The organism is Streptomyces malaysiensis subsp. samsunensis, from assembly GCF_024519315.1.
Lineage (GTDB): Bacteria > Actinomycetota > Actinomycetes > Streptomycetales > Streptomycetaceae > Streptomyces > Streptomyces malaysiensis.
The window spans coordinates 1-46,411 of the sequence record NZ_JANIIC010000072.1 but is presented as its reverse complement, the minus strand read 5'-3'; the positions used below and the strand labels follow the sequence as shown (position 1 = coordinate 46,411).

Sequence of the window (46,411 nt, the reverse complement as noted above, 5' to 3'; positions counted from 1 at the left end):
GGCCCCCCCCCCGCGGGGGGGGGGGGCGGGGGGGGGGGGGGGGGGGGCCCGGTTTGGGGGGGGGGGGGGGGGGGGGGGGGGACGGCCCGCCGCAGGCGTCCGCGATCCGGCAGACGCCTCCTAAGCCTCGGCGACCTCCGCGTAGCGCCGGGAGAGTTCGGGGGCGCCGTCGGCGGCCCACTGCTGGCCCGCCTCCACGACGTCGACCTCCCGGCCCGAGGACAGCCTGACGACCGGCCGGCCGTTGGGCCACACCTGCCAGACGGCGCCGGGGACGGTGCGGACGATGACCGTGCCGAGGTAGAGACCGGCGTCGTTGCCGAGCCAGGTCAGCTCGTCCGGGTCGTCGCGCCAGCGCGGCGCCATCTGGTCCAGCGCCTCCAGGGAGGCCGTGGAGTCATCGAGCCCGATGCCGGCGTCCGCGGCCCGCGCACGCAGCAGTTCGCATTCGGAGAGCAGTTGCGCGACGCCCTGGGGGTCCTCCTCCTGGGCGCCCATCAGGGCGGTACCCGAGGCGGGGCCACGTCGCTTGCGCCAGTTGCCCAAGAAGGAGATGTTCATACCGCTCAGCGTGGCATCCAGGCCACCGGCGCACCACAGGGCGCGCGGCGCGAGCCGTGACCCGTTGCTTGTCTTGACGACACCCACCCGCCTTTCTACGTTCTTCCCGCGCCTGTCGAATCACCGGTCAGGTTGGTTGCGAGAGGGGACACTTATGCGCGTCGCGAGACCGTGGGCAGCGGCCGGGACCATCGCGGGAGGTGTCACCCTCGCACTCCTGGCACCCTCCCCCGCCGCACCGGCCGGCGTACCGGCCCACAAGCCGCTCCCTTTGGAGCGGCTTTTCGACAACAGGGCGGTCAGCGATGACACCCGGCCGGGTGACGCGGACTTCGACGGCGCGGGCGCCTCGCTCTCCGCACAGGATCTGGGCGCCGCCGGCTGGACCCCGGGGCGTGATATCGCCCTGGACGCGGCACGGCTGACCTGGCCGAGGAGCGCGGGGGCACGGCCCGACAACGTGATCGCCGACGGGCGGGCGGTGCGGCTGCGCGGACGCGGCGAGGCGCTGACCTTCCTGGTGGCGAGCAGTTCGCCGAATGGGCCCGGCACCGGGGCGAGCGGTGTCGGGGCGGTGCGCTACCGCGACGGTTCGAGCCGTCCGTACACGCTGAGCGCACCGGACTGGCGGGCCGGCCCCGCCGCCACCAAGGCCGTCGGCCTGCCCCATCTCAACACCGCCGCCGGGCAACGGCAGGAGACAGCCCGGCTGTACGCGGTGACGGTACCGCTGGAGCGCGGCCGGGAGGTCGCGTCGGTGGTGCTGCCGAGGGATCCGGGCCCGGCGGCCGACCTCCATGTCTTCGCCGCGGCGCTGCGACGGCCCGCGGACGGCTGGACCGGGAGCTGGGCGGCGAGCACCGCCGGATACACCAAGGTCGGGCCGTGGACCGATCAGACGCTGCGGCTGGTGGTGCACACCAGCGCGGGCGGGCCGGGGGCCCGGATCCGGCTGGAGAACACCTTCGCCGCGTCGCCCGTCCGGATCGGCCGGGCGACGGTCGCGCTCCAGGCGAGCGGTGCGTCGGCGCAGGGCGCACCGGTGCCGCTGACCTTCGGCGGGCGGCCGGGGACCGCGATCCCCGCGGGCGCGCAGGCGTTCAGCGATCCGGTGGACTTCCCGGTTCCGGCGGATGCCAATCTGCTGGTGAGCATCCATCTGCCGGATCCGGTCGAGGCGGTGCCGGTGCACAGCCAGGCCACCCAGCGGTCGTATCTGAGCGCGGCGGGCAGCGGTGACCGGACCGGTGAGGCGGGCGCCGAGTCCTTCACCGGCACCCTCACCACCTGGCCGTTCCTGACCGGGATCGATGTGCGGGGCGGGCCGGGTTCGGTGGTGGCGCTCGGCGACTCGATCACCGACGGCACCAAGTCCACCAATGACGCCAACCGCCGCTGGCCCGATGTGCTCTCGCGCCGGCTGCTCGGCCAGTCCGAGGTTCCGGCGTACGGGGTGCTCAACGCGGGCATCTCCGCCAACCGCGTGGTCGCCGACCGCTATCCGGGCGAGGGCGTCTCCACGGACACCGGCGGGGTCAGCACTCGGCACCGGCTGGAGCGGGATGTGCTCGCCCAGACCGGGGCCCGTACGGTCGTCGTCTTCCAGGGCATCAACGATCTGCGGTGGGGCAGTTCGGCCGAGGAGCTGATCGCGGGTCTGCGGTCGGTCGCGGCGCGGATGCGTGAGCGCGGGCTGCGGGTGGTCGGGGCGACGATCGCGCCGTGCGAGGGCGAGTCGCTGTGCACGGCGGACGCGGATGTGCGGCGCTCGGCCGTCAACGCCTTCATCCGCGACAGCGGCGGGGCGTTCGACGCCGTGCTGGACTTCGACGCGGTGGTCCGGGACCCCGAACACCCGGCGCGCATCCTGCCCGCCTACGACAGCGGGGACCATCTGCATCCGGGGGACGCGGGGCTGCGGGCGCTGGCCGACTCGATCGACCTGCGGAAGCTGTTGGGGTAAGGGGGAGCCGCGGGGGCTCCCCCTGCGAGGCGAGGGCGCTCCGCCGAGGCGGGTCACACCTCCAGGTCGACGACGACCGGGGCGTGGTCGGAGGCGCCCTTGCCCTTGCGCTCCTCGCGGTCCACATACGCGTCGTCGACGGACTTGGCGAACGGCTCGTTGCCGTAGACCAGGTCGATCCGCATTCCGCGGTTCTTGGGGAAGCCCAGCTCCCGGTAGTCCCAGTAGGTGAAGGGGCGGTCGTACTTCAGCGGCCGCGGCATCACGTCCGAGAGCCCCGAGTCGCGCAGCGCGGCCAGGGCCTCGCGCTCCAGGTCCGTCACATGGGTCAGCCCGTCGAAGGCGGCGCGGTCCCAGACGTCCTCGTCGGTGGGCGCCACATTGAAGTCGCCGAGGACGGCGAAGGGGCGCTCACCGGCCGCGTCCTGGGCGACGGTGGTGCGCAGCGCCTCCAGCCAGCGCAGCTTGTAGTCGTAGTGGGGGTGGCCGATCTCCCGGCCGTTGGGCACATAGACCGACCAGAGGCGGACCGGGCCGCAGGTGGCGCCTATCGCCCGCGGCTCCTGGCCGCCGTCGTAGTCCGGGCCGCCGGGGAGGCCGACGGTGATGTCGGTGAGGCCCGCCTTGGAGAGCAGCGCCACTCCGTTCCACCGTCCGGTGGCGTTGACCGCGGCCTCGTAGCCGAGCTCGCGCAGCGGCTCGTACGGAAAGGCGGACTCGGCGCACTTGGTCTCCTGGACGCACAGGACGTCCGTGCCGCTGCTCTCCAGCCAGGCGAGCAGCCGGGGCAGCCGGGCGGTGATCGAATTGACGTTCCAGGTCGCGATGCGCATAGGGCACAACTTACATCCCGCCTCCGACAGCCCGCCCGGCCCTCGTAGGACGGCCCTTTGGAACGGCCCTCGTGGAACGGCCCTCGTGGAACGGCCCTCGTAGGACAGTCCTCGTAGGACGCCCGCCCCCGCCGGGGAGCCGCCCCTCAGAGGGTGAGGGATTCGCCCGGTGTCAGCCGCAGGTGCTCGGAGCCGCCCGTGCCGGGGCCGTCGGGGCCCAGCATCCGGCCGTAGACCGTGTGCGCGAGGTCGGACAGCAGGGCGTCGTGGATGTCGATGGCCCGGCGCGGGTCGACCGCGCGGACGTAGTCGAGGATCTCGGCGAACTTGTTCCAGGGGGCGTGCACCGGCAGCATCAGCGTGTCCACCCGGTGCCCGGCGGGCACGGTGAGCGCGTCGCCGGGGTGGAAGAGCGTGCCGTCCAGCAGATAGCCCACATTGGTGATCCGGGGGATGTCGGGGTGGATGATGGCGTGCAGCTGGCCGTGCACCTCGATGTCGAATCCCGCCGCGCTGAAGGTGTCGCCCTCCCCGATGGTGTGCACCCGCCCGGGAAACGCCGCTGAGATGTGGTGGGCGACGCTGTGGAGCGTCCAGATCTGGGCGCCGGGGTTGTCGTCGAGCGCCGTGCGCAGCCGCTCCTCGTTGAAGTGGTCGAAGTGCTCGTGGGTGACCAGGATCGCGTCCGCGCCGACCGCGGCGTCCTCTTCGCTGAAGGTCCCGGGGTCGATGACGAGCGTCTGCTCGTCCTTCTCGATCCGGACGCAGGAATGGCCCTTCTTGGTGAGCTTCATGGAGATCATTGTGCTACCGGGGCCCCGTGGCCGTACTGAACGGGTCGGAGGAAGTCCGCCATGGTTCGGCAGCGCCCCGAAGGGACGCGGGGCTGTATCGACATGCGGCACTTCCGGCGGGGCGCTCAGCCCTCCGGGCTTGTCTCCTCGCGGATGATCCGCTGGGCCACGGCGAAGGCGGAGTTGGCGGTCGGCACCCCGCAGTAGACCCCCGTGTGCAGCAGCACTTCCTTGATCTCGGTGGGGGTCAGCCCGTTGCGCAGCGCGGCCCGGGTGTGGAAGGCGAGTTCGTCGAGGTGGCCGCGGGCGGCGAGGGCGGTGAGGGTGACCACGCTGCGGGTCCGCCGGTCGATACCGGGCCGGGTCCACACCTCGCCCCACGCGTAGCGGGTGATGAAGTCCTGGAAGTCGCCGGTGAACTCGTCGGCCAGGGACTGCGCCCGGTCCACATGGGCGTCGCCGAGCACCTCGCGGCGCACCTTGATGCCCTGGTCGTACGCGTCGGAGCGGGTGTCGAGCAGCGGCTCGGGCACATGGTGGCCGTATTCGACGACCTCGGCGCCGGGCTGTACGGGCGAGATCACGGGCTTGGGCGGCGGCGCGGGGATCGCGGTCATCCCGGTCGGGTGGTCCGCGCTCTGCCAGGAGCTGGAGAAGTGGCGCACCAGCAGATCGGTGACGGCCATCGGCTGTTCGACGGGGGTGAGATGGGAGGCGCCGGGGACCAGCGCGAGCCGTGCGTCCGCTATTCCGGCGACCAGGACGCGGGCGTCGGCGGCCGGGGTGACCTGGTCGTCGGCACCGGCCACCACGAGGGTGGGGACGCCGATCCGGCTGAGCTCGGCGCGGACGTCGAAGGCGGCGAGGGCCTCGCACGCGGCGATGTAGCAGCCGGGGTCGGTGGTGCGGACCATCTGGACGGCCCAGTCGACGATGGCGGGCTGGGCGGCGGCGAAATCGGGGGTGAACCAGCGCTCCGGGGTGGCGCGGGCGATCGGGTCGAGGCCGTTGGTGCGGACCACGACGCCACGCTGCCGGAAGGAGTCGGCGCTGCCGAAGCGCGGGGAGGCGGAGACGAGGGCCAGTGAGCCCACTCTATGGGGATGTCGCAGGGCGAGTTCCGCGCCGATGGCCCCGCCGATCGAGCAGCCGGCGTAGCCGAAGCGCTCCACGCCGAGCTGGTCCAGGGTGGCCAGCAGCCGGGTGGCGAGCTCGGCCACGGAGGCGGCCGGATGGGCGGGCGCGCCGCCGTGGCCGGGGAGGTCGAAGCGGAGGACGCGCCAGTGGTGGGAGAGTTCGGGTATCTGGCGATCCCACATATGCCATGTAGCACCGAGGGAGGGACCCAAGATCAGGACCGGAGCGTCTTCTGGCCCGTTGACCAGGTATTTCAAGGTGGTCCTGTCTTCTTCACTCACGCTCACACGCTCCCACGTCTCACAGCCATCTCACACACCCCCGTCCTGAGCACTGTGGAGACCGCCCCATGTGGTGGCCGCTCCACGAAGATCCTCAACGTCCGGCTTCACGTACCAACACTTGGTTGTCTTGACGTTGGTGTGCCCCGCCCATCGTGCCAGGAGGTGATCCGGCACGCCATTATTGGCCAGGTAGGTGAAGCACGACGCACGGGCGTCGTAGAGGCGCACACGACGTAGCGCGGACTCCTCCATGAGCTTGTACGCACGGGTGCAGAGTTGCCTGTGGTGTGGACTTGTCCGACGGCATTCACGCACATGTAGCCGGAGTCCACGTAGCCCGTTCCCAGGGTCATTTTCTCAGCCGCCTGGAGAGCCTTGAACTTCTTCAAGGCATCCTTTACCGGGATGGGTAGAGGGAGAACGCGTTCCCCCGCCATGGACTTGGTGTCCTTCTCGATCACTGTCTTGTTGCCCATCATCGTGCGCGTATTGGCCACGGTGAGGGTGTCGTTGGTCAGGTCGATATCCGACCAACGGAGTCCGACCACTTCCGCCGGACGGAGTCCCATGAGGGAAAGAAGCAGCGGAGCGTAGAGCCTATCTCCGCTCATTCCCTGTACGAACGTATGGACTTCCGAGACGTTCCACGGAATGATTTCAGCCTTAACCTTCCGCTCAGCCTTTCGAGCCTTACGGGGAATGCCGAGTTCCGATGCAACGTTCACGTTCACGAGTCGCTTACTCTTGACTCGATTCAGAACGTCTTTGAGCCGCGCAAGGCTCATGTCCACGCTCGTTACTCCGAGACCCTGACCGGCCTCGGGCCCGCGAACACGACCACACCGGAGAGCCCAGAGCATCCACGCTTCTACGTCTTCCCCGGTCAGCTCTTGGAGCTTGATGTTTCCGAGCTTTCCCCGAACCCTGTCCAGAGTGGCTCGGTAGTTGTAGATGGTGGCCTCTTCCAGATCTTCCGCCTTCTTTTCCAACCACTGATCAATCCACTGATTGACCGTAAGCAGATGGGGTGGAACGAAGGCTCCCGTGTTCTTTTCGTTCTCGATACGGGAGATCTCCGCCTTTCGTGACCTATCTGCCGGCGGACGCCAAGGGGCTTTGCCTCGCCTTGACGCAGGTCGCTCGCAACGACCAGGACGCCCGCGTGCGACCTGCCTGCGAAAACCGACTCAGCGACATCACCGACAGCCCCCCATCCCTGTCGCATGGGGAGCGCGACTCCGTGCTCCCACCCTGAAAGGAGGTCGAGAGCCGACAAGGGTCCTTATGCCTCTCGATGCAGAGAGCATCCGAATCGACCGGGTGACCCCAGGGGCCTACGGTTGACGACGGCACACAGGGGTGCGGTACGGCACCGCACGTCTACCGGATCGGGTAACGGACAAACCGGGCGGCGTTGACGCGTCTGCGAGTTGGGAGCACGAGGGCTCCCCATTGCTCCCAGCCCGGAAACAGTTAAGGCCGCTCCCGCTACCCGCGGAAACGGCCTCCGACCTGCGAAAACGCTGGTCGGGACGACAGGATTTGAACCTGCGACCCCTTGCCCCCCAGCCGTGCGGCAACTCTCCGCGACGAGTCGTATCGCACTGTAGTCGCCAGCGCGGCCCAGCACGAAGCGGTATGCCTCCATCCGCGAGGGAATGCCGACGGGACGCGATCCGCCGTCGGCAGCAGTTCCAATAGCTGAGCGCGCGGCAGGGCCGACGCACGACCGTTATCGGCGCCCGGCACTCACGCTGCTTGCCCATTCCATTCCCGCAGAGACCGATGTCGAGTCGGCCGGTGGATTTACTCACGGCATCGGTATATGATTTTTGGTATGGGCGAGCGGTATGACATTGAAGCAGAAGTCCAGCAGTGGCTGGACTTGCTCCCGCCCGCCGACTACCTGCGCGTGATGAAGCTGGCCGACCTCCTCGCCGACCGTGACGAGACACTCGGCGAACCCCAGACCCGCCACCTGGGCGGCAAGCTACGCGAACTGCGATTCTCCCTGCACCGCCGCGAACAGCGCATCACCTACTGGCTCGCCCCCGCCCGGCGCATCGTGATGCTGACCGTCCTCCACAAGACCCGCATGCGCGAAACCGCCGAGGTCGACCGCGCCCACGTCGCCCAGCAACAGTGCGAGACCAAGCACCGTCCCGCCGAGAACCACGAGATCTACGACCAACACGTGAAGGAGGAAGAGCTATGAACCACTCCGCATGGAAGACCCGCCGCGCCAAGGAACTGGCCGATGAAGAGACCGGTCTCACCTCTCAGGCCCAGCAGATCTATGACGAAACCGGGCTGGCCATCGAAATCGGCCGCACCGTCCACCAATGCCGCACCGAGCTTGGCTGGTCCCAGACCGAACTCGCCCGTCGCGCCGGTATGACCCAGCCCGCCATCGCCCGCCTGGAAACCAGCCTCACCCTCCCCTCCACTCGCACCCTGCTACGCGTAGCCACCGCCCTGGGCCAGCCCCTCCACATCACCATCGGCCATGCAGCCTGACCACACCGGTGGCTGGTTGACGCGAACGTGTCAGTGTCTTTGTGTAAGTCCTTGGGGGCCTATGTGGTGTTGAGCCGGTCCTCGAAGAACAGCGAGAACTGGTTCAGCGCCTTTTTCCAGTGTGTCGCGACGTGGTTGATATCGCTGGCCTTGGGGGTGATCAGCTCGCGCACTGCGAGGTAGAGCACCTTCAGCGCGGCCTGCTCGGAGGGGAAATGGCCGCGGTTGCGGGTGGTCTTCGGCAGCCGGGCGTTGATCGACTCGATCAGGTTCGTCGAGTAGACGACCTTCCTTATCTCCGGTGGGAACGCCAGGTAGGGGGTGAACTCGCTCCAGGCGGCCTGCCAGGTCCGCACGACCGCCGGATAGCGCTGCCCCAGCTCCGAGGCGGTGAACTCCTGTGCCGTTGAGGTTCCCCCGAGATGCGGGGAGAGGTGACAGCAGTTACCACACCCCCGCCAGCGTCCACTTCGGCACCGCCGAACTGGTCCGCGAGCAACGGGCGGCCGGCGAGCTGGCCGTGCTGGATGACCAGCCGCGCACCGCGACGGTCATCGCCGCCGAGACGTGCCAGGTGCGCATCGTGCCCGCTGCCGAATTCCTGGACTTCGTCGGCGAGCACGGGCTGCTTGCCCCGCTGCTGCGTCACGCCATCGCTCGGGTCAGGGAGTCCGAGGCAGTCCGGCTCGAGCTCGCCACCTCCTCGGTCCCTGCCATGAACGAGCCGGCCACAACGAATGCCCCAGCCGCCCCGCCCGACGCGGACCCGGCCCCCGCCGGTCAGCCAGCGGCAGGCGTTCCGCCCAGGCCCGAGCAGCCGCCGGCCGTTCCCGCAGACACCGCCCCGGCCCAGCCCTGGCAGGGGCCACCGCTGCCGCCCTTCCCGCCGCCCGGCCCGGGTGAAGACGGACGGCGGGGCGCGCTGCGGCGGTGGCTGAAGCGCGCACGCCGAAGGGCGTGAGCACCGGTGCGCACAAGCTGTGCGGGAAGCGGCTGATCCAAGGCGCAGCGCCTGAGACAATGGTGGGCATGGCGAATGAGGCGGCGACGTACGACGAGCGGCTGCGGGACCTGGAGGCGGAGGCGTTCCGCACCGGGCGGACGCTTGCGGAGCACAGCGAGCAGCTGGCGACGATCGGTGAGCAGCAGCATACGGCGTTCGGGAACATCGATTCCCTCGCCGACGCCGTCGGAGCGCCGGGAGACCGGTCGATCACTCAGCGTCTGGACGGGATCGAGCGTGCCGTTGGCACGATGGGAGATGCCATCGGCACGATGGAGCGTCTTCTGGTCGCCCTCGCTCGTGCGCAGGGCATCGACCCTGACAGCGTCTCCTGACCTGGGAGCTTGAGAGCAGGGCCTTTACGCTGGCTGACGTTTAGAACCTGAGGCTGCGGCCCCCAGGCTCTCTGCGTCACCCCGACGAAATGACCTGAAGGAGCCGATCCTCTCGCGTAGGCCGGTCCGGGACTCGCCGAATCGGACGGAATCGAGCCCTTCGTTCGGGACGATTGTGTAACGCGTCATTCCGTCGCCTCCAGGACGTCGTCAAAGCGGCCGGATCAAGGGAGGGGAGCTGGTCCGGTTACTGCTGATCAGCGGCGACGCGGAGCAGTAGCAGGTCGAAGTCGGGGCCGTCGGTGGTGTTCCGGTAGGTGCCCGCGTGTTGGTAGCCGAGTCGGGTGTACAGGTCCTGGCCGCGTTGGTTGGAGGGGAGAGCGAGGAGGGAGGACCAGCGGGGATTGATGGCTGTGATCAGGGCGGCGTGGAGTCGGGTGCCGATGCCGCGGGCCTGCCACGGTGGGCGGACCGCCAGTTCGCACAGGCCCATCAGGCGCTCGGTGCGGGCGCCTTCGGGGACGTGGTCGACCAGGCCGGGGCCGAACCAGTAGTCGGCGCTGCACGGGAAGCCGTAGCCGAAGCCCACGGCCGTGCCTCGCTCGTAGGCGACGACCAGCACGAGGCCCTGGTGGTGCTTGAGGTGTCCGGTGATCTGGCGGTGCAGAGCGGGTACGGATAGGCCCATCGCCTCGGCGCCGGGGTTGTCGACCAGCTCGGGGTGGGCGTCGGCCCAGATGTCGGCGAGCAGGGACAGCAGCGGCGGGATCTGGCCGGGCCCGTAGGTGCGGATCACCACGTCGGCGCGGGTGCTGGGGGTGGTCACCGTCTCCTCCTCAGATGACGACGTCGGCGGTGGCGCGGTACGCCTCCAGCCAGTCGGCCACCGCAGGGACCGCGGCGTGCCGCTGGAGCGCGCTGGCCATGTTGTGCAGCTGCTGGAGCAGTCGGTCGGAGCGCACCTCGGGAAGGTAGGCCAGGGCACGCCCGGCGGCCTCGGCGGCGGCTTCCGGATCCGGCCGGTCCCTGACCGCATGGTGAATGGCGATGTCGGCGGTGTACAGGGCGCGGTTGCGGGTGAATTGGCAGCCGTGGAGGAGTACGGCCTGCTCGGCTCCTGCTGCGGCCCGTTCGTACTGGTTGAGGTCGGCGCGGGCGAGGGCCTCCAGTCCGGCGAGCCCGCCGGGGGTGAAGAACTCCAGCCATGCCGGGTCGGCGTCACGCGGCCCTTCGGCATACAGCCGGTGGGCTCGCACAATCGCCTCATCAGCCGCGCCGGCGTCGCCGACAGCGCCCAGCCGCCGGCCTCGCGCATGGCGAACAGTGACTGTTGGGTGCCATTCAAAATCGTGACGGGTTTGCCACTCCCGATGGTGATGTTCGGGGATGAAGAGAGCCCGCTGGTGGGGTTCCAGCGGGCTGTTTGATCTTCATCGGGTCACTGGGATGTTGATGGTGCCCAGGGTGGGCGCGGTCGTCATTCGGCGGTAACTTCGGCGACGGCGGCGCGTGCGCTGGTCTCGTCGACGATGGGCTTCTCCTTCGGCGTAGGCGGACAGCAGGGCCTGGACGGCGAGGTTGTTGACGGCGCGGGGATAGCCGCGGGTCGTGGATCAGCGTGATCGCGTCGTCGGTGAAGAGGGTGTCGCTGCGGCCGGCGAGCGCGAGGTGGTGAACCAGGTAGGAGGCCGTCTCCTCGCCGGTCATGGACGGCATGTTGTAGCGGACCTGGATGCGCTGTTCGAGGGCGGCCAGGACACCGAGCTTGATCTTGTGCCGCAGGGTCGGCTGGCCGATCAGCAGGCAGGCCAGGGGGCTGCTGGAATCCATCTCGTCGTTGGTCAGCATCCGGATCGCCTCCAGCTGCTCGTGGTCGAGGAGGTGGGCCTCCTCGATGATCAGGATGGGGACGCGGCCGCGTTCGTTGTTCTCGGTGGCCAGCAGGTCGGTGGCCTGCGGGATCAGCGTGGACTTGTGCGGGCGGGGGACGCCGCCGAGTGAGGTGACGATCGCGTGGTGGATTCCGGCGACGCCGACCGCGGGGTTCGCCATGTAGATGACCTTGTGGCGGGGGTGGTCCAGCTGGGACAGCGACGCGCGGACGGCGACGGTCTTGCCCGCGCCGACCTCCCCGGTGATCACCCCCAGCGCGCGTTCGCCGATGCACCAGGTGATCCGGGCGACGGCCTGGGCGTGGGAGGAGTGCCGGTGCAGCATCGAGGGCGCCAGGTCCTTGCCGAACGGCATCCGTGTGAAGCCCAGTGCGCCGTCAGTTTGTCTATCAACGTCCGTTCTCCCGCTCCAAGTAGGCGATGGTGTCGTCCAGTTCGGCCGCGGCGTGTTCGGCCCGCCGGTGGACGCGGACCGCGAGACGCAAGGCCGACCCGGTGGGCCGCTCGTGGTCGAGCCTGCGGCCGGCCAGCCGCAGCGTCCGCTCCACAGCAGGCGGGCCGACGTCTCCCGGCCGTCGAGCTCGTCGAGCCGGTCCTGGACCGGGTTGTCGCTGGTCACGAGTCCTCGCCGCGCAGGTCGACGGCCAGGGTCGGCTGATCCTGGCCGGGCAGGAACACCTCGTAGTTGATCCGCTGCCCGAGCTCCTTCGTGCGCTCGGTGTCGATCAGGCGCAGGTAGTCGATCCCGGTCGGCGCCGGCGGGGCCGCGGCCGGGGTCTCGGGCTTGGCCTTGGGGTGCGCGTGCCGGGTGATCTGGTGCGGGATCGCCCTGCCGAACGAGCGGCCGCCGAAGCGGACGTCGATGTCGGTCAGGTCGAAGGGGTCGAAGATCAGCTCGACCTGCCGCCCGACCAGCGACGCCTCGACGTTGTAGGTGTTGGACTGGAGCGAGACCGTGGCGGTCCTGGCGACCTTCCGCAGCTCTGACCAGCGGAAAGCCTCCCGCAGCGCGTCCGGTGTGGGGACCGGGAACGGGGCGCCTGCCATCCACCGCTCCAGCGGCTGCTGGCCGGTCTCGGAGTGCGCCCGCCGGTGGTATACCTGTTCGACCCAGGCCGTGAAAGGCCTGTTCAGCATGGCCAGGTCGGTGACCTTCTCCGTGTCGACCTCGACCAGGAACTGTTCCCGGACAGTGCGGAAAAAACGTTCGATTTTGCCCCTGCCCTGCGGGCGCCCCGACGTCGAGTGGATCAGCTTGATCCCCAGCCTCGCGCATGCTCCGAGCAGGGCGGAGTCCACGAACGCGGAGCCATTGTCGACATAGACGCCCTCGGGGACGCCGCGGGCGGCCAGTGCCGGCCGAAGCGCCGCCGCCAGGCGGACGCTGTCCTCGGCCCCGCCCCAGCGGTGCCCGACCACCGCCCGGCTGTGATCGTCGACGAACGCGAAGAGATAAGCCTTGTGACCTGCGATCTTCGGCCCGTGGAGGGCATCCCCGACCCAGAGTTCGTTCGGTCGCGCGGCCTCGAACCGGCCGAACGCCTCCGGCGCCTGCCCGTCGGGACGGGTCAGCAGCTCCAGCCGCTGAAGGTGCCGGTGGACGGTGCGGTAGGACGGGCCCCAGCCCAGATGCTGCTGCAGGATCCGCACCACCTGCGCAGTCGACCTGCTCGGATTCTCCCGCTTCAAGGCCGCTGCCAGGTCCAGCACCTCCTCCGGCGTGCGCGGAGTGACCTGCCTGGTCGGCGGCAGCAGCGCATCGAAGCCGCCCTCGCGCCAGAGTTTGAGCCAGCGGTCCACCGTCCCGCGCGTGATCCTGACCGGCTTCCCGAACGGATCGGTGTGCACCCGGGCGGCGATCGCGCGGACCATCGCCCCGCGCTGGCGCGGACTGAGGGCAGCGTCAGCCGCCTCACGGATCAACTGGTAACGGAACAAGGCGACCTGGTGGGCCCGTTCGGCCCGCCGTCGCTCCTCCTCATCGACCAACGCCATCTGACGGCCTCCCGAAACGGCTGTGGACATGCCAGCCGCCAGGATGAGCCGCCCCGCCGATCTTCGTCAGGGCCAGCTCGTGTTGATCGTTTCGCTGGTCAGGCCGACGGCCGGCCCGGCGCCAGCAGCCGTCCGTGGCAGGCCGCCGACACCAGCAACCAGGTAGGCACCTTCAACATCCCGAGCCTGGCCCGGGCGGCGAACGCGAACCCGGCCACTGCGCAGACCGCGTCCCGGAAAGGCGAACCCGCCGGCGCGGGCAGCACCGCGGCCGGGTCGTCCGCCAGCGCGACCAGCCACGCGGTGAACACCGCCGCCGCCCGCCCGACCCGCTTCGACCAGCACCGCAGCCAGCCCCGCACCGTCGTCACCGGCCTGCCCAGCCGCTCGGCGATCCGCCGGCAGCCCCAGCCAGCCGCGGCGAGTTCCAGCCCAGCCCCGACGACCTCCACCACGTCCGCGCGTCTGACCAGCGACAACACCGGCAGCAAGATGTGCGTCGCCTCGCAGGAGCGACACCTCGCCCGCCGCGGACGCACCTCCACCAGCCCGGCCCGCCCCCGCAGCCGCCTCGCGCGGCCCCAGCCCCAGCGGGCCAGCACCCCGCCGCAGCCCGGACACGACAACTCGCCCTCGACCAGGCGCTGTTCGACAACCGCGGTTGTCGTCTCTACCGTGACCAAAGCGCCCTCCTGTGGCGCTCGCACGGCCCTCCCGGACGCCGCCAAACGAGCGGGAGGGCCGTGATCATGTTCAGGACATGATCACGGTGCCGCCCAGCACCCAGAAGATCAATTACCTTCCTGTGAACTCTTCCCATTCGACATCATCAATGGCACAACACTGCCCGTTCGTCAGCATGTTGAGTGGCTATCTACAGAGATGTTGCTCAGGTTGAATCGGCGGTGTCCGGGCGGTCGTGACGAGTGGTGATCCCTGCGGTACGACCGCCCGGACACCGCCGATTCAACCTGAGCAGCCTATGGCGCATTCCGGAGTAGAATAGCGTTCTAGCGTGTAGGGCGCGCGCAGAAGGCGCTAGAGGTCGGCGATGGCTGGTGAGACGAAGAGGCGGCAGACCGGGAACATTCCGGATGAATGGACGACCTTCATAGGCCGTCGGCGCGAGTCCGCTGAAGTCCTTCAGCTGCTGTCGTGTTCACGACTGGTGACACTCACAGGCCCACCAGGGGTGGGGAAAACCCGTCTGGCACTGCATGTGGCCGAGCGACTAAGCAGCGCTTATGCTGATGGCGCCTGGCTCGTCGAATTGGCTGAGCTCACTGACCCTGACCTGCTGGTTTTGACCATCATACATGCAGCGGGGCTTCACAACCCAGCCGTAGGGACAATGGAGGAACTGACCGATTACTTGCGAGATCGGCAAATGCTGCTTGTTTTGGATAACTGTGAGCATTTGATCTCTCCCTGTGCCACGCTGGTGAACAAGCTTCTGCGCGAGGCCCGACGGCTGCGGGTACTGGCGACGAGCCGGGAGGCGCTGGGAATTGCTGGCGAGTACACCTTTGAGGTGCCGCCACTGTCTACCCCGGCTGCAAGAAACCCGAGCAGGATAGGCTCTCCCTCGCAGTACGAGGCTGTCATGCTGTTCGCAGATCGGGCTTCAGCAATCGCACCTGGTTTTTCCGTCACCGAGCAGAACCAGCAGACGGTCATTGAGCTTTGCCGGCGATTGGACGGACTTCCGTTGGCGGTCGAGTTGGCGGCGGGCCTGATGCGGGCGCTGACGACGGAGCAGATCCTGCGGCGCTTGGACGATCAACACCTTCTGATGACAGAGGACCACCGCGGTTCGAAGCTCAGGCATCAGACACTGCGCGCGGCCATGGACTGGAGTTATCAGCTCTGTTCGAAGCCTGAGCAGATACTGTGGGCACGTCTGGCGATATTCGCTGGTAGCTTCGATCTCTCAGCGGCCGAAAAAATCTGCGGAGACGACAAGTTGCCCCGCGACGCCCTGCTAAAGGCCTTGATAGGACTGGTCGGCAAATCCATTCTAACCAGGGAGAACGACAATTCAGGCGGCAGATACCGGATATTGGAAGCCGTGCGTCAGTACGGCCACGAAAAATTGCTCGAACGCCGAGATGATCAGATGCAGAATCGGCGGCACCGGGATTACTATCTAAATCTGGCTGAACGGTTCGACGCGCAGTTCTTTGGCCCTGATGAGGCAGCCTGGCTCCGACGGATGGAGACTGAGCACGCCAACCAAAGGAAGGCGATGGAGTTTTGCTTCCATGAACCGGGCGAAGCACGGTCAGGCCTGAAGATCGCCGGAACGCTGTGGTATTACTGGCTGACCCGGGGCGCGCTCCAGGAGGGCTGGCACTGGCTGAATCAGGGTTTGGCCATGGACAGCCACCCGAGTCGGGAGCGGGCCAGAGCGCTGTGGGTCGCCGGCAGCCTTGTTATGCATCAGGGCGAGATATCAAGGGCCCTTACGCTCCTGGAAGAGAGCCGCAGCATCGCCCGCGAAATAGGCGATCAATCCGCCGCCGCCCATGCCACGTACTTGTCTGGTGCGGCGGAGGCGTATCGCGATCATTCCCCGCGCGCGCTGGTTCTGCTCGAAGAAGGTGTTGCCCTCGAACAGGACTTGAACGAGCCGAACGCCTGCCATGCTCTTGCCGCGCAGCACACGCTGGCCTGGGCATGCCTTGTGAGCGGAGACGTCGAACGCGCCGACGCACTGCAGAATGACTGCGCGAAGAGATGTGAAGCCCTCGGCGATCGCGCGCTATGGTCATCCGCACTGATATTCTTGGGCCTCGTTGAATGGCTGCGTGGCCACACCCGGCTGGCTGAAACACAGGTACGTGACGTTGTCCGCGCCAAGCAAGATGTCCATGACTTTCTGGGATTTAGATATGCGTTCGAGGTTCTCGCGTGGATCGCGGTGACTGACGGGGATGGCCAGCGTGCTGCACGACTGTTCGGTGCAAGTGAGCAACTGTGGCGACCCATGGGGAAATTTCTCGGAGCGTTCGGCGCCTACGAGCGATGGCATGTTCAGGCGAAAGAACAGGCCCGCCGCATGCTCGGCGACGAAGCATTCCATGCCGCATTGCAGCAGGGCGCCCGGCTCAGCCTTGGCGAAGCAGCACGCTACGCCTGTGGTGAGCAGAGCCGACCGAACGCATGGCGGGACGCCACCGCGGAGGCACAAGTCCTGACCGGGCGAGAAGTTGCCGCAGCCCGCCAGCGTGCCTCGCTCCCTAGCGTCCTGCCCGCTCTGCCAGCGATAGCCGCTGCCGCCCGCTTCCGCTACAGGAGTGAACACGTTGGAGGCGACTGGTACGACGCCATCCGCCTGTCCGCAGGCCGGGTCGCGCTGGTCATCGGTCACGTCCAAAGCCGCGGCCTGGACCGCGCTGTCGTCACGGGACGCTTGCGAACCGCCGTGACCACTCTCAGCAGACTGGAACCCCCACCCGACGAGATGCTCGTACACCTAGCCGATGTCGTCTCCCACATCCTGACCGACATCGACGGCATCGACGGCTGCGAACTACGTGTCACCTGCCTGTACGCCGTCTACGACCCGACCACCGGAACGCTGCTGCTGGCCAGCGCCGGCCACCCGCCGCCGGCGATCCTCCACCCCGCCGCCAGCGACGTGCACTTCGCCGAGGTCCCCACCGGCCCGCCGCTGGGGGGAGGGCAACCCGTCCCCTACAAGAACGTCGAGTTCCGCCTACCCGACGGCAGTCTTCTGCTGCTCTACACCGGCGGACTCATCGGCCCCGAACCCGATCTCCCCCGGCTCGCCGACGCTCTCGCCCGCGCCACCGCGACCACCTCCCCCCCAGTCCGGGATCCAGACAGTTCCCCAGCCGACCACGCCCAGGAAGAAGCGACCTGGCTAGGCGGTGTATGCGAGGGCCTGTTTGAATACCTTGCTTTCAGCGGCGAGCCAGAGCAGGACGAAAAGGACAACGCCGCAGTGCTTGCCATCCGCAACCGGCGCCTCTCGGAACAAGCCGTCGCCGCATGGCACCTGCCATTCGCCCCCGAATCGGCCGGACAGGGCCGCGACCACATCCGAGCTCAGCTCGCCTCCTGGGGACACGACGAAATGATTTCAACCACGGAACTCGTCGTCTCCGAGCTGATCGGCAACTGTATCCGACACGCCCGCAGTATCGGGGCCAATGGGCAGCTAAACCTGAGACTAGTGCTCAGTGACGTTCTCACCTGCGAAGTCTCGGACGGCTCCGAAGCCGTTCCTCACATCCGCCACCCCGCCCTGCTCGACGAGTCCGGCCGCGGCCTTCAGCTCGTCGCCGCGATGACCGAACGCTGGGGCGCCCGGTACACCGCAGACGGCAAGACCATCTGGACCGAACAAGCCTTGTGATTCCCCTCGTAGCGGAGAGCCGACGTGTAAATCTAACCGCGGATCTAACGATCATGGGTGAGACGTCAAGTGACTGATACCGCCGTGGAGTTGGAGACCGTGGAGCCTGTCGAGATTGTCTCCCCGGGCAGCCTGCTCCCGTGTCCGATGAGTAGCTGGTCGCGATGCTGGTGGAGCGGGCCCGCTCGGAAGGGCTGCAGCTGACCGGACAGGGAGGACTGTTGCAGCAGCTGGCCAAGCGGGTCTTGGAGTCCGCCCTGGAGGGCGAGATCACCGATCACCTCAGCGATGAGAAGCATGATCCGGCGGGGGAGAACAACGGCAATAGCCGCAACGGCACCCGTGCCGAGACCGAGCTGACCGACGTCGTCCCGGTGGAGGTGAAGGTGCCTCGCGACACTGCCGACAGCTTCGAGCCGCAGATCGTCAAGAAGCGGCAGCAGCAGCTTGCCGAAGTCGACGAGATGGTGCTGTCGCTGTCCGCGAGAGGCCTGGCCCATGGGGAGATATCGACTCATCTCGCCGAGGCGGGGCAGACGTGTCTAACCTCGCGCATTGACGAGGCGGGCTGTCCGATAGGCGGTCAGGTAAGGGACCCAGCCCGGAGCAGTGGAACCCGGCGCCCACCCGACGCGACACTCGGGCCGCCGGCATGCCCCCCTCAACCACAAAGAGCGAAACGGTTCACCGACTCCGTCGGCGGACCGGCATGCAAGATCGAAGCTAAGCAGACCATCACCACCCTGACGGACGAGGTGATGGATGACACGGCCGAAGGGCAGTCCCGTCCGCTGGATCGCGGGTGGTTTCCAGTGATGGTTGCGATTTAACCGGATTGCAGTGCTATGCCCCAGTCTTGCATGGCCTCGGTCGGGGTGCGGTCACCGAGAACCATTCGGGGTCTGTCGTTGAGTTGGCGGGTGACGTCCCTCAGGTTGCGCACGCCGTGGCGGGAGAGGTCGGAGCCCTTGGGGAAGTATTGCCGCAGCAGGCCGTTGATGTTCTCGTTGGTCCGGCGTTGCCAGGGCGAGTGCGGGTCGCAGAAGTAGATCCGGAAGCCTGTCAGCTGTTCTATCTCCTCATGCAGCACGAGCTCGCGTCCCTGATCCCAGGTGAGGGTCCTGCGTGTCTCAAGGGGCAGGTCTGCCGGTCTGCCCGGTCAGCGCGTCGCGTATCTGGTGGGCTTTCCATCCGTCCGGCAGGTGGATCAGGCGCACGAAGCGGGTGGCCCGGTCGACCAGCGTCCCGATCGCCGATCGCTGACCGCGGCCGATGATGAGATCGCCTTCCCAATCTCCCGGCCTGGTAGGTTCGTTGACGACGAGGGGCCGGTCGTGGATCAATGTCATGTTCTTGATCTTGTTGGGTGACGGCACGCCCCGGCGCTGCTTCTTGCGTCGCGTGCGCCCGGTCCGCAGCCGGCCCTGACGCCGCCCGAGGAGCCCGGCGAACAACCCGCGGTAGATCGCGTCTCCGGACAGGCGCGCATCAACGGATCGTCGGGGTACTGCCGTGTGAGATAGCGGGAGACCTGCTGCGGTGACCACTTCTCGTCGAGCTTCTCGCGGACCGCAAAACGCAGGGGAGCGTGTTCCCGGAGCTTCTCGCTCTTGGAGCGCTGTCTGCGCAGCAGTGCCTGGTTGTGCGCCCGCCAGGGTTCGTAGCTGCCGTCGTCCTTCCTGTCCCGGGAGATCTCCCGGTAGACGGTGGACGTGCTCTTCCCGATTGCGGCGGCGATCGTGGCAGGAGGCTTTCCGGCACGCACGCCGTCGGCGATCGCGATGCGGTCGTCCTGCGTGAGGAATCGCGGTGATACCGGGGCGTCTGGGGTGATCATCCTTCCAGCTTCGATGAACCACTTCGATCCGCAGCTGGTGGATACGCCCACTTGGCGGGCGGCCGCAGCCCCTTCAGTCCCTGGCGCAGCAGCTCGAAGTACCGCTGTTTGGCTGCCGTCGGCTTGCGGTTGGCTCCTCCACGAGGCATGCGAACGATCCCCTTCCTGGGCGTTCGCAACCACCGATGGAAATCAGGGCGTCTACCCGGTCGTCTTCGTGGACGCCATCAACGTGAAGATCCAGGTTCTGTCGACGATCTTGTGATCCGGGCGGCCGAGCAGCTTGTGCCGAGTGTTCGCGACCATGCATCGAGCGCTCTCATGATGTGCTCCTGGAGCTGTTTCCGTACCTGGCCGCGTTGCTGATCGAGGAGGTCGAGTCTCGGCCGGGTGAGGTAGCCGAAAGTCTTGTGCTTACGCAGGCGGCGCCGCTTGTAGAAGGCCTTGGCCGACCGATCGTCGTCAAGGACTACTCAGGTTGAATCGGCGATGTCCGGTTCGTCGATCAGCCCGTCGAGATCCGGACCGGTGGTCGGCAGACAGCCGACGATCAAGTGCGGCCGGTACTGGATCCTCTTCAGCTTCCGCTTGATCGCTCGGGTCAGGTGCGCGAGATCAGCAGCGGACAGTTGCTCCTCATCCAGCCCGGCCGTAACGTTCCAGCCCAACGGACCTGCCCCGGTAGAGATCTGACGTCGTCGCAAACGCCAGGCTACCGAGCAGGTCCGCCTTGCTGATCAAGAAACCGAAACCCGTGAATAACCCTACCGGTTCAAGGCAGATCGTGCCGCATGGCGTCGGCCACTAGTTCGCCGATGAGGACGGCGGTCGCCGCCGGGCCACGCAGCGGGGCCATGGGGAGGATCGAGGTGTCTGCCACGCGCAGTCCGGTGAGGCCGTGGACCCTGCCGTAGTGGTCAACGGCGGAGCGGGGGTCGTCGGCGGGCCCCATCGGGACGGTGCCGCAGGTGTGCTGGGACGTGCCGAGACGACTGGCCGTCCACCGGTCCAGCGCCCGGTCGTCGTCCAGTACGCACGGTGACGGTTCCAGCAGCCTGAGGGAGACCTCTGCGAAGGCGCGGGTGGCGACCAGAGCTGCGGTCGTGCGTACCACATCCCGCAGACGGTGCCTGTCCTTCGGGGTTCGCAGATAGCCGTACTCGATGCGCGGAGGCACCGTCGGGTCGGCGGAGAGCGTGAGCAGCCGGCCGCTGGAACGAGGCGACTGGACCGACGCGAGGAAAGCCAGGGGCGCGCCGGGTACGGCCGGCGTCCCGTTGACGAGGCCTGTCATGGGGACGAGCGATTGAAGGATTTCCAGGTCTCCGGGGTATGCGCCGTCGGACGACGACAGATGCAGCGCGCCGCCGAGCCACGTGCGGGTGGGGGCCTCCAGGGGCTGCCTTGGCATCCACTCCAGAACCACCTGTGGGTGGTCGCCGAAGCGGGCGCCGACGGCTGGGAGGTCCTTGACGACGGGAAGGCCGAGGCGTTCGAGCTCGGCGCGCGGTCCGATTCCGGAGAGGTGCAGCAGATGAGGGGAGGCGAAGGCGCCAGCGCAGAGCACGACTTCGCCGGCGTCCAGGACGGTGCGCTGTCCGCCCTGTTCGACGACGACGCCGGTGGCGCGACCTCGGCTGACGACGACCCGGCGGACCGTGCAGTCGCCCTGCACCGTGAGGTTGGGGCGCTCGAGAGCGGCCAGGAGATGGCTGATGCCGGTGTTGACGCGCAGTCCGTCGATGGAGTTGGACGGCACGGGACCGAACCCGGGCGCGGACTGGGCGTTCTTGTCGGGTTCCGCGGGGAAGCCCAGTTCGCGCGCGGCCGCCTGGAACGCCGCGGCGGCGGGGTGCCTCAGCTCCGTGCGCCGGACCGCCACCGGCCCGGCGTTTCCGTGAACTTCGTCGGCGCCGTGATCGAGGTCGTTCTCCAGGCAGCGCATCATTGGAAGCAGCCGGTCGTACGACCACGCGTCGCCGCCCGCGGCCGACCACCGCTCGAAGTCGCTGCGCCGGGCCCTGACGAAATAGCCGCCGTTGACGGTGGTCGAGCCGCCGAGGAAGCGTCCCCGGGGCACATCGTATGGATGCTCGGGGGTGAGATGCACTGCGTAGGACTCGACGCCTGGGTGGCCGGGCTGCGCGCCGGGAACGAGCCGGGCGTCCAGCAGGGCGGGCGCGAAGGCGGAGATGGTCCGGGGGACCAGCCCGGCTTCGAGTAGCAGCACACTGCGGTTCGGGTCCTCGCTGAGGCGGGCCGCGAGTACGGCACCGGAGGCCCCGGCCCCCACCACCACGACGTCGGGGCGGTTCACCGGAGCGCGCCCGGCCCGGCCGAGCGCGCGGTCACGGCACAGGCCATGCGCGGCTCGGAAGGAGAACCCATGGTCACTGACCCCTTCCTTTTGACACTTGATGCCATTAGTCTCCGAGAATCATACCGGCGGCTCTTGGCCTACGACAGCGCCGTCGCTGGAAGCCATCGAGGAGGTCCCATGAACGAACTCCACCCGACCCAGACCGTCGAGGCCCCCGCCGAGGAGGCCGCCGCCGAGGAGGCCGCCGCTCCTGAGCCGTTGATCGAGGCCGACGACCTGATCGAGGAGGTCTCGATCGACGGCATGTGCGGCGTCTACTGAGCTGCCTGAGAGGACGCCTGCCATGTCGACGATGGATCTCGACCGTGCCTGGGACCTGCACCCGCAGGTCTCGGTACGACCCGAGCCGTTCGGTGCGCTGCTCTACCACTTCGGCACCCGCAAGCTGTCGTTCCTGAAGGACCGCCGTCTGCTGACGGCCGTCCAATCCCTCGCGGACGCGACTTCAGCCCGGGAGGCCTTCCTGGCCGCCGGTATCCGCGAGGCCGAACTTCCCCGCTACGGACGGGCGTTGGCCACACTTGCCCACTCATCGATGGTCGTCGGGAGGACCTCATGAAAACGACCGCGCACGGCAGCCCGCGGCTGGTCGATCTGTTCGAGTACGGCCTGGACGCCCCGATCTGCCTGACCTGGGAACTGACCTACGCCTGCAACCTGTCCTGTAGCCACTGCCTGTCCAGCTCCGGCCGCCGCGACCCGCGCGAGCTGAGCACCGCCGAGGCCAAGGCCGTCATCGCCGAGCTGGAGGCCATGCAGGTCTTCTACGTCAACATCGGTGGCGGCGAGCCCACAGTCCGCCCCGACTTCTTCGAGCTGCTGGACTACGCCACCAGCCATCACGTCGGCGTGAAGTTCTCCACCAACGGCGTCCGCATCACCCCCGAAGTCGCCGAGCGCCTGGCCCGCAACGACTACGTGGACGTCCAGATCTCCCTCGACGGTGCCACCGCCGATGTCAACGACGCGGTGCGCGGGGCGGGTTCGTACGCCACGGCGATCAGGGCCATGGAGAACCTCGCCGAGGCCGGTTTGAAGAACTTCAAGCTCTCCGTGGTGTGCACCCGTCACAACATCCCGCAGTTGGACGCCTTCAAGGCCCTCGCCGACCGCTACGGCGCCCAACTGCGCCTGACTCGCCTGCGCCCCTCCGGACGCGGCGCCGACGTGTGGGACGAGCTGCACCCGCTGCCCGGCCAGCAACGCGAGCTGTACGACTGGCTGGTGGCACACGGCGAGACCGTTTTGACCGGCGACTCCTTCTTCCACCTCTCCGCCTTCGGCGAGGCGCTCCTCGGCCTCAATCTCTGCGGAGCCGGACGCGTGGTCTGCCTCATCGACCCCGTCGGGGACGTCTACGCCTGCCCCTTCGCCATCCACGACGAGTTCCTCGCCGGCAACGTTCGCGAGCCCCTCGGCTTCGCCGGCGTATGGCGCGGCTCGGAGCTCTTCCGGCGGCTGCGTGTCCCGCAGAACGGGGGATCGTGCAGCTCCTGCGCGTTCTACGACACCTGCAAGGGCGGCTGCATGGCCGCGAAGTTCTTCACCGGGCTGCCGCTGGACGGCCCCGACCCCGAGTGCGTGCAAGGCTACGGCGAACAACTGCTCGCCCAGCGCCCGGCCCGCAGCCACCTGCCCAGGTCCGCCGTCGACCACTCCCACCGCACCACCCCGGCCACGCGTTCGAAGCCTGTGGACCTCACGCTCGTACGCCGCCGCGAGGACCTGGACGGGGCCCCGGTGAGCGACTGCGCGGAGCACCCGCTGGCCGGGCTGCGCTTCCCGTAGTCCCTCACGCCCCTCACGAGAAAAGACACATCACATGCGCAGGAATTCCTGGTTCGAGACGGTCGCCGAGGCACAGCGCCGAGCCGAGAAGCACCTTCCCAGCACGGTCTACGGCGCACTGGTCGCTGGATCGGAACGCGGCCTCACCATCGACGACAACCTCGCCGCGTTCGGTGAGCTGGGTTTCGCCCCTCGTGTCGTTGGTCATCATGCTGAGCGCGATCTGTCGACGACCGTGATGGGCGTGGAGACGGCGCTGCCCGTCCTCATCTCCCCGACCGGCGTGCAGGCGGTGCACCCGGACGGTGAGGTGGCCGTGGCGCGCGCTGCAGCCAACCGGGGCGTGATCATGGGTCTGAGTTCCTTCGCCAGCAAGCCGGTCGAGGAGGTCACCGAGACCAACCCCGACACCTTCTTCCAGTTGTACTGGAGCGGCACCCGCGACACCATGGTCCAGCGCATGGACCGGGCCCGCGCGGCCGGCGCCAAGGGGCTCATCGTCACCCTCGACTGGTCCTTCTCCCACGGGCGCGACTGGGGCAGCCCGGCCATCCCGGAGAAGATCGACCTCAAGACAATGGTCCGTCTCACCCCGAACGTCGTCACCCGGCCCCGCTGGCTGTGGAAGTTCGCCAAGTCGGGCCGGATTCCGGACCTCACCGTGCCCAACCTGAAACCCTCCGACGGCGGCCCGGCACCCACATTCTTCGGCGCCTACCACGAGTGGATGCAGACCACGCCCCCGACCTGGAACGACGTCAGATGGCTCCGCGAGGAGTGGGGTGGTCCCTTCCTCCTTAAAGGCGTCAGCCGGGTCGACGACGCCAAGCGGGCCGTCGACGCCGGTGTCACGGCTCTGTCGGTGTCCAACCACGGCGGGAACAACCTCGATACGACTCCGGCCAGCATCCGTTTCCTTCCCTCGATCGTGGAAGCGGTCGGCGCCGACGTCGAAGTCCTCCTCGACGGCGGCATCCGCCGCGGCGGCGACATGGCGAAGGCCCTGGCTCTCGGCGCCCGGGCCGTGATGATCGGACGCGCCTATCTATGGGGCCTTGCCGCGAACGGGCAGGCCGGCGTCGAAAACGTACTGGACATCCTGCGCGGCGGCCTCGACTCCGCCGTTCTTGGGCTGGGTCGCGCATCGGTTCACGAACTCTCGCCCGAAGACCTGGTCATCCCTCCCGGCTTCACCAGAACGCTGGGCGCTGGCAAGGACACCACGCCGCCGGCAGCCTTCCAAAACCGTGCGAGCCACGCCTGGCCTACCGTTCCGCCGAAGCCCCTGGTGCTGGTGCCGATCGGATCGACGGAACAGCACGGCCCGCACCTGCCTCTGGAGACGGACAGCGTGATCGCCCGGGCCGTCGCCGAGCGGGCGGCGAAGGCACTGCCCGGCCCGGCGCTGGTGGCGCCGATCCTGCCCTACAGCGCCAGCGGAGAGCACGCCCACTTTCCGGGGACCGTCTCGATCGGCCATGAGGCACTGCACTCGGTGCTCGTGGAAATGGTGCGCTCGCTGTCCCTGTGGGCGGGATCCGTGGTCTTCGTCAACGGCCACGGCGGCAACGCGGCAAGCCTGCGCACCGCCGTCTCACAGATGCGGGAAGAGGGCCACGACGTGGCCTGGACCGGCTGTGGCGTTCCAGGAAGCGACGCGCACGCCGGCCGTACGGAGACGTCGTTGATGATGCACCTGGCACCCGAGGACGTAAGCATGGACGCGGCCGTCGCCGGGGACACCCGGCCCCTCGCCACCCTCATGCCGGACCTCATTGCTCAAGGAGTCCGTGCGATCTCTCCCTCCGGCGTGCTCGGCGACCCGACCGGGGCCTCAGCCGAAGAGGGCCGCGGACTGCTGGACCTGATGGTGTCGCTCACCGTCCGCCGCATGAGCGCGGGTATCACCGACAGCCGCGGGCACCTCGTCGAGCCCGAGAAGTCACCCTCGGCCGTGGAGAGCAAGGTCGCGAACTGATGTCCATCCCACACGGATTCGTGATCGCCCTCGACCGGCACACCCGTGTCGTCGACGGCGGCCGGGCCCTCCTCGGCGGTTTCCCCACCCGCTTGCTCCGTCTGGCACCGCGGGCCAGGCCGCTGCTGTCCGACAGGACCCTGCGCGTGACGGACAGGGCGAGCGCGGTCCTGGCGGACCGGCTGCTGGAGTTCGGCATAGCCAACCCGGTCATCGAGGCGCTCCCGCCGTGCCCCGACCCCCGCTACACGGTCGTCATCCCGGTCCGCGACCGTGCTCGCCAACTCGACCGCCTCCTTGCCGCCATCGGCACGGAACACCAAGTCATCGTCGTCGACGACGCTTCGCACCGCCCTGAAGAGGTGGCCGCCGTGGCAGCGAAACACGGCGCACGTCTGGTCGCTCTGCTCACCAACCTCGGCCCCGCGGGAGCACGCAACGCGGGACTGGGACAGGTCACCACCCCCTACGTCGTCTTCGCCGACTCCGACGTCGTCCTGACCCCCGACACGATCAGGACTCTGCTCAAGCATTTCGCCGACCCCCGGGTCGCCATGGTCGTACCCCGCATCGTAGGCCTGCCGACCGACGCTCCTGCGAACTGGATCGGACGCTATGAAGAGGTCCGCTCCTCACTCGACCTCGGCCGGAACCCGGCGGCGGTACGCCCCGGTACCCCTGTCTCCTGGGCGAGTACGGCCTGTGTGGTGGCGCGCGTCGACGCCCTGAAGGACGGTTTCGACGAGACGATGAGGGTCGGAGAGGACGTCGACCTGTGCTGGCGGCTGATCGAGAACGGCTGGCGAGTCCGCTACGAGCCTGCTGTCGAGGCGGCTCACGAGCATCGGCTGCGGCTCGACGACTGGTTCCTGCGGAAAGCGGTGTACGGCACGGGGGCCGGTCCGCTTGCCCGGCGCCACCCCGATTTCATCGCCCCGGCGGTGTTCGCCCCGTGGAGCGCCGTCCTGATGGTGGCCCTGCTCGCCCAGCGACGCTGGTCGGTGCCCATCGCCGGCGCGGTCCTCGGCGTCACCGCCGTACGCATCGCCCGCAAGCTCGACGGCACCGAACACCCGTACCGGCTGGCCCTACGCCTCACGTCCAACGGAGCCGCCAGCGCCCTGAGCCAGACCTCCGCCCTGCTGACACGGCACTGGTGGCCCCTCACCGCACTCGGCTGCACGCTGTCGGGCCGTGTCCGCAGGGCCGCCGCAGTCGCCGCCCTCACCGATGTCGCTCTCGAGTACCGCACGGACAAGACGGCACTCGACCCGGTCCGTTACGGCGTCGCCCGACGCCTCGACGACCTGGCCTACGGTGGCGGCGTCTGGCTCTCCGCAGTCAAGGAGCGTTCCACGAAAGCGCTGCGCCCGTGCATCGTCCGGCCCCGCCGGAGGGTCAGTAGCGGCCGAAGCCGGCCGTGAGTTCTCGCAGGACCTCGTCCAGCAGGCGGTCGAGTTCGCTGTCCACCTCCGTCAGCCAGTGCTCGTACGCGGCGATGCAAGATGCGAGCACGGAGTGGCCGACGAGGCGAGGCAGCATGGCGGACGGTGCCAGGCAGGTCCGTGTGGCCGCGAACCTGGTGACGACCTCCCGCCACGATGCGTAGCGCAGCGTCGAGTCGGCCTGCAGGGTGGGCACCCGCAGAATGAGCTCCATGCGCTGCCGGTGCCAGGACACCTCGGCGGGGTCGAAACGGTTGAACTCGACGACGGCGTACCGCAGCGCGTCCATCATCGAAGTGGCCGGATCGGCCGAAGCCAGCAGCACCTCCAGTCTGACGAGCTGTGCTTCGAAGTCACCCCAGACGAGGTCGTTCTTCGACGCGAAGTAGCGGAAGAAGGTCCGGCGGCCTATGCCCGCAGCGGTAGCGATGTCGTCAATGGTCGTGCGGTCGAACCCCTTCCGTGCGAAGAGTTCGAACCCCAACCGCTCAAGTTCGCTTCGTGAACTGACGGGCGGACGACCCGTCCTGGCCGCCGCAGAAACACCCGTCGGCTTGTTCGGAAGCGACTGCACACGCACTCTTTCCTGTGACTACCTATACAGCTCGGCCGGCTCACAAGCGGAACGCGATAGTCGTGCCGCGCCGTCGATTCTACCGTCCATCTCGGTCCGGGCTCTCTGTGCGTAATCCCAACATCGACCTGGCCACCATCCACACCCTCGCCGGCTGCGAATGGATCAAGAAGAGCCACCCCCCTCTGCCTCATCGGCGACTCCGGCACCGGCAAGTCCCACATGCTCATCACCCTGGGCACCGAAGCCGCGATGAAGGGCTACCGCATCCGCTACACCCTCACCACGAAGCTGGTGAACGAGCTGGTCGAGGCCGCAGACGAGAACGAAGGGGCGGTCGGGGTGCTTCTGCCAGCGGGCCGAGCAGAGCCCCAGACCGGCGTGCCGGCGAAGCGCCCCGCATTCTCGGCAGACCCGCGGTGGCTGTTTGCCCTGCCGGGGCCGGGAGCAATGGCCGCACCACCCGGTCGTCTCACGGAGATAGCCCGGCTTGCCGCAGCGGGGACAGGGTTGCTGGACTGCGAGCCGGTCGCCGCGGCGGCGGCATTCCCGGCACATGCGGTTCTGGGGCGAGCGGACGGGATGGCCGCACTGTCCGCAGACGCGCGAGCAGGTGATGCACCGGCCGGTGTCCTGCTGGAGCACGCGGTCTTTGCCGCAGGACGGGCATGTCGCCTTCGCTGCCTGTTCTGTCATGCGAGCGCCGGCACCGGCAGCAGTGCTGCCGGTCGAGATAGCCGACCGGCCCGCCGCAGGTGATGCAGTCCCGTTGTTTCTTGCCCATGGAGATGTCCGCAGGTCACAAGGGCGGCATCGACCGGCCCCGGGGGGAGCCGACGGCCTTCGGGATGTCGGCGATGGGCCGAGGCGGGGTGACGGGCCGCTCGATGGGGGTGGCGTCGACCTCGATGAGGTCGTTGGGGGTGCACTCCAGTGCGGTGCACAACGCCGCCAGCGTGGTCATCTTCACCTGTGAGGGTTCCTTGGTGAACAGCGCGGACACCGACGCCGAGGACAGCTCCAGGCCGGCCCTTTCGGCCAGCAGTCGCCGCAGCTCGGTGCCGGTCCACACCTCGCGCTGGGCGGCAGCCATCCGAAGCCGCCATCGGATCTTCATGCCGAGGTGTCCTTCCCGGTCAGTTCCACCAGAGTGGTGGACACTGCCCGCTGATAGGCGTCCTCGATGAACGTCGCGGAGGGCCGTACCGCATGGTCGAGCTGACGGTCCAGTGTCCGAGCATTTGCTCGATCGCCACGAGGTCGACGCCGCGTTCGTAGTTGTGGGTCGCGCAGGCCCTCCTCAGGGCATGCGGGCTGAACCGATCCGCGGAAGGGCGCCCTTCGAGCTCCATGAGATAGCGGAGCCGGTTGCGGATGGTCCCGCGATGCAGGGCTCCGCCGGACTCGTCGGCGAACAGCACCGAAGAGTCGGGGAACTTGGGCCGGACATCCTCCAGGAACCACCGCAGCACCAGATCCAGCCCGTCGAGCATGGGCACCCAGCGCGGCCGCGGCCCGGAGGTGTGAGCCCCTTTGCCGAAACGGACGTGGAGCTTGCCGAACGGGCCGCGGCTGAAGTGCACATCCGGCCTCTCCAGCAGCGATGCCTCCTCCGAGCGGAGCCCGGCGTGATACAGGGTCCGGAACATCGCATAGTCCCGGGCGGCGGGTCCGTACTTCCTCGCGGTCGCGATCCGCTGCTTCATGAAGTCGAAGAACTCCGCCACCCGCTCCGGTGTCGGCGGCGGCACCAGGGCTGGAGAGTCGTCGCCTACATGCCGGGAAGCATTGAACTCGTCGACCGGGCAGACCAGCCGGACGCCGAACGCCGCCTCGATCTCGGCCGCCTTGCGGGCCTGCAGAAACCGGTGGAACCCCTTGAAGATCTGCACATACTCGCGCCGGGTCGAGGTCGCCCGGCCCTTCACCGCCAGGTCGCCGACCACACGGTCGATGTCCTCCGGCGTCACCTCCCACGCGGGTCGGCCCAGGGCCACCAGGGTCCGCTCCAGCAGGCCGACGTCGTTGTCGATGGTCACCGGGCTGAACCCGCGGGCCCGCCACGAGGCGACGAACGCCTCAACACAAGCGGCCTGGAACTGCCACGGGTCCGTTGCCAGGGGCTCCTCCGGAACAGCCCCGCCCGCGATGACCTGGAATCTCGCCTCGGCCACCGGCACGCCTTCCTCGCACCTGAACCGTCAAGGCAGCACCTGGGAAACAGGGGCGCCACCGCGAGAACCAGAACCTCGGAGAACCGGCCCCCCGCGCCGGGTCTCCGCCACGCCCGAACACCGAAAACGCCGGGTTAAGCCGTCGCCGCCGGATAGCTCCTGCGCCGGCCTTGGGGTCTCGTTTCGGTGACCGTCCAGCTGGGCCACGGCTTCGCCAGCGTCCGCGGGGCGCTGCCCGACACCCCGGAGACGTGTGCCGTGGCCGCCCGGCTCCCCGCGCGCGGGCTCGGCTGGGCCGTGCGTCAGGAGTCGTCCCTCGCCGTACGGCGCTGGTGGTCGGCGATAGCGATCGCGGCGTGTGCCTCCCGCCGTGCGCGACGGGCTCTGCTCAGTGCGATCGTCGTAGACAGCACGATTGCGCTCGCCTAAGCACGCCGCGACGAGACCGACGCCGGACCGACGCTGATCGTCGCTGGTCGCCGGCTCGAAAACCTCGCCTACGGCGCCGGCCTCTGGTGGGGCTGCCTCCGGCGCCGATCTCTCCCGGCGCTCCTGCCACGAATCGTCACCGGCCGTCGGGTTCAGTCTCGCGCCTCGACCACCTCGTACGCGCCCTCGGCGTAACTGGCTCGGATCGCCATCTTGTTGAACTTGCCCACCGAGGTCTTCGGGACCTCTTCGACGAACGCCCAGCGCTCCGGCAGCTGCCACCGTGGCAGGGTGGCCGCGAGGAACGCCCGGTGCTTGCGCGCATCCCGGTCGGCCGGGTCCTTGACCACGGCGAGGACGAACGGGCGCTCGCCCCACTTTTCGTCGGGAACAGCGACCACGGCGGCCTCGATGACCGCAGGGCTGCTCATCACCAAGTTCTCCAACTCGACCGAGGAGATCCACTCGCCTCCGGTTTTGATGAGGTCCTTGGTCCGATCGACGAGCGTTAGGTACCCGTCCGACGTGATATGGGCGACGTCACCGGTGCGCAGCCAGCCGTCGTGGAACTTGCTGTCGTCGGCCACCGCACCGTCCGGGGAGTAGTAGGCGCCGGTGACCCACGGCCCACGGACCTCCAGCTCGCCGACGGAGTCCCCGTCCCATGGCTGCTCGGACCCGTCTTCGCCGATCAGGCGCGCCTCCATCGCGGGCAGGATCCGGCCCTGCGTGACTCGGTAACCGAAGGCGCGCTCGTCGTCGAGCCCGGCCGGCGGGTGCGCGACCGAGCCGAGCGGGGAGGTCTCGGTCATGCCCCACCCGTGCGTGATCGGTGCTCTGTAGCCGTCGAACTTCCGGATCATCGCGTGCGGCACGGCTGAGCCGCCGACGAAGATTGCGCGCAGGTGCGAGATGTCCTGCGGCACGACGTCGAGTTGCGCGCTCACTCCCTGCCAGATGCTCGGCACCGCCGCCGCGAACGTGGGACGGCCCGCGGCCATCATGGCCAGAAGCGGCTCGGGCTGGAGAAAACGGCCGGGCATCACCAGGGCGGCACCGGCCATCATCGCGGCGTAAGGGATCCCCCAGGACATCGCGTGGAACATCGGTACGACCGCGAGCACCGAGTCGCCCTGCGCCAGGCCCATCCCGGACCGCATGCACACCTGCATCGCGTGCAGCCAGCAGCTTCGGTGGGAGTACACGACGCCCTTGGGATCGCCGGTGGTGCCGGAGGTGTAGCACATCGCGGCGGCGGCGCGCTCGGACAGCTCCGGCCACGCGTACGACGTGGGCTCACCGGCGATCAGCTCGTCGAGCTGGTGCACGGTCACTCCCGCAGGTGCATCGAACGCGCTGGCCGGTCCGTTGGCGACGATGACGTGCTCCACATTCGGCGTCGAGGCCATGTAACGCGCGAGCATCGGCGCGACGGTGGCATCGACGACGATCACCTTGTCGTCCGCATGACGGATGACGTAGACGGCCTGCTCGGCCGAGATTCGCAGGTTGATGGTGTGCAGCACTGCGCCCATCGCGGGGACGGCGCCGTAGGCCACCTGGTGGGCGTCGTTGTTCCACAGGAACGTGGCCACCCGGTCACCGGGCGCTACGCCGAGTTTCGCGAGTGCATGGGCGAACTGTGCGGCCCGGTCGCCGATCTGGCCGAACGTGACCGTCTCCAACTCCGCACCGTTCCAGGTCGACACGGTCGTGTCGGCGAACACCCGGCGGCTGTAGTCGACCAGGCGGGACAGAGTGAGCTGCCCCTCCTGCATCGTTGACCGAATCACTTGATCTCTCTCCTTCTAAACACCTGAAGCAATCAAGCAGCTGGCGGGCTGGTCGCCCCGATCAGGGCGGCTCAGGCGATGGTGCCGGTCACCCAAGAGCGTCGGCGCAAGAGCCAGCACCCCCGCGACGATCAGGGCGATGCCGAGGTCGATCAGCAGTAGCGCCGCCCCGGCGACCGCGCCGAGGAAGATGCAGAGCACCGCAGTGAGACGGCGGACCGAGCCGGCACCGGCGCCGCTGCCGAGCAGAGAATCCGCGGCGAGCCCGGTGATCGTCGAGGTGACCACGACGGTGGTGACATCTTTGACCCCGAGGAACCGCGCAGTCGCGGCCTGGAGGCCCATCACCGCACCAAGGGTGGTCGACACCACCAGGGCCACCAGCCGGTCAGGCTCCCCGCCGCGGGCCAGAAGCAGCACCCCGAGCGCGGCCAGGACGACACTCACGACGGCGAAGAGCGCGGTCATCCGTGTGTTCCACACACCAGGACTGCGCCAAAGCACCCGGCCGGCCACGGCCGCCCCGATCAGGAAGCCGACCAGGGCCAGCGACGGGCCAAGCACCGGCAGGTCGTCGGCGCCGATCAGCCCCATCCCGAGGATCACCACGTTTCCGGTCATGTTGCCGGTGAACACCCGGTCGAGGCCGAGGTAGCCGACCGCGTCGACGATCCCGGTGACGAAGGTCAGGCACAGCATGGCCGCGAGATGCACTCGCTCCGAGGGCAGGGCGAGCAGACGGTCCCGCACAAATCTCTCCTTCATGCGTCACGGGACGTCGAGAACGGCTTTGCCGTGCAGCGCACCGGCGCGCAGCGCGGCGAAGGCAGCCTCGGCGTTCTTCCAGGAGTCGCGCCAGGTGACCTCGGCGTCGAGCTTCCGGGCGGCGATCTGACTGGCGAGCAGGGTGAGGTCCGCCCCGAGCGGTGTGCCCTGGTGGAGGTGGAAGGTCACCAGGGTCCGGTCGTGCCGGCCGTCGTGGGCATGGAACGCGCCCACCGGGAATGTCGTCTCGGTCGCTGTCGCGTGCCCCACGGCGACGAGCTTCCCGCCGGGGGCGAGGCCGACGTATGCCTCGACGAGGTGGTCGCCAGCGACCAGGTCGATGACACCGTCCAGCGGCTCGTCGACGTCGCCGGGACGAGCGACGACGTCGTCGGCACCGAGCTCGCGTAGGCGCTCACCGTGTTTGTCGGGACTCCGCGTTACTGCGATCACGTAGGCACCACCCTGGTGGGCCAGCTGCACCGCGTAGCGACCCACGCCGCCGGTCGCGCCGGTAACCATGATGCGGCGGCCGAGGGTGCCGGTGAGCTGCAGTGCGCGCAGCGCGGTGCCCGCGGCCACAGGGATGGTGGCGAGCGCGCCGGGATCCGTTTCCGGTGGCGCGACCCCTAGCCAGTCGGTGGCGACCGCCCTGTACTCGGCCCAGCCTCCGGTCGCGCCGTGGGTTACCACCAGGCTGCCTGCCGGGGGTCCCGATCCGTCGGCGGCGGCCACCTCGACCACGCCGGCGGAGTCCCACCCCGGCACCAAGCCTTCGTCCATGACATGGATGCCGGTGTTGACCTCGCCGAAGTTGAGGCCGATGGCCCTGATCCGGACGAGTGCCTCATTCGGCGCGGGCACTGGCACTGGCAGGTCGGGCACCAGCGTGACACCGGCGCGACTGGTCCGATCGGTGACGAGTGCCGCCATCCGGTCCGCCATCAGTCGCGCACCGGCCACGGGTTCATGCCCGGCAGGGTCAGATGACCGGCGTCGATCGGCAGCGAGATGCCGGTGATGAACTCGGCTTCGTCAGAGCACAGCCACAGCGCCGCGAGCGCCGCCGCCTTGGGTGGGAGCACGCCGGTGTTCCGCATCGCGGTCCACTGGTGCACGGCGTCAAGGTAGTTCTCCCGAGTGCCGTCGGGCTTGCCGCTCGCGCGCCGCCAGCCGCTGGGGTGGTCGTTGATGAGCGTGTCGGTCGTGGACGGGAGGATCGCGTTCGCGCGGACTCCGTAGTTGCCCAGCTCCAAGGCCGCCACCCGCATCAGCCCGATGACGCCGTGCTTGGCGGCGACGTACGGAGCACTGAACGGGACGCCCTCGACACCGACGTTGGAGGAGGTGAATACAATGGCACCGCTGCGCCGTTGCACCAGGTGCGGCGTAACTGCCTTCGCAGCGCGCCATGCTCCTTCGAGACAGATCCCAACCTGGTCGTTCCAGGCCTCGTCCGAGGTCTCCCAGAAGGGTTTATCGGACCAGTCATAGATGCCGGCGTTCGCGATCAGGAAGTCGATCCGCCCGAACCGCTCGACCGCCGCGGCGGCAGCGGCGTCTAGCGCGTGCTGGTCGCGGACGTCCGCGACCCGGGCCAGGCAGGACCTGCCTTCCGCCTCAACCAGCTGCTGGGTCTCCTTCAGGTCGTCCTCGGTCGCGAGCGAGTACGGCAGGCTGGCGACGTCGGCAGCGATGTCGACGATCACCACGTCAGAGCCGCGGCGGGCGAACTCGACGGCCTCTTCGCGGCCCTGACCGCGGCCTCCTCCGGTGATGAAGGCGACCTTTCCTTCGAACGAACTCATGTCAGTTCTCCTCTCCTTGCGGGGTGGTGGCAGGGATGCTGGCCTGGAGCTGGGCGGCCAGCCAATCGGCGACGTCGGGCAGCCACTTCCAGCGGGCGTTGGCGACGTTGTGATCGCCGCCGGCGATGACCCGGCGCTCGGCGACCTGGGCGTGCTCGGCGATCCAGGCGCCGGTGTAGTCACCGTTGACCAGCGGGTCTGCGTCGCCGTCGACGATGAACACCGGCACAGAGATCGACGGCACCCCTTCGGAGGCGTCGAGTGAGGCGATGAACTCCCGGCCCTGCTCTTCGTCGGTGGTGCGCACCCGGAGCAGCCCCTGGATGTGCGGCGGCAGCCCCTCCCACGACGGGCCGCGGACCAGACCGCTGACGATGACGCCGGCCCGCAGGCGCGGCTCGCGCGCCAGCGTGGCCGCGGTGTAGAAGCCGCCGAGGCTACAGCCGAGGATGCCCACGCTCTCCGGCTTCCAGTCCGGGATGCTCTCAAGGAGATCCAGCGCGGCACCGACGACAGCCGGGTACTCGGACGTCGGCGGTACCGTGCCAACGAGCTCGCCCTGGCCGGGCCCATCCAGCACGAAAGTGGCGCAGCCGCGGGCGAGCAATTCCTCGGTAATGGTGAAGAACTCCTCTTTAGCGCCGTCCAGGCCTGGAACCAGGACGACCAGCGGCCCTCCGTCCGGATGAACGCCGGGAACCCGGAGGACACCCGCGAATTTGTCACCCGTGAGACGCCGGGCGTTCGGCTCGAACAGCTGGATCGCGGTCCACTGCGCCCGAGCGGACTCCTGGTACGTCGAGACCCGCGGCGACGGCCAGGCACCCGCGAAGTAGTACCAGGCCGCGGCGGCGAGGTAGGACTGCCGGGCGGAGGCCAGGCGACCCTCCTCGCACGCCTTGGCACCGGCGCTCTCGTGGCCGGTTCCCGCCCCGCGGAACAGGTCGGACCAGTCGTCGAGGTTCTCGATCCGGGCGGTCACGGCGTCGTATTCGTAGACATCGATCCCGGCAGCCACGGCACGGGAGCGCGTGGCGGCGATCATCTCGACGGCTTCGTTCGATGTCACTGGGGTGCCTTTCGTGTGAGGGGAGGTTTCCTGCTCCGATCAGCCACGTCGTGCAGCCAGTCTGAGCCGTACACGGTCGAGGTACACCGCGACGAGCAGGATCGCGCCGGTCACGACCATCTGCCAGGAGTTGTTGAACCCGCGCAGGGCTAGGGCGTTCGAGAGCACCTGGAGGAACGCGGTACCGATCAGAGCGCCGTACACCGAGCCGGCGCCGCCGGTGATCGTCACGCCCGCCAGGAGCGTCGCCGCTACCACGTAGAGCACGATCGAGGAACTTCCCGCGGTCGGGTCGGCGATCGTCTGCCGACCGATCATCATCACGCTGGCCAGGCCGGCACAGGCACCGCTGACGCCGTAAACGGAGGCGATCACCCGCGCGCCGCCGACGCCGGAGAGCTGCGCCGCCTCCTGGTTGCCACCGATGGCGTACACCGATCGCCCGAAGATCGTGTATCGGAGCACGAGGCCGGCGAGCACGACGGTGACGACCGCGATGATGGCGCCGTACGGCAGGAGGCTGCCGAGCGTGTCGTTACCCAGAGCGCGGGCCAAGCCGTCACCGGACATATCGAACTGGCGGTTACCGGACCACAGCAGGGCAATGCCGCCGAGGACCGAGGCGCTGGCCAGAGTGACAACAAAGAAGGAGAGTCCGAACCGGCCGATCAGCAGACCGTTGACCCCGAATCCCAGTGCGGCACCGAGCAGCACGGTCAGCACCAGCGCAAGCGAGGTGGGCACGCCGGCGATCACCATCTTCGCGTAGGCGATGCCGCACAGGCTCAGGATGCCGCCCATGGAGAGGTCAATGCCGCCGGTGAGGATCACCATTGTCATGCCCACCACGAGCAGTATCGGGACCGCGCTGGTGCGAAGCAGGTTGGCGATGTTCGACGACGAGCCGAAGTTCGGCTCGGTGACGAGCTGGAAGACCACAACGACAAGTAGCAGACCGGCTACTGCGAACATCGGTGCGGACGAGCCGGTCAGGTGACGGATCCAAGGTCTCTGTACGGTGCCGCGTCGTCCGGATGTTTCGGCGGGCACGCTCGGCGTCACGGTCATGGATTCGAAGCTGTTTCCACTCACGTGTTTCTCACTTCCAGTGATCCGGGTTCCGGCGCGCCTTCGGCGCGGAAGGCAAGTCGGGTGATCGATTCCTCAGTGGCACGGGCGCCAGCTTCCTCGCCGACCACCCGGCCGTTTGACATGACAAGGACCCGGTGCGCCAGTCGCATCACCTCGAGCAGTTCCGAGGAGATGACCAGGACACCCAGCCCAGCGCTGGCCAGCTCCTCGACCAGCGCGTAGATCTCGGCTTTGGCACCCACGTCCACGCCGCGCGTCGGCTCGTCGAGGATCAGCACCGAGGGCTCGTGCAGGAGCCACTTGCCGATCGCGACCTTCTGCTGGTTGCCTCCGCTGAGCGTGACGGCGGGAACGTCCAAGCCCGCCGTGCGGATCAACAGGTCGCGGACCACCCGCGTTGTTCCGGCACGCTCGTGTCCAGGTCGGCGCACGCCCAAGGCCGACGTACGGCGCCAGGACGCCATCGCCAGGTTCTCGTGCACCGACATCGAGAGCACCAGTCCCGCGCCTTTGCGGTCTTCGGGTACCAGCGCGATGCCCGCGTCGATGGCGGCACGCGGCGTGGACAGCCGCACTTCACGCCCAGCCACTCGCACCGAGCCGGAGTAGGGCCAGCGACCGAAGAGCGTCTCGGCGAGACTGGTTCGCCCGGAGCCCGCCTGCCCCGCTACCCCGACGATCTCCCCCGCACGGACGTCCAGGTCGATGTCAGCTAGCCGCGCGCTGGTTATCCCGCGAACCTCCAGCCTCAATGCCGCCGACTCGAAGTCACCGTGATCCTTCTGCGCTGGCCGTTGGAAGATCTGGACCTGCTCGCGACCGACCATCAGCCGGACCAGCTCCTGCTCGTCGACGCCGGCGATCTCGCGGGTGGCGACGGTTCGCCCGTCGCGCAGCACCACCACTCGGTCTGCGAGATCAAAGTACTCGCGTAGCCGATGGGTGATATAAACGACGGCCGAGCCAGCAGCCCGCAACGAGTGGATCATCGCGTAGACGTGCTTGACCTCGTCCGCCGTGAGCGAGCTGGTGGGTTCGTCGAAGAGCACCAGGCGCGGGCGCCGGCGGACCACTCGGGCGATGGACAGCATCTGCTGCTGGTGCAGGGGAAGAGCGCCAACCGTCGTATGCGGGCTGAGGTCCAGGTCGAGTTCGCGTAGTTCTGCCTCCGTCTGCCGGTGCATACGCCGCCAGTCGATCAGCCCCGCTCGCCGGGGCAGGCGGCCGTCCAGCAGGTTCTCGGCCACCGTCAGCTGCGGTTGCACTGAGATCTCCTGGGCTATGAGTGCGATCCCGCGGTTGAGCGCGTCGGCCGGTCCTGCCAGGGACACTGGTCGTCCATCGAGCACGATCTCGCCGGCGTCGGCATTCTGGTGGCCGGCCGCGATCTTGAGCAGCGTTGACTTGCCGGAGCCGTTCTCGCCCACCAGGCCAAGGACCTCGCCGCTCCGAACCTCGAGGTCGACACCGTCGAGCGCCTGAACGCCGGGGAACCTCTTGGTGATCCCGCGAAGGTGGAGCAGGGAGTTGGTCTTACGGTTGGTCGCTTTCATGACATCAACTCACCTCGCAAGCAACGGCCTTACGCTGTGCCTCGGAAGCCTCCAGCGTCGGCTTGTCGCTCTCGATCATCGGCTGGATCTTCGTCGGCGCGAGGTCACGGCCGTCTGCTATACCGCGGACCCGGACGGCGATGGACGGCACCGCATCGACCGTCTTGCGACTCACGCAGCGCGGGTACAACGTGACGAAACGCGGCGCGGGCTCCCCCTTGGCCAGCGCGATCATCACCTCGACCATTTTCTGCTGCTGTTCCGGGATGCCCCACGCGAAGCTGTAGTCGATCGAGCCCTGCTGGAGTGCGGCGAGACCGACAGCGTCAGCGTTGTATCCGACGATGGTCAGCTTGCCGCGCATCCCGAGGTCGCTCGCCGCTCTTGAGGCCGCCACCGCGTCCGTGTCGCTGTAGGCGACGACGCCGATCGCGTCGGGGTGCTGCTGCAGCACCGCCTGCGCGGTGCCCCGTCCGCCAGCGATATCGTCGGTTTTGTTCGCGTACGTGCCGGCGATGGTCAGCTTGCCGTCGCTGCAGTCCCGCAGCTCTGACTCGAAACGCTTCTGCATCGCGATGAGGTCCTGCTGCGACCCGCCGTAAGCGCCGTAGATCACCTTGCCGCCGTCGGGGTACTTCTCGCAGAACAGCCGCGCGGAGTTGACCGCGGCGGTGAGCCGGTCCTGGTGGAACGTGGTCGAGGCACCCCGGAAGTTGGTGATCTCGCCGGAGACGACCGGGATGCCTGCCTTGACCGCGCGCCGGCTCGGAGCCGTCATCACGTCCGCGGTGAGCGGGAAGAAGGCGACCGCATCCGCGTGTTGGGAGATGATCTGATCCATCGCGGTGATCATCGTGTTCAGCGGGTCGTCCGCCTTCGCCTCGACCACCAGCGGGGTGGCCTCGCAGGCCTCAGCCGCTGCCGCGAACGAGTCGTTGCCCGCCTTGCCCCCGGCGTTCGAGCTCCAGACCCCGGCGTATCCGAGGGTGAGGCCCTTACCGGAGGTGCACTCCTTCGCCGGACCGGCATGGAGGCCGTCCAGGACCTTGTCGGCTTCCGACGACGACGCAGACCTATTCACCGCATCGCCGGCCGAGCCGTCAGTGCCGCCACAACCGGCAAGGGCTATCGCCGCGCCAGCGGCAGTAGCAACAGCAGCCAGTCGGCAGTTCAGTCGCGACATGCGTTTCCTCGGCTCTCTGTTGGCGTTGCCGTCGAACGCTAATGTTTTGCATCCGATCTGTCTATAGTTGAATCACACGTAGCCAGTTTTCATTCGCTAGGGGGTCCATATGCCACTTGATCGGGACGCTTTCCTCGCCCGGCCCGACCTTGAGGGCTCGTTCGGGATGGCCGCCAGCACACACTGGGTGGCCTCCTCCGTGGCCCAGGCGGTCCTAGAGCGAGGTGGTAACGCCTTCGACGCGGCGGCCGCCGCCGGTCTCGTGCTGCACGTCGTCGAGCCGCATCTGAACGGCCCCGGTGGTGAGCTGGTCGCCCTGCTGGCCCGGGCTGGGGAGACGCCGCAGGTCCTGTCCGGGCAGGGTCCCGCGCCCCGGGCGGCAACCATCGACCATTTCCGCTCGGCGGGCCTGACCTCGGTGCCGGGATCCGGCGCACTTGCCGCCGCCGTCCCCGGGGCCTTCGATGCGTGGCTGCTGATGCTGCGCGACTGGGGGACCTGGGAGCTCGCTGACGTCCTTGAGTTCGCCGTCCATTACGCCACCCACGGGCACCCGCTGCTCGCGTCGGCGGCGCGGGTCATCGGTGAGGTGGAGGGACTCTTCCGCGACAGCTGGCCGACGTCAATGCAGCTGTGGCTCCCCGAGGATCGGGCCCCGGTCGCGGGCGAGGTGCATCGCAACCCTGCGTGGGCGCGGACCCTGTCCCGGCTGCGGGACGAAGCGATCCATGCCGCAGGCGGGACCACGCGGGAAGCGGTCATCGAGGCAGCACGAGCGATCTGGCGCGGCGGGTTCGTGGCCGAGGCGATCGATCGGTTCGTGTCCTCCTCTTACCATCTCCACGCCCACGGGTCCGTGCTCCGGGGCGTGCTGAGCGCCACCGACCTGGCCGCCTACGCAGCCCACGTTGAGGCCCCTGTGTCCCGGGAGTTTCGAGGCCACCGAATCTTCAAGGCTGCGGCCTGGACCCAGGGACCAGTACTTCTCCAGGCGCTGGCCATCCTCGAAGAGTTCTCCGACGCAGACCTGGACCTGAGCTCAGCGACCGGGATCCACCTCGTCGTGGAGACCTTGAAACTCGCGCTCGCCGACCGTGACGCCCACTACGGAGCAGGTATCAGCGACGCCGGTTTGGCTACCTTGCTCTCCGACAGGTACGCCAAAGAGCGTCGGGAGCAGATCACCGACGTGGCTTCGCTCGAATTCCGTCCAGGTCGCGCCAAGTCGCTGTCGTCCTTCCTTCCCCCCCTGCTCCTCGCGCGACCCGATGCCGTCGGCGCGCTCGGCGAGCCGACGGTCCGCTGGGACGGTGAGACCCGTGGCGACACCTGCCATGTCGACGTGATCGACCAGTGGGGCAACGCCATCTCAGTCACCCCGTCCGGTGGTTGGCTGCAGTCCTCCCCCACAATCCCGGAGCTGGGCTTCGCCCTTGGGACCCGGCTGCAGATGACGCACCTGGATCCCGCCAGCCCGTCGGCGCTGCGCCCCGGGCTGCGGCCCCGTACGACGCTGAGCCCGACCATCGTTACCAGACCAGACCGACTGATCGCCCTGGGTACCCCGGGCGGAGACCAACAGGACCAGTGGCAGCTAGTCGCGCTGTTGCGCATGCTCGTCGCCGGACTCAGCCCGCAGACGTCGATCGAATCGCCGATGTTCCACACCACCAGCGCAGCCAGCAGCTTCTGGCCACGAACCTGGACGCCTGGCGGCCTGGTCGCCGAGGACCGGTTCAGCCCGGACCTGGTCAGCGAGCTCCGGGACCGCGGCCACCTGGTCGAGCTGGCGCCGCCGTGGTCGCTGGGCCGACTCTCGCTAGTCCAGCGGGACACGGCCCGGGGGCTGCTCTCTGCGGCGGCGAACCCGCGAGGGGCACAGGGTTACGCAACCGGCCGGTGACAGGGCCGACGCGACAAGCCGATTCCATACCTGATTGGATGCAACTGATGTCTACCAGACCAGTCAAGGAGAATGGCGTGACGCGCGAGCCGCATTCGAGCGACGAGAAGACCTCGTACGACGGATCGATGAGCGAACGCGTCGCCTCGGAACTGCAGCATCGCATCATCCTGAGCAAGATCCCGGTCGGCACCTGGTTGCGGCACGATGCGATCGCCCGCGAGTTCGGGATCAGCCGGACGCCGGTCCGGGAGGCGCTGCGGATCATGGCCGCCCGGGGGCTGGTCACCATCGAGCCCCACCGTGGCGCCCGGGTCAACGGACAATCCGTCCAGGACGTCCTTGAGATCGGCGTGGTACGTGCCGATCTCGAGGGCCTGGCAGCTTCGCTCGCGGCGGTGCATATGGACGACGAGCAGGCCGAACGGATGACCAGCGCTTGGTCGTCCTTCGCTGAGACCCTCGAGCAGACCGGGCCGAGGGAGGAACTGGCCGAGCACTGGATCGAGTCCAACGAGCTCTTCCACTCAACAATCCTGGAGGCTTCTGGCAACAAGTACCTGCAGCAGGCGATCGCAGATCTGCGGCGCAAGCTGCCACATAACATCTCATTCGGCGCCTATGCGGGCAGCTCCCGGCTGATTGCCCGCAACATGGCCGAGCACCAAATGATCGCCGAGGCGATCCTGGCTCAAGATGCCTTGAAGGCCCGCGACCTAATGAACGCCCACATTCGCAAGTCGGTTGAGGCGACCGCTCATTGGATCAACAGGAAGGCGCCGAACACTGTCCGCTAATGGCTTCCCGGGAGACAAGTCGTGGATTCCAGCTGCAGGGATCGCGGTGGCGCCGGGCCTGGGACGATGCCGGCACGGACGGTCTTCGGTCGGTGGGGCCGGTGTCGCTGCCCAAGCTGAGTGAGCAGCTGTTCGCTGTACTGGAGCAGGAGCCGGCCAAGGGCCCGGTAACGCACGGCCGGTCGGACCAGATCTGGACGCCGATCCGGATCAAGGCCCTGATCGGGCGGCGTTCCACACGTCGTTCACGCTCTCGGGGATCGCCCAGATGCTGCGTCGCCACGGCTGGAGCCAAACAGGTCCCGGCCCGGCGAGCCGTCGAGCAGGATGGCGCGGCCGTGGCCGGGTGGGTGAAGGAGACCTACCCGCACGTGGAAGCACCGCAGCGGTGCTCGACACCTACCTTGTCCTCGAGGACGAGGCCGGCTTCTCGAGGACGCCGCCCACTGCCCGCACCTGGTCTCGGCGAGGCGTCACACCGATCATCACGGTGAGGGGACGCTCCCAGCGCCGGATCTCGATCGCGGCCCTGGCCTGCTACAAACCGGCGAGCGATCGCGGCTCGTCCGGGACGCAAGTCACCGTATCGGGAGGAGTTCAGGAAGGACGCCGTCACGCTCTACCGCGCCTCGGCCGGGAAGCGCACGTATGCGGCCGTGGCTGCGGATCTTGGCATCACCGCGGAGTCGCTGCGGACGCGGGTGCGCAAGGACCCCCGCCCACCTGATGCGCTATCTCCGGTGGGGACTACACCAGGTCCAGTACCGGCCTAACCTCATCGACGGATGCCTGGCCGGCACTGGACTCACTCTAACGACACCGTGCCGGCAACGTCAGTAATCGGCGCGGCCCAGGTGGGTCAGTAGCAGCCGGTTCACTAGCACCGGTTCCTGCTGGTGAACCCAGTGGCCGGCACCCTCGATCACCTCAACCCGCAGGTCGGCGAAAGCTTCAGTCGAGGAGTCGACCCGCATGAAGCGGGCGACTGGGTCGGAGCTGCCTGTAATGAACAGTGATGGGCACTCGATGCGGCGTTGCTCGCGGGCCTGGGCGTCCTGCCAGTTCCGGTCGATGTTGCGGTAGTACGCCAGCCCGCTGGTGAACCCGGTCTTCTTGAACGCGGCCACGTAGGTATCGAGCACTTCATTAGGAAGCCAGTCGGGTGTGGCGGCTGGCGCCGTAACGCCCAGGTCCTCGAAGCGATCGCCGAACGCTGCGGTCAGCGTCCGCAGAACATCGCGGTCAAGTTCGGCGGCGGTCTCGGACTCTTGGAAGCGAAGCTGGTAGAAGTCTTCGCCATATCGGGCACGCAGGATCTCGGTGGGCGCCTTCGGCGGCGGCAACACGTAGGGCACGCTCAGCCCGGTCAGGGACAGCAGCCGATCGGGATAATCGAGGCCGAACTGCCAGGTGCACGCCGCGCCCCAGTCGTGGCCAACGACATGCGCCCGCTCAACGCCCTCGTGGTCGAGCAGCCCGATCAGGTCCCGGCCGATCACGCGCGCGGAGTAGGCGGAGGACTCCGCCGGACGCTCACTGCCGCCGTACCCCCGCATGTCCGGCGCGGCCACTCGGTAGCCAGCGGCAACCAGCGTGGCAATCTGGAGTCGCCAGGTGATGGCCAGGTCTGGGAAGCCGTGGACCAGAACGACCAGCGGTCCGTCGCCTGCGACGGTGACCGCGAGATCGGTCCCATCGACCCGCCAGGTTTCGCGCACGGTCACCAGTCGATCGCATGACCGGAGATGACACGGCCATTGTGCACCGGCGGCTGGGAGGTTGCCGAGCGGCTCGGCCCCAGCAGCTCAACGATGTAGTGAGTGCTGTCTTCGTCTCCGACGTTGGTGATCCAGTGGTCGGCTGGTAGCCCGGCTGTGCCGACCTCGCGGTAGAGCACGAACCCCTCGTCCGATGGCTGCCGGATCACACCGGTGCCGCCTTGCTCGCGCGCCTCCATCAGAGACGGGTTGGCATAGACGAGAACGTGGTCATGGGCATGCATGTGCGGGCGGCAGGCCTCTCCCGGGTGCAGGTACATCCGCCAGACCCGAACGACATCATTCTCGAACAATAGTTCCGTGCCGACGCTCTGGTCTCGTTCGCTCATGAGGGCCTCCTGGACGGAATCTGCGATGGCGCGAACGAACTTACCATATTGGATGCAGTAGTATTAGGATTGCATCGCACGAACCGATCTGAACCGAAGGAGTAGGCGTGAGGATGAGCGTCCCCAGCAACGTCAAAGACCAGGAGTTTCGCGTCGCCGACACGCCCATCAGCGTTCATGAACTCACCCTCCACAGAGCCGATGCGACAATGACGTCCCCCGCCAAGCACGCCCGCGGCGCCGACGTCGATATCCACGTAGTTACTGAGGGATACCACCGCGTGCGCGAGAGCGTTACCCTGCTCGCCCACCTGCACCTGGTGGACAGGCGGTTCGCCGACGAGCCGCTTACGCGCACGCGCGATGGAGCGCTCACGAACTCTCAGGTGCACGAGGCAGTCGGCGTCGAAGCCATGTCCCTCAATGTCGCCTGCAGGCTGGCTGAGTCTCAGTGACCGATGCGCAGCACTCCTCGATTCCGGTGTGGGGCATGGTGCTCACCCCGTTCACACCGACTGGTGCCGTCGACCACGTCTCGTTGGCCCGGCACGTCTCGGCGCTCGTCGCCGACGGTGTTCAGGGCCTGATCGCCCTGGGCGTCATCGCCGAGCCGATCGCCCTCACCCGTGCGGAACGCGGTCAAGTGCTCGACACAGTTCTCGAGCACGCTCAGGGCAGACCTGTCGTCGCCACCGTCATGTCGCTCGATCACGACGACAGACGATTGGACCTGCGCGACGTCGTCGCCCCACGCCGCGATCACTTGCAGGCCGTCATGGTGCCCGTGAGCTCATCACACGCTGACGTCCTGGTCCGCGACCTCAAAGACACCTACCAGAACACAACACTCCCGCTGTGGTTGCAGGACTATCCGATGCCGACCGGCATCCATATCGGACTGAGCGACCTGCTCAGAGTGCTCGCGGCTGTCCCCGAAGTGGCCGCCGTCAAGTGTGAAGCGCCACCCACCTTCTGGCGGATCCACAAGCTCGCAGCCGCTCAATCCAACCTGACGCTGCTCAGCGGCATGGGCGGTGCGAACCTGGTCGAGGACCTAGTGGCCGGCGCGCGAGTAGTCGCGTGTGGGATCAGTCGGCCGCGCGTACTCGTCGACGCCGCCGCCGCTTGGGACGTCGGCGACCTCGCCTCGGCCCGCGCACACCTCGGACGGATTGCCGGCCTGATAGGCCTTGAGACCCAGCCCGGCACGAGCGTCGCCGTACGCAAGGAGCACTGGCGTCGGCGAGGCATCATCAGTTCGGCGACTGTCAGGCCTCCACAATTGCCCTATCCCGAATTCCTCTCCGCGCTCAGCACGGAGCTCGGCTACTCGAACGACCACTGAGCTTGGCGTTTAACCTCGCAGGTCACCCGACCTGCTGATCTGCGGTTCTTCCCGGGACAGCGGAGGCGGCCGTTCTCCACGCTTCGAGATGTCGAGTCACGAAGCACGAGAGAACGGCCGCCGTTATGAGTCTCCCGGTCCACGCGCCCGCGGGCGAGGCGTTCGACGTCTTGTCCCGCTTTCGGGTCGAGTTCTACGAGTGCCTTTACGCCCGCGCGGATGCGCTCTTCGAGCTCACGGACGCGGTGCTGTGTGCGGACGGGCCGGTGAAGACGCTGGTCGAACTGTCGCTGGCGGTCGAGCACCGGCGCGGACACGGGGCGTTGTACGCGGCGTTGGACCGGGGCTGGCTGGAGCCGGCGCGGTTGCGGCGTGCGCTGGCGGGCCTGCCGCTGCCGAGGGCGGCCGACGGGCGGATCGTGCTGGCTGTGGACGTGAGCGGACACCACCCGCTACGGCAAGGCCGAGGCGATGGCCTGGGACCGGATGCACCCGCGGCTCACCCACCGCGGCCCCTGGCTGAACCACACGAAAGAGGAACTGCCCATCCTGCACGGCACGTTGATCCGCCTGAAGGTCGAGCGCCTGCCGGGCGACCGTGACCCGAAACCGGTTTGGCTGTGGTGCTCGGCCACCGCCGCCACACCAGCCGACGTGGAGCACTGGTGGCAGTCCTTCCTGCGCAGATTCGATGTC

General features: G+C 68.1%; 44 protein-coding genes and 7 pseudogenes. 21 read left to right on the top strand and 30 right to left on the bottom strand.

The genetic code is table 11. The annotated features are described in order from the left end of the window. Positions 1 to 120: 120 nt before the first annotated feature. Positions 121 to 561: a DUF6278 family protein gene (locus NQU54_RS40895; protein ID WP_069867214.1), complete on the bottom strand. Its 441-nt coding sequence runs from the start codon at positions 559 to 561 to the stop codon at positions 121 to 123. A 154-nt stretch (positions 562 to 715) separates the two neighbouring features. Here NQU54_RS40895 and NQU54_RS40890 point away from each other — a divergent pair, with 154 nt between their 5' ends. Further along, on the top strand, positions 716 to 2,524 hold the full coding sequence (locus tag NQU54_RS40890; protein WP_257635410.1) for an SGNH/GDSL hydrolase family protein: 1,809 nt from the start codon (positions 716 to 718) through the stop codon (positions 2,522 to 2,524). A 53-nt stretch (positions 2,525 to 2,577) separates the two neighbouring features. Here NQU54_RS40890 and NQU54_RS40885 read toward each other — a convergent pair whose 3' ends face one another. From NQU54_RS40885 to NQU54_RS40870, 4 genes are all read right to left on the bottom strand, one after another. Further along, positions 2,578 to 3,357: an exodeoxyribonuclease III gene (locus tag NQU54_RS40885; RefSeq protein WP_257635409.1), complete on the bottom strand. Its 780-nt coding sequence runs from the start codon at positions 3,355 to 3,357 to the stop codon at positions 2,578 to 2,580. Positions 3,358 to 3,503: 146 nt separating this feature from the next. Beyond that, positions 3,504 to 4,151, bottom strand: coding sequence for an MBL fold metallo-hydrolase (locus NQU54_RS40880; RefSeq protein ID WP_257635408.1), 648 nt, complete (start codon positions 4,149 to 4,151; stop codon positions 3,504 to 3,506). 125 nt (positions 4,152 to 4,276) lie between these two features. Beyond that, a complete protein-coding gene (pcaDC, locus tag NQU54_RS40875; protein WP_257635407.1) occupies positions 4,277 to 5,569 on the bottom strand; it encodes a bifunctional 3-oxoadipate enol-lactonase/4-carboxymuconolactone decarboxylase PcaDC in 1,293 nt (430 codons plus the stop codon). A gap of 107 nt (positions 5,570 to 5,676) precedes the next feature. Next, entirely contained in the window at positions 5,677 to 6,561 is an 885-nt protein-coding gene (locus tag NQU54_RS40870) for a tyrosine-type recombinase/integrase (protein ID WP_257635406.1), read from the bottom strand. 848 nt (positions 6,562 to 7,409) lie between these two features. Between NQU54_RS40870 and NQU54_RS40865 the strand changes: the two genes are divergently transcribed. Beyond that, a complete protein-coding gene (locus NQU54_RS40865; RefSeq protein ID WP_257635405.1) occupies positions 7,410 to 7,787 on the top strand; it encodes a type II toxin-antitoxin system RelE/ParE family toxin in 378 nt (125 codons plus the stop codon). Further along, the gene (locus NQU54_RS40860) at positions 7,784 to 8,089 is read left to right on the top strand and encodes a helix-turn-helix domain-containing protein (RefSeq protein ID WP_059142520.1); all 306 of its coding nucleotides are present in this window, start codon (positions 7,784 to 7,786) and stop codon (positions 8,087 to 8,089) included. Before NQU54_RS40865 ends, NQU54_RS40860 begins: the two co-directional genes overlap by 4 nt. Before the next feature lie 59 nt (positions 8,090 to 8,148). Here the strand turns inward: NQU54_RS40860 and NQU54_RS40855 are convergent. Continuing rightward, positions 8,149 to 8,484: pseudogene (locus tag NQU54_RS40855) on the bottom strand (transposase); the annotation flags it as partial. Between the two features lie 11 nt (positions 8,485 to 8,495). On the opposite strand from NQU54_RS40855, the gene NQU54_RS40850 reads away from it, so the two are divergent. Continuing rightward, positions 8,496 to 9,050 (top strand): cyclic nucleotide-binding domain-containing protein, encoded by a 555-nt coding sequence (locus NQU54_RS40850; protein ID WP_257635404.1) that lies wholly within the window; start codon positions 8,496 to 8,498, stop codon positions 9,048 to 9,050. Positions 9,051 to 9,118: 68 nt separating this feature from the next. Beyond that, positions 9,119 to 9,427: a hypothetical protein gene (locus NQU54_RS40845; RefSeq protein WP_257635403.1), complete on the top strand. Its 309-nt coding sequence runs from the start codon at positions 9,119 to 9,121 to the stop codon at positions 9,425 to 9,427. A gap of 247 nt (positions 9,428 to 9,674) precedes the next feature. On the opposite strand, the gene NQU54_RS40840 is transcribed toward NQU54_RS40845, so the two are convergent. The 5 genes from NQU54_RS40840 to NQU54_RS40820 all read right to left on the bottom strand — a co-directional run bounded on the left by NQU54_RS40840 (position 9,675) and on the right by NQU54_RS40820 (position 13,997). Beyond that, on the bottom strand, positions 9,675 to 10,253 hold the full coding sequence (locus tag NQU54_RS40840) for a GNAT family N-acetyltransferase (protein WP_257635402.1): 579 nt from the start codon (positions 10,251 to 10,253) through the stop codon (positions 9,675 to 9,677). Between the two features lie 10 nt (positions 10,254 to 10,263). Further along, on the bottom strand, positions 10,264 to 10,725 hold the full coding sequence (locus NQU54_RS40835; RefSeq protein WP_502362213.1) for an NsdA family TPR-like regulatory protein: 462 nt from the start codon (positions 10,723 to 10,725) through the stop codon (positions 10,264 to 10,266). 43 nt (positions 10,726 to 10,768) lie between these two features. Next, complete coding sequence (locus NQU54_RS40830) at positions 10,769 to 11,938, bottom strand: ExeA family protein (protein ID WP_257635400.1); 1,170 nt, start codon at positions 11,936 to 11,938, stop codon at positions 10,769 to 10,771. Further along, positions 11,935 to 13,314, bottom strand: a complete 1,380-nt coding sequence (locus NQU54_RS40825) for a DDE-type integrase/transposase/recombinase (protein ID WP_257635399.1) — start codon at positions 13,312 to 13,314, stop codon at positions 11,935 to 11,937. The genes NQU54_RS40830 and NQU54_RS40825 overlap by 4 nt, the downstream gene beginning before the upstream one ends. Positions 13,315 to 13,412: 98 nt before the next feature. Then, complete coding sequence (locus tag NQU54_RS40820; protein ID WP_257635398.1) at positions 13,413 to 13,997, bottom strand: helix-turn-helix domain-containing protein; 585 nt, start codon at positions 13,995 to 13,997, stop codon at positions 13,413 to 13,415. A 368-nt stretch (positions 13,998 to 14,365) separates the two neighbouring features. On the opposite strand from NQU54_RS40820, the gene NQU54_RS40815 reads away from it, so the two are divergent. Both NQU54_RS40815 and NQU54_RS40810 read left to right on the top strand, forming a co-directional pair. Beyond that, a complete protein-coding gene (locus tag NQU54_RS40815) occupies positions 14,366 to 17,695 on the top strand; it encodes a SpoIIE family protein phosphatase (RefSeq protein WP_257635397.1) in 3,330 nt (1,109 codons plus the stop codon). Between the two features lie 114 nt (positions 17,696 to 17,809). Beyond that, positions 17,810 to 18,222 (top strand): annotated as a pseudogene (locus NQU54_RS40810) (transposase); the annotation flags it as partial. A 299-nt stretch (positions 18,223 to 18,521) separates the two neighbouring features. On the opposite strand, the gene NQU54_RS40805 reads toward NQU54_RS40810, so the two are convergent. From NQU54_RS40805 to mftG, 6 genes and pseudogenes are all read right to left on the bottom strand, one after another. Beyond that, entirely contained in the window at positions 18,522 to 18,785 is a 264-nt protein-coding gene (locus tag NQU54_RS40805) for an IS30 family transposase (protein ID WP_257635396.1), read from the bottom strand. Positions 18,786 to 18,825: 40 nt separating this feature from the next. Continuing rightward, complete coding sequence (locus NQU54_RS40800; protein ID WP_257635412.1) at positions 18,826 to 19,350, bottom strand: IS30 family transposase; 525 nt, start codon at positions 19,348 to 19,350, stop codon at positions 18,826 to 18,828. 89 nt (positions 19,351 to 19,439) lie between these two features. Continuing rightward, positions 19,440 to 19,532: pseudogene (locus NQU54_RS40795) on the bottom strand (hypothetical protein); the annotation flags it as partial. After that, a complete protein-coding gene (locus NQU54_RS40790) occupies positions 19,529 to 19,681 on the bottom strand; it encodes a hypothetical protein (RefSeq protein WP_257635395.1) in 153 nt (50 codons plus the stop codon). The gene NQU54_RS40790 and the pseudogene NQU54_RS40795, both read right to left, overlap by 4 nt. A 324-nt stretch (positions 19,682 to 20,005) precedes the next feature. Continuing rightward, a complete protein-coding gene (locus NQU54_RS40785; RefSeq protein ID WP_257635394.1) occupies positions 20,006 to 20,200 on the bottom strand; it encodes a hypothetical protein in 195 nt (64 codons plus the stop codon). A gap of 104 nt (positions 20,201 to 20,304) precedes the next feature. After that, entirely contained in the window at positions 20,305 to 21,849 is a 1,545-nt protein-coding gene (mftG, locus tag NQU54_RS40780; RefSeq protein WP_257635393.1) for a mycofactocin dehydrogenase MftG, read from the bottom strand. A gap of 180 nt (positions 21,850 to 22,029) precedes the next feature. On the opposite strand from mftG, the gene mftA reads away from it, so the two are divergent. Genes mftA through mftF form a run of 5 tightly spaced genes read left to right on the top strand, consistent with a single transcriptional unit; the run spans position 22,030 to position 27,102 of the window. Continuing rightward, positions 22,030 to 22,173 (top strand): mycofactocin precursor MftA, encoded by a 144-nt coding sequence (gene mftA / locus NQU54_RS40775; protein ID WP_257635392.1) that lies wholly within the window; start codon positions 22,030 to 22,032, stop codon positions 22,171 to 22,173. Positions 22,174 to 22,195: 22 nt separating this feature from the next. Continuing rightward, entirely contained in the window at positions 22,196 to 22,471 is a 276-nt protein-coding gene (gene mftB, locus NQU54_RS40770) for a mycofactocin biosynthesis chaperone MftB (protein ID WP_257635391.1), read from the top strand. Next, positions 22,468 to 23,700 carry a mycofactocin radical SAM maturase gene (gene mftC / locus NQU54_RS40765; RefSeq protein ID WP_257635390.1) on the top strand — a complete coding sequence of 411 codons (1,233 nt, stop codon included), beginning with the start codon at positions 22,468 to 22,470 and terminating at the stop codon, positions 23,698 to 23,700. The genes mftB and mftC overlap by 4 nt, the downstream gene beginning before the upstream one ends. Before the next feature lie 34 nt (positions 23,701 to 23,734). Further along, positions 23,735 to 25,678 (top strand): pre-mycofactocin synthase MftD, encoded by a 1,944-nt coding sequence (mftD, locus tag NQU54_RS40760; protein WP_257635389.1) that lies wholly within the window; start codon positions 23,735 to 23,737, stop codon positions 25,676 to 25,678. Further along, on the top strand, positions 25,678 to 27,102 hold the full coding sequence (mftF, locus tag NQU54_RS40755) for a mycofactocin biosynthesis glycosyltransferase MftF (protein ID WP_257635388.1): 1,425 nt from the start codon (positions 25,678 to 25,680) through the stop codon (positions 27,100 to 27,102). The genes mftD and mftF overlap by 1 nt, the downstream gene beginning before the upstream one ends. Here mftF and mftR read toward each other — a convergent pair. Then, the gene (mftR, locus tag NQU54_RS40750) at positions 27,077 to 27,607 is read right to left on the bottom strand and encodes a mycofactocin system transcriptional regulator MftR (protein WP_257635387.1); all 531 of its coding nucleotides are present in this window, start codon (positions 27,605 to 27,607) and stop codon (positions 27,077 to 27,079) included. The two genes, mftF and mftR, sit on opposite strands and share 26 nt — an antisense overlap. Before the next feature lie 203 nt (positions 27,608 to 27,810). Here mftR and NQU54_RS40745 point away from each other — a divergent pair. Next, positions 27,811 to 28,027, top strand: a pseudogene (locus NQU54_RS40745) (ATP-binding protein); the annotation flags it as partial. Positions 28,028 to 28,496: 469 nt separating this feature from the next. Here NQU54_RS40745 and NQU54_RS40740 read toward each other — a convergent pair. After that, the gene (locus NQU54_RS40740; RefSeq protein WP_257635386.1) at positions 28,497 to 28,814 is read right to left on the bottom strand and encodes a helix-turn-helix domain-containing protein; all 318 of its coding nucleotides are present in this window, start codon (positions 28,812 to 28,814) and stop codon (positions 28,497 to 28,499) included. A 19-nt stretch (positions 28,815 to 28,833) separates the two neighbouring features. Then, entirely contained in the window at positions 28,834 to 29,871 is a 1,038-nt protein-coding gene (locus NQU54_RS49860) for a tyrosine-type recombinase/integrase (protein WP_257635385.1), read from the bottom strand. Between the two features lie 186 nt (positions 29,872 to 30,057). Between NQU54_RS49860 and NQU54_RS40730 the strand changes: the two genes are divergently transcribed. Then, positions 30,058 to 30,300, top strand: coding sequence for a hypothetical protein (locus NQU54_RS40730; protein WP_257635384.1), 243 nt, complete (start codon positions 30,058 to 30,060; stop codon positions 30,298 to 30,300). A gap of 152 nt (positions 30,301 to 30,452) precedes the next feature. Here the strand turns inward: NQU54_RS40730 and NQU54_RS40725 are convergent, their stop codons facing one another. Genes NQU54_RS40725 through NQU54_RS40690 form a run of 8 tightly spaced genes read right to left on the bottom strand, consistent with a single transcriptional unit; the run spans position 30,453 to position 39,563 of the window. Further along, positions 30,453 to 32,090 carry a long-chain fatty acid--CoA ligase gene (locus NQU54_RS40725; protein WP_257635411.1) on the bottom strand — a complete coding sequence of 546 codons (1,638 nt, stop codon included), beginning with the start codon at positions 32,088 to 32,090 and terminating at the stop codon, positions 30,453 to 30,455. Between the two features lie 18 nt (positions 32,091 to 32,108). After that, positions 32,109 to 32,843, bottom strand: a complete 735-nt coding sequence (locus NQU54_RS40720) for a YoaK family protein (RefSeq protein ID WP_257635383.1) — start codon at positions 32,841 to 32,843, stop codon at positions 32,109 to 32,111. A gap of 18 nt (positions 32,844 to 32,861) precedes the next feature. After that, positions 32,862 to 33,821: a zinc-binding dehydrogenase gene (locus NQU54_RS40715; RefSeq protein WP_257635382.1), complete on the bottom strand. Its 960-nt coding sequence runs from the start codon at positions 33,819 to 33,821 to the stop codon at positions 32,862 to 32,864. Continuing rightward, positions 33,803 to 34,666, bottom strand: a complete 864-nt coding sequence (locus NQU54_RS40710) for a mycofactocin-coupled SDR family oxidoreductase (protein ID WP_257635381.1) — start codon at positions 34,664 to 34,666, stop codon at positions 33,803 to 33,805. The genes NQU54_RS40715 and NQU54_RS40710 overlap by 19 nt, the downstream gene beginning before the upstream one ends. A gap of 1 nt (position 34,667) precedes the next feature. After that, positions 34,668 to 35,735 carry an alpha/beta hydrolase gene (locus NQU54_RS40705; RefSeq protein ID WP_257635380.1) on the bottom strand — a complete coding sequence of 356 codons (1,068 nt, stop codon included), beginning with the start codon at positions 35,733 to 35,735 and terminating at the stop codon, positions 34,668 to 34,670. Between the two features lie 39 nt (positions 35,736 to 35,774). After that, on the bottom strand, positions 35,775 to 36,803 hold the full coding sequence (locus NQU54_RS40700; protein ID WP_257635379.1) for an ABC transporter permease: 1,029 nt from the start codon (positions 36,801 to 36,803) through the stop codon (positions 35,775 to 35,777). Between the two features lie 20 nt (positions 36,804 to 36,823). Then, the gene (locus NQU54_RS40695) at positions 36,824 to 38,380 is read right to left on the bottom strand and encodes a sugar ABC transporter ATP-binding protein (protein WP_257635378.1); all 1,557 of its coding nucleotides are present in this window, start codon (positions 38,378 to 38,380) and stop codon (positions 36,824 to 36,826) included. A gap of 4 nt (positions 38,381 to 38,384) precedes the next feature. Then, positions 38,385 to 39,563 carry a sugar ABC transporter substrate-binding protein gene (locus NQU54_RS40690; RefSeq protein ID WP_257635377.1) on the bottom strand — a complete coding sequence of 393 codons (1,179 nt, stop codon included), beginning with the start codon at positions 39,561 to 39,563 and terminating at the stop codon, positions 38,385 to 38,387. 109 nt (positions 39,564 to 39,672) lie between these two features. Between NQU54_RS40690 and NQU54_RS40685 the strand changes: the two genes are divergently transcribed. The 3 genes and pseudogenes from NQU54_RS40685 to NQU54_RS40670 form a co-directional block, all read left to right on the top strand. Beyond that, positions 39,673 to 41,466: a gamma-glutamyltransferase family protein gene (locus tag NQU54_RS40685; protein WP_257635376.1), complete on the top strand. Its 1,794-nt coding sequence runs from the start codon at positions 39,673 to 39,675 to the stop codon at positions 41,464 to 41,466. A gap of 77 nt (positions 41,467 to 41,543) precedes the next feature. Beyond that, positions 41,544 to 42,263: a GntR family transcriptional regulator gene (locus tag NQU54_RS40680; RefSeq protein ID WP_257635375.1), complete on the top strand. Its 720-nt coding sequence runs from the start codon at positions 41,544 to 41,546 to the stop codon at positions 42,261 to 42,263. 554 nt (positions 42,264 to 42,817) lie between these two features. Next, positions 42,818 to 43,000 (top strand): annotated as a pseudogene (locus tag NQU54_RS40670) (IS3-like element ISRhosp1 family transposase); the annotation flags it as partial. 96 nt (positions 43,001 to 43,096) lie between these two features. Here the strand turns inward: NQU54_RS40670 and NQU54_RS40660 are convergent. Then, on the bottom strand, positions 43,097 to 43,987 hold the full coding sequence (locus NQU54_RS40660) for an alpha/beta fold hydrolase (protein ID WP_257635374.1): 891 nt from the start codon (positions 43,985 to 43,987) through the stop codon (positions 43,097 to 43,099). Continuing rightward, complete coding sequence (locus NQU54_RS40655) at positions 43,984 to 44,370, bottom strand: hypothetical protein (protein ID WP_257635373.1); 387 nt, start codon at positions 44,368 to 44,370, stop codon at positions 43,984 to 43,986. Before NQU54_RS40655 ends, NQU54_RS40660 begins: the two co-directional genes overlap by 4 nt. Positions 44,371 to 44,483: 113 nt before the next feature. Here NQU54_RS40655 and NQU54_RS40650 point away from each other — a divergent pair, with 113 nt between their 5' ends. The 4 genes and pseudogenes from NQU54_RS40650 to NQU54_RS50610 form a co-directional block, all read left to right on the top strand. Then, on the top strand, positions 44,484 to 44,825 hold the full coding sequence (locus NQU54_RS40650; RefSeq protein ID WP_257635372.1) for a Rossmann-fold NAD(P)-binding domain-containing protein: 342 nt from the start codon (positions 44,484 to 44,486) through the stop codon (positions 44,823 to 44,825). Then, positions 44,822 to 45,715, top strand: a complete 894-nt coding sequence (locus NQU54_RS40645; RefSeq protein WP_257635371.1) for a dihydrodipicolinate synthase family protein — start codon at positions 44,822 to 44,824, stop codon at positions 45,713 to 45,715. The genes NQU54_RS40650 and NQU54_RS40645 overlap by 4 nt, the downstream gene beginning before the upstream one ends. A 125-nt stretch (positions 45,716 to 45,840) precedes the next feature. Further along, positions 45,841 to 46,155: pseudogene (locus NQU54_RS50615) on the top strand (transposase); the annotation flags it as partial. Positions 46,156 to 46,186: 31 nt separating this feature from the next. Next, positions 46,187 to 46,411 (top strand): annotated as a pseudogene (locus NQU54_RS50610) (NF041680 family putative transposase); the annotation flags it as partial.

Coding starts and splice junctions, on each gene's coding strand:
- NQU54_RS40695 (WP_257635378.1), bottom strand. CDS start 38,380: ATGAAAGCGACCAACCGTAAGACCAACTCCCTGCTCCACCTTCGCGGG.
- NQU54_RS40845 (WP_257635403.1), top strand. CDS start 9,119: ATGGCGAATGAGGCGGCGACGTACGACGAGCGGCTGCGGGACCTGGAG.
- NQU54_RS40700 (WP_257635379.1), bottom strand. CDS start 36,803: ATGACCGTGACGCCGAGCGTGCCCGCCGAAACATCCGGACGACGCGGC.
- NQU54_RS40825 (WP_257635399.1), bottom strand. CDS start 13,314: ATGGCGTTGGTCGATGAGGAGGAGCGACGGCGGGCCGAACGGGCCCAC.
- NQU54_RS40860 (WP_059142520.1), top strand. CDS start 7,784: ATGAACCACTCCGCATGGAAGACCCGCCGCGCCAAGGAACTGGCCGAT.
- mftB (WP_257635391.1), top strand. CDS start 22,196: ATGTCGACGATGGATCTCGACCGTGCCTGGGACCTGCACCCGCAGGTC.
- NQU54_RS40885 (WP_257635409.1), bottom strand. CDS start 3,357: ATGCGCATCGCGACCTGGAACGTCAATTCGATCACCGCCCGGCTGCCC.
- mftD (WP_257635389.1), top strand. CDS start 23,735: ATGCGCAGGAATTCCTGGTTCGAGACGGTCGCCGAGGCACAGCGCCGA.
- mftA (WP_257635392.1), top strand. CDS start 22,030: ATGAACGAACTCCACCCGACCCAGACCGTCGAGGCCCCCGCCGAGGAG.
- mftC (WP_257635390.1), top strand. CDS start 22,468: ATGAAAACGACCGCGCACGGCAGCCCGCGGCTGGTCGATCTGTTCGAG.
- NQU54_RS40890 (WP_257635410.1), top strand. CDS start 716: ATGCGCGTCGCGAGACCGTGGGCAGCGGCCGGGACCATCGCGGGAGGT.
- NQU54_RS40740 (WP_257635386.1), bottom strand. CDS start 28,814: ATGAAGATCCGATGGCGGCTTCGGATGGCTGCCGCCCAGCGCGAGGTG.
- NQU54_RS40685 (WP_257635376.1), top strand. CDS start 39,673: ATGCCACTTGATCGGGACGCTTTCCTCGCCCGGCCCGACCTTGAGGGC.
- NQU54_RS40710 (WP_257635381.1), bottom strand. CDS start 34,666: ATGAGTTCGTTCGAAGGAAAGGTCGCCTTCATCACCGGAGGAGGCCGC.
- NQU54_RS40655 (WP_257635373.1), bottom strand. CDS start 44,370: ATGAGCGAACGAGACCAGAGCGTCGGCACGGAACTATTGTTCGAGAAT.
- mftF (WP_257635388.1), top strand. CDS start 25,678: ATGTCCATCCCACACGGATTCGTGATCGCCCTCGACCGGCACACCCGT.
- NQU54_RS40815 (WP_257635397.1), top strand. CDS start 14,366: ATGGCTGGTGAGACGAAGAGGCGGCAGACCGGGAACATTCCGGATGAA.
- NQU54_RS40865 (WP_257635405.1), top strand. CDS start 7,410: ATGGGCGAGCGGTATGACATTGAAGCAGAAGTCCAGCAGTGGCTGGAC.
- NQU54_RS40880 (WP_257635408.1), bottom strand. CDS start 4,151: ATGAAGCTCACCAAGAAGGGCCATTCCTGCGTCCGGATCGAGAAGGAC.
- NQU54_RS40690 (WP_257635377.1), bottom strand. CDS start 39,563: ATGTCGCGACTGAACTGCCGACTGGCTGCTGTTGCTACTGCCGCTGGC.
- NQU54_RS40895 (WP_069867214.1), bottom strand. CDS start 561: ATGAACATCTCCTTCTTGGGCAACTGGCGCAAGCGACGTGGCCCCGCC.
- NQU54_RS40790 (WP_257635395.1), bottom strand. CDS start 19,681: ATGCCTCGTGGAGGAGCCAACCGCAAGCCGACGGCAGCCAAACAGCGG.
- NQU54_RS40650 (WP_257635372.1), top strand. CDS start 44,484: ATGAGCGTCCCCAGCAACGTCAAAGACCAGGAGTTTCGCGTCGCCGAC.